At 73.3% G+C, this 57671-nt stretch carries 43 protein-coding genes (2 of these 43 cut by a window edge); 14 read left to right on the top strand and 29 right to left on the bottom strand.

The genetic code is table 11. The features are described 5' to 3' along the window. Positions 1 to 120 carry the beginning of a M16 family metallopeptidase gene (locus tag ACI2LW_RS15560; RefSeq protein WP_404731715.1) on the bottom strand. It extends 1263 nt beyond the left edge of the window, so only the first 120 of its 1383 coding nucleotides appear in the window; its start codon is at positions 118 to 120; the stop codon falls past the left edge of the window. 1371 nt (positions 121 to 1491) lie between these two features. On the opposite strand from ACI2LW_RS15560, the gene ACI2LW_RS15555 reads away from it, so the two are divergent. Continuing rightward, positions 1492 to 3948 carry a DNA topoisomerase (ATP-hydrolyzing) subunit A gene (locus ACI2LW_RS15555; protein ID WP_404731714.1) on the top strand — a complete coding sequence of 819 codons (2457 nt, stop codon included), beginning with the start codon at positions 1492 to 1494 and terminating at the stop codon, positions 3946 to 3948. Here ACI2LW_RS15555 and ACI2LW_RS15550 read toward each other — a convergent pair. Continuing rightward, positions 3945 to 5150 (bottom strand): CobW family GTP-binding protein, encoded by a 1206-nt coding sequence (locus ACI2LW_RS15550; protein WP_404731713.1) that lies wholly within the window; start codon positions 5148 to 5150, stop codon positions 3945 to 3947. The genes ACI2LW_RS15555 and ACI2LW_RS15550 overlap by 4 nt on opposite strands. A gap of 150 nt (positions 5151 to 5300) precedes the next feature. Then, the gene (locus ACI2LW_RS15545; protein ID WP_404731712.1) at positions 5301 to 6482 is read right to left on the bottom strand and encodes a citrate synthase; all 1182 of its coding nucleotides are present in this window, start codon (positions 6480 to 6482) and stop codon (positions 5301 to 5303) included. Between the two features lie 107 nt (positions 6483 to 6589). Here ACI2LW_RS15545 and ACI2LW_RS15540 point away from each other — a divergent pair, with 107 nt between their 5' ends. The 4 genes from ACI2LW_RS15540 (at position 6590) to ACI2LW_RS15525 (ending at position 11502) form a co-directional block, all read left to right on the top strand. After that, on the top strand, positions 6590 to 7858 hold the full coding sequence (locus tag ACI2LW_RS15540) for a citrate/2-methylcitrate synthase (RefSeq protein ID WP_404731711.1): 1269 nt from the start codon (positions 6590 to 6592) through the stop codon (positions 7856 to 7858). 75 nt (positions 7859 to 7933) lie between these two features. Beyond that, complete coding sequence (locus ACI2LW_RS15535; RefSeq protein ID WP_404731710.1) at positions 7934 to 8875, top strand: sucrase ferredoxin; 942 nt, start codon at positions 7934 to 7936, stop codon at positions 8873 to 8875. A 93-nt stretch (positions 8876 to 8968) separates the two neighbouring features. Continuing rightward, entirely contained in the window at positions 8969 to 10825 is a 1857-nt protein-coding gene (locus ACI2LW_RS15530) for an ATP-binding protein (protein WP_404731709.1), read from the top strand. After that, positions 10822 to 11502, top strand: a complete 681-nt coding sequence (locus tag ACI2LW_RS15525; protein ID WP_404731708.1) for a response regulator — start codon at positions 10822 to 10824, stop codon at positions 11500 to 11502. Before ACI2LW_RS15530 ends, ACI2LW_RS15525 begins: the two co-directional genes overlap by 4 nt. A gap of 54 nt (positions 11503 to 11556) precedes the next feature. Here the strand turns inward: ACI2LW_RS15525 and ACI2LW_RS15520 are convergent, their stop codons facing one another. The 3 genes from ACI2LW_RS15520 to ACI2LW_RS15510 all read right to left on the bottom strand — a co-directional run bounded on the left by ACI2LW_RS15520 (position 11557) and on the right by ACI2LW_RS15510 (position 14359). Beyond that, positions 11557 to 12618, bottom strand: a complete 1062-nt coding sequence (locus tag ACI2LW_RS15520) for an ABC transporter substrate-binding protein (protein WP_404731707.1) — start codon at positions 12616 to 12618, stop codon at positions 11557 to 11559. A gap of 72 nt (positions 12619 to 12690) precedes the next feature. Further along, entirely contained in the window at positions 12691 to 13554 is an 864-nt protein-coding gene (locus ACI2LW_RS15515) for an ABC transporter permease (RefSeq protein WP_404731706.1), read from the bottom strand. Then, on the bottom strand, positions 13544 to 14359 hold the full coding sequence (locus ACI2LW_RS15510) for an ABC transporter ATP-binding protein (protein ID WP_404731705.1): 816 nt from the start codon (positions 14357 to 14359) through the stop codon (positions 13544 to 13546). The genes ACI2LW_RS15515 and ACI2LW_RS15510 overlap by 11 nt, the downstream gene beginning before the upstream one ends. Before the next feature lie 160 nt (positions 14360 to 14519). Between ACI2LW_RS15510 and ACI2LW_RS15505 the strand changes: the two genes are divergently transcribed. Next, entirely contained in the window at positions 14520 to 15212 is a 693-nt protein-coding gene (locus ACI2LW_RS15505) for a response regulator (protein ID WP_404731704.1), read from the top strand. 77 nt (positions 15213 to 15289) lie between these two features. On the opposite strand, the gene ACI2LW_RS15500 is transcribed toward ACI2LW_RS15505, so the two are convergent. The 4 genes from ACI2LW_RS15500 to ACI2LW_RS15485 all read right to left on the bottom strand — a co-directional run bounded on the left by ACI2LW_RS15500 (position 15290) and on the right by ACI2LW_RS15485 (position 20426). After that, positions 15290 to 16882, bottom strand: coding sequence for a cation acetate symporter (locus ACI2LW_RS15500; RefSeq protein WP_404731703.1), 1593 nt, complete (start codon positions 16880 to 16882; stop codon positions 15290 to 15292). Further along, positions 16879 to 17433, bottom strand: coding sequence for a DUF485 domain-containing protein (locus ACI2LW_RS15495; protein WP_404731702.1), 555 nt, complete (start codon positions 17431 to 17433; stop codon positions 16879 to 16881). Before ACI2LW_RS15495 ends, ACI2LW_RS15500 begins: the two co-directional genes overlap by 4 nt. 69 nt (positions 17434 to 17502) lie before the next feature. Further along, complete coding sequence (locus ACI2LW_RS15490; protein WP_404731773.1) at positions 17503 to 17679, bottom strand: response regulator transcription factor; 177 nt, start codon at positions 17677 to 17679, stop codon at positions 17503 to 17505. Positions 17680 to 18302: 623 nt separating this feature from the next. Beyond that, positions 18303 to 20426, bottom strand: a complete 2124-nt coding sequence (locus ACI2LW_RS15485) for a type IIA DNA topoisomerase subunit B (protein ID WP_404731701.1) — start codon at positions 20424 to 20426, stop codon at positions 18303 to 18305. 440 nt (positions 20427 to 20866) lie between these two features. On the opposite strand from ACI2LW_RS15485, the gene ACI2LW_RS15480 reads away from it, so the two are divergent. Next, on the top strand, positions 20867 to 21097 hold the full coding sequence (locus ACI2LW_RS15480) for a hypothetical protein (protein ID WP_404731700.1): 231 nt from the start codon (positions 20867 to 20869) through the stop codon (positions 21095 to 21097). A 111-nt stretch (positions 21098 to 21208) separates the two neighbouring features. On the opposite strand, the gene ACI2LW_RS15475 is transcribed toward ACI2LW_RS15480, so the two are convergent. The 6 genes from ACI2LW_RS15475 to ACI2LW_RS15450 all read right to left on the bottom strand — a co-directional run bounded on the left by ACI2LW_RS15475 (position 21209) and on the right by ACI2LW_RS15450 (position 30548). Next, positions 21209 to 22069: a S1 family peptidase gene (locus ACI2LW_RS15475; RefSeq protein ID WP_404731699.1), complete on the bottom strand. Its 861-nt coding sequence runs from the start codon at positions 22067 to 22069 to the stop codon at positions 21209 to 21211. 121 nt (positions 22070 to 22190) lie between these two features. After that, a complete protein-coding gene (locus ACI2LW_RS15470) occupies positions 22191 to 23738 on the bottom strand; it encodes an RNA polymerase sigma factor (RefSeq protein ID WP_404731698.1) in 1548 nt (515 codons plus the stop codon). 448 nt (positions 23739 to 24186) lie between these two features. Further along, positions 24187 to 25074: a FadR/GntR family transcriptional regulator gene (locus ACI2LW_RS15465; RefSeq protein WP_404731697.1), complete on the bottom strand. Its 888-nt coding sequence runs from the start codon at positions 25072 to 25074 to the stop codon at positions 24187 to 24189. Between the two features lie 141 nt (positions 25075 to 25215). Then, positions 25216 to 27519: an ATP-binding cassette domain-containing protein gene (locus tag ACI2LW_RS15460; RefSeq protein WP_404731696.1), complete on the bottom strand. Its 2304-nt coding sequence runs from the start codon at positions 27517 to 27519 to the stop codon at positions 25216 to 25218. A gap of 206 nt (positions 27520 to 27725) precedes the next feature. Then, positions 27726 to 28487 carry an NUDIX domain-containing protein gene (locus ACI2LW_RS15455; RefSeq protein ID WP_404731695.1) on the bottom strand — a complete coding sequence of 254 codons (762 nt, stop codon included), beginning with the start codon at positions 28485 to 28487 and terminating at the stop codon, positions 27726 to 27728. Positions 28488 to 28862: 375 nt separating this feature from the next. Beyond that, positions 28863 to 30548: a DUF4192 family protein gene (locus ACI2LW_RS15450; protein WP_404731694.1), complete on the bottom strand. Its 1686-nt coding sequence runs from the start codon at positions 30546 to 30548 to the stop codon at positions 28863 to 28865. A gap of 130 nt (positions 30549 to 30678) precedes the next feature. Here ACI2LW_RS15450 and ACI2LW_RS15445 point away from each other — a divergent pair, with 130 nt between their 5' ends. Then, positions 30679 to 32838, top strand: a complete 2160-nt coding sequence (locus tag ACI2LW_RS15445; RefSeq protein WP_404731693.1) for a RecQ family ATP-dependent DNA helicase — start codon at positions 30679 to 30681, stop codon at positions 32836 to 32838. A 382-nt stretch (positions 32839 to 33220) separates the two neighbouring features. Then, on the top strand, positions 33221 to 33835 hold the full coding sequence (locus ACI2LW_RS15440; RefSeq protein WP_404731692.1) for a hypothetical protein: 615 nt from the start codon (positions 33221 to 33223) through the stop codon (positions 33833 to 33835). Positions 33836 to 34208: 373 nt separating this feature from the next. Here the strand turns inward: ACI2LW_RS15440 and ACI2LW_RS15435 are convergent, their stop codons facing one another. The 3 genes from ACI2LW_RS15435 to ACI2LW_RS15425 all read right to left on the bottom strand — a co-directional run bounded on the left by ACI2LW_RS15435 (position 34209) and on the right by ACI2LW_RS15425 (position 36341). Further along, the gene (locus ACI2LW_RS15435; RefSeq protein ID WP_404731691.1) at positions 34209 to 34841 is read right to left on the bottom strand and encodes a hypothetical protein; all 633 of its coding nucleotides are present in this window, start codon (positions 34839 to 34841) and stop codon (positions 34209 to 34211) included. Positions 34842 to 34909: 68 nt separating this feature from the next. After that, complete coding sequence (locus ACI2LW_RS15430) at positions 34910 to 35611, bottom strand: ribonuclease HII (RefSeq protein ID WP_404731690.1); 702 nt, start codon at positions 35609 to 35611, stop codon at positions 34910 to 34912. 106 nt (positions 35612 to 35717) lie between these two features. After that, positions 35718 to 36341 carry a TetR/AcrR family transcriptional regulator gene (locus ACI2LW_RS15425; RefSeq protein WP_404731689.1) on the bottom strand — a complete coding sequence of 208 codons (624 nt, stop codon included), beginning with the start codon at positions 36339 to 36341 and terminating at the stop codon, positions 35718 to 35720. A gap of 364 nt (positions 36342 to 36705) precedes the next feature. Between ACI2LW_RS15425 and ACI2LW_RS15420 the strand changes: the two genes are divergently transcribed. Continuing rightward, a complete protein-coding gene (locus ACI2LW_RS15420; protein ID WP_404731688.1) occupies positions 36706 to 38253 on the top strand; it encodes an MFS transporter in 1548 nt (515 codons plus the stop codon). Positions 38254 to 38795: 542 nt separating this feature from the next. Here ACI2LW_RS15420 and ACI2LW_RS15415 read toward each other — a convergent pair. The 3 genes from ACI2LW_RS15415 to ACI2LW_RS15405 all read right to left on the bottom strand — a co-directional run bounded on the left by ACI2LW_RS15415 (position 38796) and on the right by ACI2LW_RS15405 (position 41271). Continuing rightward, entirely contained in the window at positions 38796 to 39704 is a 909-nt protein-coding gene (locus ACI2LW_RS15415) for an ADP-ribosylglycohydrolase family protein (RefSeq protein WP_404731687.1), read from the bottom strand. 3 nt (positions 39705 to 39707) lie between these two features. After that, entirely contained in the window at positions 39708 to 40376 is a 669-nt protein-coding gene (locus ACI2LW_RS15410) for a histidine phosphatase family protein (RefSeq protein ID WP_404731686.1), read from the bottom strand. 289 nt (positions 40377 to 40665) lie between these two features. Continuing rightward, positions 40666 to 41271: a YdbC family protein gene (locus ACI2LW_RS15405; protein WP_404731685.1), complete on the bottom strand. Its 606-nt coding sequence runs from the start codon at positions 41269 to 41271 to the stop codon at positions 40666 to 40668. A 156-nt stretch (positions 41272 to 41427) separates the two neighbouring features. Here ACI2LW_RS15405 and ACI2LW_RS15400 point away from each other — a divergent pair, with 156 nt between their 5' ends. Beyond that, entirely contained in the window at positions 41428 to 41961 is a 534-nt protein-coding gene (locus ACI2LW_RS15400) for a TerD family protein (protein ID WP_404731684.1), read from the top strand. A gap of 160 nt (positions 41962 to 42121) precedes the next feature. On the opposite strand, the gene ACI2LW_RS15395 is transcribed toward ACI2LW_RS15400, so the two are convergent. After that, positions 42122 to 42814: a TetR/AcrR family transcriptional regulator gene (locus ACI2LW_RS15395; RefSeq protein ID WP_404731683.1), complete on the bottom strand. Its 693-nt coding sequence runs from the start codon at positions 42812 to 42814 to the stop codon at positions 42122 to 42124. A gap of 52 nt (positions 42815 to 42866) precedes the next feature. Here ACI2LW_RS15395 and ACI2LW_RS15390 point away from each other — a divergent pair, with 52 nt between their 5' ends. Beyond that, complete coding sequence (locus ACI2LW_RS15390) at positions 42867 to 43985, top strand: FAD-dependent oxidoreductase (protein WP_404731682.1); 1119 nt, start codon at positions 42867 to 42869, stop codon at positions 43983 to 43985. A 294-nt stretch (positions 43986 to 44279) separates the two neighbouring features. On the opposite strand, the gene ACI2LW_RS15385 is transcribed toward ACI2LW_RS15390, so the two are convergent. Both ACI2LW_RS15385 and nrdR read right to left on the bottom strand, forming a co-directional pair. Further along, a complete protein-coding gene (locus ACI2LW_RS15385; protein WP_404731681.1) occupies positions 44280 to 47177 on the bottom strand; it encodes a vitamin B12-dependent ribonucleotide reductase in 2898 nt (965 codons plus the stop codon). A gap of 187 nt (positions 47178 to 47364) precedes the next feature. Next, positions 47365 to 47937 carry a transcriptional regulator NrdR gene (nrdR, locus tag ACI2LW_RS15380; protein WP_404731680.1) on the bottom strand — a complete coding sequence of 191 codons (573 nt, stop codon included), beginning with the start codon at positions 47935 to 47937 and terminating at the stop codon, positions 47365 to 47367. Positions 47938 to 48520: 583 nt separating this feature from the next. On the opposite strand from nrdR, the gene lexA reads away from it, so the two are divergent. After that, the gene (lexA, locus tag ACI2LW_RS15375) at positions 48521 to 49300 is read left to right on the top strand and encodes a transcriptional repressor LexA (protein WP_404731679.1); all 780 of its coding nucleotides are present in this window, start codon (positions 48521 to 48523) and stop codon (positions 49298 to 49300) included. A 384-nt stretch (positions 49301 to 49684) separates the two neighbouring features. Here the strand turns inward: lexA and ACI2LW_RS15370 are convergent, their stop codons facing one another. The 4 genes from ACI2LW_RS15370 to ACI2LW_RS15355 all read right to left on the bottom strand — a co-directional run bounded on the left by ACI2LW_RS15370 (position 49685) and on the right by ACI2LW_RS15355 (position 56439). Further along, a complete protein-coding gene (locus ACI2LW_RS15370) occupies positions 49685 to 51670 on the bottom strand; it encodes an ATP-dependent DNA helicase (protein WP_404731678.1) in 1986 nt (661 codons plus the stop codon). Positions 51671 to 51756: 86 nt separating this feature from the next. Further along, positions 51757 to 52680, bottom strand: coding sequence for a GNAT family N-acetyltransferase (locus ACI2LW_RS15365; protein ID WP_404731677.1), 924 nt, complete (start codon positions 52678 to 52680; stop codon positions 51757 to 51759). 21 nt (positions 52681 to 52701) lie between these two features. Next, positions 52702 to 54885: an IucA/IucC family protein gene (locus ACI2LW_RS15360; protein WP_404731772.1), complete on the bottom strand. Its 2184-nt coding sequence runs from the start codon at positions 54883 to 54885 to the stop codon at positions 52702 to 52704. Between the two features lie 153 nt (positions 54886 to 55038). Further along, positions 55039 to 56439 (bottom strand): diaminobutyrate--2-oxoglutarate transaminase family protein, encoded by a 1401-nt coding sequence (locus ACI2LW_RS15355; RefSeq protein WP_404731676.1) that lies wholly within the window; start codon positions 56437 to 56439, stop codon positions 55039 to 55041. A 352-nt stretch (positions 56440 to 56791) separates the two neighbouring features. On the opposite strand from ACI2LW_RS15355, the gene ACI2LW_RS15350 reads away from it, so the two are divergent. Next, positions 56792 to 57671 carry the 5' portion of a trypsin-like serine peptidase gene (locus ACI2LW_RS15350; RefSeq protein ID WP_404731675.1) on the top strand. Its footprint extends 353 nt past the window's final position, so 880 of the gene's 1233 nt are visible here — the first part of the coding sequence; it begins with the start codon at positions 56792 to 56794; its stop codon lies off the right edge, out of view.

Below are 57671 nucleotides of genomic sequence, written 5' to 3'. Positions count from 1 at the left end.
CGCGACCGGGGTCAGATGGTCCTCGGAGAGCACCACGCGCAGGCCGTTGGCCAGGCGGTGCTCGGTCGCTGTGAGGCCGCCGGAGCCTGCCTCGGCTGTGGCCGTGTGACCCATGGGCATGTACGTCCCTTCGATCGCGGTGGCGGTCGGGAAACCGCCGTTTTCCTGCCGTCCTGCCACTGTATGCAAGCGCGCGGACAGGGGGCGAAGTTCCGCGAGGTCGTACGCCGAGAGCGAGAAAGGGATCACCCGGGGCGGGGGTTCGCGCGCCGACGGCGGATCGGCCGCGCGGCCCTTGGCACCGGGGGCCCGGATCCACGGGGCGAAGGACCGCGAAGGACCCCGTGACGGCCCGGGATCCACCCGGGCAGCGAGCCGCGTGACGGGTCCGGATCCACCCGAGCAGCGAGGCGCGTAGCGGGCCGGGATCCGCCCGGGCAGCGAGGCGGTACTGCGTGGCGGGCCCGGATCCGCCCGAGCAGCGAGGCGCGTAGCGGGCCGGGATCCACCCGAGCAGCGAGCCGTGTAGCGGGCCCGGATCCGCCCGAGCAGCGAGCCGTGTAGCGGGCCGGGATCCGCCCAGGCAGCGAGGCGGTACTGCGTGGCGGGCCCGGGCCCCACCGCGCGGGCCGGCACGCGCGGGGCAGGCCCGCGTACGCCGCGCAGGACGCGGGACGGCCGTCGCGGCGCGAGCCGGGCGCGACCGCGGGCGCACTGCACGGCGGACCCGCGTCCGCCATGCAGTGCGCCCGCGCGCCCGCGCCGCGAGCCTGGATCGGCCCGCAGGCGGCCCGCACGGGACAGGCCCGCATGCACCACGCAGGGCCGTCCGCGCGCCCGCGACGGACCGGGCGCACAAGGCGACCCCCACGCCACGGGCCCCGAGCCGCCACGCAGGACGCCCCGCGGTGCGAGCCAGGTCCGGGCGCCCCGAGGCGGGCGCCCGGAGGCGGCGCGCGAGACGGTGCGTGCATCGCAGCCCGCTTCCGCCGCGCAGGGCGCCCCCCGCACCATGACCCCCGAGCCGCCGCGCAGGGCTACCCCCCGCCCCACGATCCCCGAGCCGCCGCACTGGGCCACCCCCGCACCACGACCCCCGACCCGCCGCGCAGGGCGGCCCGGCCGTGCGGTGAGCCCCGGCGCGCAGGGGCCCCGGCCCGCGGTGGGCCCCGCCCCGCGGCCGGGCGTCGCGGCGCGCGCCGGGGGCGGCCGGGCGGTGGGGCTCGATCCGCCGCGCGAGACGCTGCCGCACAGGGCGCCGGGGCGCGAGCCGAGGGCGGCCGGGCGGGCCGGGCGGGCCGGGCGGGCCGGGCGGAGCGCGTGCGGGACGCGTGCGGGGCCGGTCGCGGCGTCGTTCGGCGCGTGGGCAGCGGTGCCGTGCGGGACCGGGGCGGGGGCGAAGACCGGGTCCCTGGTCCGCGTTGTCAGTCGGGCGGTCCACAATGGTCCGCGTCAGATCCCGTCACACGCTTCAGCAAGGAGCCGGCAGCGATGGCCCGCCGCAGCACGAAGACCCCGCCGCCCGACGAACCGTACGAGGAGAAGATCCTCGACATCGACGTCGTCGACGAGATGCAGGGCTCCTTCCTCGAGTACGCGTACTCGGTCATCTACTCCCGCGCCCTGCCGGACGCGCGGGACGGACTCAAGCCGGTGCACCGCCGCATCGTCTACCAGATGAACGAGATGGGCCTGCGCCCCGATCGCGGCTATGTGAAGTGCGCCCGCGTCGTGGGCGAGGTCATGGGCAAGCTGCACCCGCACGGCGACGCGTCGATCTACGACGCCCTCGTGCGCATGGCCCAGCCCTTCTCGATGCGCGTGCCCCTGGTCGACGGCCACGGCAACTTCGGCTCGCTGGGCAACGACGACCCGCCCGCGGCCATGCGGTACACCGAGTGCCGGATGACCGAGGCGACGTCGCTGATGACGGAGTCCATCGACGAGGACACGGTCGACTTCGCGCCCAACTACGACGGTCAGGAGCAGGAGCCGGCCGCGCTGCCCGCCGCGTTCCCGAACCTCCTGGTCAACGGCGCGTCCGGGATCGCCGTCGGCATGGCTACCAACATGCCGCCGCACAACCTCGGCGAGGTGATCGCGGCCGCCCGCCATCTGATCCGCCACCCGAACGCGGACCTGGACGCCCTGATGCGGCACGTCCCGGGCCCCGATCTGCCCACCGGCGGCCGGATCGTCGGTCTGCCCGGCATCCGGGACGCCTACGAGACGGGCCGCGGCACGTTCAAGATCCGCGCCACGGTCTCGGTGGAGACCGTGACGGCCCGCCGCAAGGGGCTGGTCGTGACCGAGCTGCCGTTCACCGTCGGCCCGGAGAAGGTGATCGCCAAGATCAAGGACCTGGTCGGCTCGAAGAAGATCCAGGGCATCGCCGACGTCAAGGACCTCACCGACCGCCAGCACGGGCTGCGCCTGGTGATCGAGATCAAGAACGGCTTCGTGCCCGAGGCGGTCCTGGAGCAGCTGTACAAGCTGACGCCGATGGAGGAGTCCTTCGGCATCAACAACGTCGCCCTGGTCGACGGCCAGCCGCTGACGCTGGGCCTGAAGGAGCTGCTCGAGGTCTACCTCGACCACCGCTTCGACGTGGTGCGGCGCCGCAGCGAGTACCGGCGCGGCAAGCGGCGCGACCGGCTGCACCTGGTCGAGGGCCTGCTCACGGCGCTGGTGGACATCGACGAGGTCATCCGCCTGATCCGCTCCAGCGAGAACTCCGCGCAGGCCAAGCAGCGCCTGATCGAGCGCTTCTCGCTGAGCGACGTGCAGACGCAGTACATCCTCGACACCCCGCTGCGCCGCCTGACCAAGTACGACCGGATCGAGCTGGAGGCGGAGAAGGAGAAGCTCACCGCGGAGATCGAGGAGCTGACCCGGATCCTCGAGTCGGACGCGGAGCTGCGCAAGCTGGTCTCCGCCGAACTGGCCGCGGTCGCCAAGAAGTTCGGCACCCCGCGGCGCACGGTCCTGCTGGAGTCCGCCGACGTGCCCGCCGCCCCGGTGCCGCTCCAGGTCGCGGACGACCCGTGCCGCGTCCTGCTGTCGTCCACGGGTCTGCTCGCCCGCACGGCCGGCGACGAGCCGCTGCCGGCGGACAAGGGCGGCAAGCGGGTCAAGCACGACGTGATCGTGTCCGCGGTGCCGGCCACGGCGCGCGGCGAGGTGGGCGTGGTGACCTCGGCCGGCCGTCTGCTCCGGCTGAACGTCGTCGACCTGCCCCGGCTGCCGGAGACGGCATCGCCGCCGAACCTCTCCGGCGGCGCGCCGCTCGCCGAGTTCGTCTCCCTGGAGGACGACGAGACGGTGATCTGCCTGACCACGCTGGACGAGTCCTCGCCCGGTCTGGCGCTGGGCACCGAGCAGGGCGTCGTCAAGCGGGTGGTCCCGGACTACCCCGCCAACAAGGACGAGCTGGAGGTCATCACCCTCAAGGAGGGCGACCGGATCGTCGGCGCGGCCGAGCTGCGCACCGGTGAGGAGGACCTGGTCTTCATCACCGACGACGCCCAGCTCCTGCGCTACCAGGCGTCCCAGGTGCGCCCGCAGGGCCGCCCGGCGGGTGGCATGACGGGCATCAAGCTCGCCGAGGGGGCCAAGGTCATCTCGTTCACGGCGGTCGATCCGGCCGCGGACGCGGTGGTCCTCACGGTGGCCGGCTCGCGCGGCACGCTGGACGACTCGGTGCAGACGACGGCCAAGCTGACCCCGTTCGACCAGTACCCGCGCAAGGGCCGCGCCACCGGCGGCGTCCGCTGCCAGCGCTTCCTGAAGGGCGAGGACTGCCTGTCCTTCGCCTGGGCGGGCCCCGCCCCGGCCCGGGCCGCGCAGAAGAACGGCAACGCGGCCGAGCTCCCGGACATCGACCCGCGCCGGGACGGTTCGGGCGTGTCGCTGCCGAAGACGGTCGCGGCGGTCGCGGGCCCCGTCTAGAGCGCGGAGCCGTACCGGACCTCGTCGTCCGGGTCCTCCGGGTCCTCCGGGTCCCCGGTGTCGCGTACGTCCTCCGGGTCCCCGGTGTCCCGTACGTAGCGCAGGACGCCCCACATGCCGTGCTCGTCGGCGTGCGGGGCGTCCCGCTCGTACGGCTCCGTCCTGCACGCCTCGAGTTCCTTGCCGAGGGCCGCGGTGTCGATGCCGGAGCCGATGAGCACGAGCTGCGTGAGGCGCCGTGTCCCGCCGGCCGGCCAGGGCTCGGGGTAGAAGCGCAGGAACGGGCCCACGGCGTGCAGGAGATAGCGGTTGCGCGGATCGTGGGCGCCGAAGTCGACGTAACCCTTGATCCGGTACAGCCCGTCGGGCCGGCTGTCGAGGAACCGCATGAGCCGGCGCGGTTCGAGCGGCACGTCGGAGACGAAGGAGAGGCTGTCGTAGCCGGCGTGCAGGTGCCCGGCGGAGCCGTGCGCGTGGCCGGCGGCGCCGGGGCGGGGGTCGTCCTCCGCGTGCAGATCGTCGAAGGAGAGCTGTCCGACCCGCTCCCGGGCGGGGCGGCAGTCGAACAGCAACGCGGGGTCGATCCTGCCGTAGGAGGCCGGTACGACGGCGGCGCGGTCGGTGAGGGACCGCACCAGCCCGAGCACGCGGTCGCCGTCGGCGGCCCGGTCCAGCTTGTTGACGACGACGAGGTCCGCCAGCGCGAGGTGCCGGTCGATCTCGGGGTGCCGCGCGCGGGTGTCGTCGAACTCGGCCGCGTCCACCACTTCGACGAGCCCGCCGTAGACGACGTCGGGGTTCTCGCCGGCCAGGACCATGCGGACGAGTTCCTGCGGCTCGGCGAGCCCGCTGGCCTCGATGACGACGACGTCGACCGACGCGGCGGTGAGCCGGTCGAGATAGCCGTCCAGTTCCGAGGCGTCGACCGCGCAGCACAGGCATCCGTTGCCGAGCGAGACGGTGGAGTCCCCGAGCGCGCCCGCGACGGCCATGGCGTCGATCTCGACGGCCCCGAAGTCGTTGACGATCGCCCCGACGCGGCTGCCGCCACTGTGGTGCAGGAGGTGGTTGAGCAGCGTGGTCTTGCCGGACCCGAGGAATCCGGCGAGCACGACGACCGGGATCTGCGGTGGCGTGACGTCCGCTTCGGGACCGGAGCCCGTGTGCGGATGCGATACGGGACCCCGGCTCGGCTGACTCACCCTGTGCGACCTCTCTCACGCCGACGCGCGCACCGGCTCCCGGCCCGGGCGCGCGTACGAGGACTGAATGCCGACCCAGGATACGAGCCGCCCCTCACCCGCCGGCCCGTGAAGCCCCCCGCGGCCGCACGCCCGCGCACGTCGGCCCCGTCACCCACGGCCGGCTCCCGGCGCGGCGGGCACCCTCACCAGCGGCTCGGGCCCCACGTACCGGGCCGCCGGGCGGATGATCTTCGGGTCCTCGGACTGTTCCAGGAGGTTGGCGCTCCAGCCGACCGCCCGGGCCGCGGCGAAGGTGGGGGTGAACATCTCCCGGGGCAGGCCGCACAGTTCCATGACGACGCCGGCGTAGAACTCGACGTTCGTGTGGAGTTCGCGGCCGGGCTTGAGCTCGGCGAGTATCGCCTCCACGCGGCGCTCGACCTCGACGGCGAAGTCGACCCGGGGGCCGCCGAAGCGCAGGGCCGTCTCGCGGAGCATGCGGGAGCGGGGGTCCTCGGTGCGGTAGACGGCGTGGCCGAAGCCCATGACGCGTTCGCCGGCCAGCACCCGCTCCCGGATCCACGGGTCGATGCGGTCGGGCGTGCCGATGGCGTCGAGGGTGTCCAGCGCCCGGCTGGGCGCTCCGCCGTGCAGCGGGCCCGACAGCGCCCCGACCGCCCCGACGAGGCAGGCCGCCACGTCCGCGCCGGTGGAGGCGATGACCCGGGCGGTGAACGTCGAGGCGTTGAACCCGTGGTCGATGGTGGAGATCAGATACTGCTCGACGGCCCGGGCCCGCTCCGGGCCGGGCTCGGAACCCGTCAGCATGTAGAGGTAGTTGGCCGCGTAGGGCAGGTCCTCGCGCGGCTCGACCGGTGACAGCCCCCGCCCCAGCCGGTACAGCGCGGTGAGCAGGGTGGGCACCGCGGCGCAGGCCGCCAGGGCGTCCTGCCGGCGTCCGGCGGCGTCGATGTCGTAGACCGGGCGGAAGCCCTTGGCCGCACCGAGCAGCGACAGGGCTGTACGCAGGCCGGCGAGCGGGCCGGAGCGGGTGCTCGCCGCAGCGATGCCGGGCAGCGCCGCCGCGACCTCGTCGGGCAGCCGGCGCAGTGCCGCGGTTTCGGCACGGAAGGCGGCCTGCTGCCGCGCGTCCGGCAGGGAGCCGTGGACGAACAGGTGCCAGACGTCCTCGAAGCCGCGGGTCCGCGCGAGTTCGACGGCCGAGTACTGGCGGTAGTGGTAAAAGCCCTCGAGCCCCCGCACATCACCGATCCGGGTGTCGGTGACCACGACTCCCGCGAGTCCTCGCGGGGCGTCGACGAGAGTGGCTGCGGCCCTGTTGACGGACATGTCTCCTCCTTGGACTTGATCTGAATGTCCATGCTTGACTCAACGTCTGTCAATATTGATTGAATCAATGTTCTGACTGCACCGACCGGACGGATACCGTGAGCCCCATGCGCGATCAACAAGCCCACTCCGGCCCCGCCGAGCGGCGGCTGAGCACCAAGGAGGCCGCCGCGCTGCTCGGCGTGAAGCCCGAAACCGTGTACGCGTACGTGAGCCGCGGTCAGCTCAGCAGCCGCCGCACCCCGGGCGGGCGGGGCAGCACCTTCGACGCGGCCGAGGTCGAGGCGCTGGCCCGCCGCAACCGGCGCTACGGCGGGGTGGGTCCGGGCTCCGGCGGCGAGCTGTCCGTGCGGACCGGCATCACGCTCATCGAGGAGGACCGCTACTACTTCCGCGGTGTCGACGCGACCGAGTTGGCCGCCCGGCACAGCTACGAGGAGGTGGCCGAGTGGCTGTGGACGGGGCGGCTCAGCCCGGGCGCCACGCTCACCGCGCCCGAGTCCTCCGTCGCCGTGGCCCGCCGCGCGGTGGACGCCCTGCCCGGGCACACCGGGCCCACCGACCGGCTGCGGGTCGCCGTCGTGGCCGCGGCCGTCGCCGACCCGCTGCGCTTCGACCTGTCGCCCGACGCCGTGCTCGGCACCGCCCGCATCCTGATCCCCACCCTCGTCGGCGCCCTGCCCCCCGTGCCGTACGGCGGGCACCGGGCACCCGACCGGGGCCCGATCGCCCACCGGCTGTGGGCACGGCTGAGCGGCCGGCCCGCCGACGAGGCGTCGCTGCGCGTCCTGGACACCGCGCTGGCCCTGCTGGCCGACCACGACCTGGCCGCCTCCACGCTCGCGGTCCGCGTCGCCGCCTCCGCCCGCGCCCACGCCTACGCCGCCGTCTCCGCCGGACTCGGGGTGATCGAGGGCCCGTTGCACGGCGCCGCCAGCGGGCTCGCGCACCGGCTGCTGCTGGAGGTGCTGGACCGCGGCTCGGCGGGCCCCGTCATCGCCGAGGAACTCCGCGACGGCCGCCGCATCCCGGGACTCGGACACCGCCTCTACACCGGCGAGGACCCGCGCGCGCGTGCCCTGTTCGCGCTGCTGGAGGAGCTCCCCGACGCCGCCCCCGCCCTCGCCGCGGCCCGCGACGTCGTGGCCACCACGGCCCGCCACGCCCCGCTGCACGCCAACGTCGACCTGGCCCTCGCCGTGCTCACCGCGTCCTGCGGCATGCCCTCGACGGCGGGCGAGACCATCTTCGCGGTGGCGCGGACGGCGGGCTGGATCGCCCACGCCCTTGAGGAGTACGGCGAGCGCCCCCTGCGCATGCGCCCGAGCGGCCAGTACACCGGCCCCCGGCCCCCCAAGCCGCTCCCGGAGCCGTAGCGGGCCGCGCCGCCGGAACGGATCACCCCGGCAGCCTGACGCCGGCACAGGCACAGTCAGGTTAGGCTCACCTGTGTGAGTACGTGCTCGACCGTCTCCCGGCAGCTCGGCGAACCGATGGCCGCCACCGCGCCCGCGGCCACCACATGGCTGCTCCTGGAGCAGCCCGGCCCCTGGGGCGCCAAGGCGCTCACCGCGAGCCACCTCGACCCCGGCGTGGGCCGTGCCCTGGAGCGGGCCGCGCAGGGCACGGGCGTCCGGATCGCGCTGATCCGCCGCCCCGGACGGCACGCCGACTGCCGTACCCCCTCCGTGCGGCAGGTGTACGCCGCACACACCGTCCCGGGCGGTGTGTGGCTGCACAGCGCCACGACGTCCGACCCCGGGCAGGTGCTCGGCCTCGACTTCGCCGCGCTGGGCAGGGGCGACCACCACACCTTCGACGCGGTACTGGACGGCGCGCCGCACACCGGGGACCCGCTCGCGCTCGTGTGCACCAACGGCAAGCGCGACCGGTGCTGTGCGCTCCTCGGCCGGCCCCTCGCGGCCGAACTGGCCTCCTCCGGAGTGCACGGCGTCTGGGAGGTCACCCACCTGGGCGGCCACCGCTTCTCCCCCACCGTGCTGGTCCTGCCGCACGGCTACGCGTACGGCAGGGCGGAGGCGCACGCCGTCAAGGACGTGCTGCACGGCGCCCACGAGGGCCGGGTGGTCCTCGACGGCTGCCGGGGCCGCACGGCCTTCGAACGGCCGGGGCAGGCCGCGGAACTGGCGGTGCGGACCGCGGCGGACGAGCACCGCGCGGACGCGCTGACCGTGGTGCGCACCGACGGCGCCGCGCCGCGCTGGGAGGTGACCGTCGCCCACGCCGACGGGCGCCGCTGGCGGGTGACCGTCGCCCAGGGCGCTTCGCTGCCGCCCCGCCCGGAGAGCTGCGGGGTCTCGGTGCTGGGCGGGCCGGCCCGCATGGACGTCGTGGACCTGCGCGAGGTGACGGCGACGCGTCTCGCCGGCTGACCGCGGGGCCCCGCCCTCGCTCTCGCCCTGACCCGGGAGAGGCGCGCCACACCCCCTGGGGCGGCCGGCGCCCGTCGTCGTACCGTCGTCGCCATGAGCCGCACTCCCCCCGCCAGGCGCCGACGCCTGGGCATGCCGCGACGGATGTTCTCGCAGGTGCTGCTGATGCAGCTGGCGATCGCCGCGGGAGTCGCGGTGCTCGCCACCGGGCTGTTCCTCGCCCCGCTCAGCCACCAGTTCGACGACCAGGCGATGCGCCGCGCCCTCGCCATCGCGGAGACCACCGCGCAGAACCCCCAGATCGCGCGGGACCTCTTGAGCACCGCACCGGCCGTCGACGGGCCGGTGCAGAAGGAGGCGGAACTGATCCGCAAGGAGACCGCCGCCGAGTACGTCGTGGTGATGGACACCCGGGGCGTGCGCTGGTCGCACACCGATCCCTGGCAGATCGGCCGCCACGTGTCGACCGATCCGGGTGCGGCCCTGGCCGGCCGCAAGGTGATGCAGATCGACACCGGCACCCTGGGCCGCTCCGCACGCGGCAAGGTGCCGCTGTACGACGCCGGCCACCATCGCATCATCGGGGCGGTGTCCGTCGGCATCGCCTACGACAGCGTCCGCGCCCGCCTGATCGACACCATCCCGGGACTGCTCGCCTACGCCGGCGGGGCCCTCGCCGTCGGCGCGCTCGCCGCGTGGGTGATCTCCCGGCGGGTCCAGCGGCAGACCCGGGACCTGGCCTTCTCGGACATCGCCGCCCTGCTCGCCGAGCGGGAGGCGATGCTCCACGGCATCCGGGAGGGGGTCGTGGCCCTGGACCGCGGCGGCCGCATCAGGCTGCTCAACGACGAGGCCCGGCGGCTGCTCGGCATCGGCGACGAGGCGGTCGGCCGGTCGCCCGACGAGGCGCTCGGCGAGGGCCGCACGACCGAGGTGCTCGCCGGACGGGTGACCGGCACGGACCTGCTCACCGTGCGCGGACAGCGCGTCCTGGTCGCCAACCGCATGCCCACCGACGACGGCGGCGCCGTCGCCACCCTGCGCGACCGGACCGAACTGGAGCAACTGGGCCGGGAACTGGACTCCACGCGCGGCCTGATCGACGCCCTGCGCGCCCAGGACCACGAGCACGCCAACCGCATGCACACGCTGCTGGGCCTGCTGGAGCTGGAGATGTACGACGACGCGGTCGAGTTCGTCGGCGAGGTGGTCGGCGACCACCGGGCCACGGCCGAGCAGGTGACGGAGAGGATCCGGGACCCGCTGCTGGCCGCGCTGCTGGTGGGCAAGGCGACCGTCGCGGCGGAGCGCGGGGTCGCGCTGTGGGTGTCGGACCGCACCTGGCTGCCGGACCGGCTGGTCGACCCGCGCGGTCTGGTGACCGTGGTCGGCAACCTGGTGGACAACGCCCTGGACGCCGTGGCGGCGACACCCCACGCGCGCGTGGAGGTCGAACTGCGCGCCGAGGGGCGCACCGTCGTCCTCAGGGTGAGCGACACCGGGCCCGGCATCCCGCCCGAGCAGCGCGAACTGGTCTTCACCGAGGGCTGGTCCACGAAGCGGCCGCCGGCCCACGGCAGGCGCGGCCTCGGGCTGTCCCTGGTGCGCAGGCTGGCCGAGCGGCAGGGCGGGAGGGTACGGGTGGGCGAGGCGTCCGGCGGCGGCGCGCTGTTCAGCGTCGTACTGCCCGAGGCGCTCGTACCCGAGGCGCTCGTGCCCGAGGCGCTCGTGCCCGAGGCGCTCGCCGCGCCGGAACCGGCGCGGGAGGGCGCGCGGGCCGCCGGCCCCGCCGCCGCCCCGGACACCATTGAAGCGTCGGACACCACCGCGGCGCCGGGCACCACCGCGGCGCCGGGCACCACCGCAGCGCCGGACACCACCGCCGCCTCGGGTCAGGGGGGCACTGCCGACGTACGTGCCGGCGAGGCCGCCGCGGAGGGGCCGCGGTGATCGAGGTGCTGGTCGTGGACGACGACGCCCGGGTGGCGCGGGTCAACGCGGCCTACGTCGGCAAGGTGCCGGGCTTCCACGTCGCGGGCCAGGCGCACAGCGCGGAGCAGGCACTGCGCCTGCTGGAGGCGCTGCCGGGCGTCGACCTGGTCCTCATGGACCACTACCTGCCCGACGGGACGGGGCTGTCGGTCGTCCGGGAGATGCGCCGCCTGGGCCACCGCACCGACGTGATCATGGTCACCGCGGCGCGGGACGTGGCCACCGTACACGCGGCGATGCGGCACGGGGCGCTGCAGTACCTCGTCAAGCCGTTCACCTTCGCGGGGCTGCGGGCGAGGCTGGAGGCGTACGCGCGGCTGCGCCGGACCCTGGACGGCGGCGGCGAGGCCGGACAGGCCGAGGTGGACCGGATCTTCGGGGCGCTGTCCGCGCCGCCGGACCGGGACCTGCCCAGGGGGCCCTCCCCGGCCACCGCCGAACTCGTCCGCAGCTGCCTGATGAGGGCCGGCGGAGCGCTGTCGGCCCGGGAGGTCGCCGAGCGCACCGGGGTGAGCCGGCAGACCGCCCAGCGCTGTCTGAAGCTGCTGGAACGCACGGGGCGGGTGCGGCTGACCGTCGGATACGGCGGCGCGGGCCGCCCCGAACACCGTTACGTGTGGGCGGCCCGCGCCTGAGGACACGGCTCGTGGGGCGGGGGAAGAGACCGTGTCCCCCCGTGCATACGGATGTCAGCCGGTGGCCTTCTCGACGAACTCGGTGGTGTACGTCCTGTCCAGGTCGACCTTGGCGTTCTTGATGTTCGGGTTGAACGCCTTGAGCACCTTCTCGACGGTCTGAGGGCCGTTCTCCGGCATGACGCCGTCCTTGGTGAACATCGGCAGCGTGCTCTTGATGGCCTCCGCGTACAGCGTCTTGTCGCCCTGGGAGTAGTCGGCGGGCATCTTGGCCGCGATCTCGGACGCGCTGTGGGTGGACATCCAGTTGAGCGTCTTGACGAAGGCGTTGACCAGCTTCTGGACGGTCTCCTTGTGACCGTTGACCCAGTCGGTCCGCATGTACAGGCTCGACGACGGGTACGGCCCGCCGAGCGCCTGCTGGGAGCCCTCGGGCGTCCGCATGTCCAGGAGGATCCGGCCGGCCTTCTTGTCGAGGATCGTCGCGACGGTCGGGTCGGTGGTCATGCCGCCGTCGATGGAGCCTTTCTGCAGGGCCGAGATGAAGGTCGGTCCCGCGCCCACGGCGACCGGGGTGAAGTCGCTGATCTTCACGCCGTTCTTGACCGCGAGGTATTTGGTGAGGAAGTCGGTGGAGGAACCCAGGCCGGTGATGCCGAGCTTCCTGCCCTTGAAGTCCTTGGGCGACGTGATCTCGCCCGCGGCCTTCTCGGAGACCACCTCGACCTCGCCGGGGGCGTGCGAGAACTGCACCACGGACTCGACGTCCTTGCCCTTCACCTGCAGATCCAGGGTGTGGTCGTAGAAGCCGACGGCGCCCTGGACCTGGCCGGAGACCAGCGCGGTCTCGGCCTGGACACCGGCGGGCTCGCTCAGCAGCTGGACGTCCAGGCCCTCCGCGGAGAAGTAGCCGAGGCGCTGGGTGAGCATCGCAGGAAGGTAGATGACCTTGTCCAGGCCACCGACCATGATCTTGACGTGTTCGCCCTTGCCGCCACCCCCGCCGCTGCCGGTGTCGGCCGTGGAGCCGGCCGCGTCGTTGGCGCAGGCGGTGAGGGAGGACAGGGCGAGCAGGCCGGCGGCGGCCGACGCCGCGAATCTGGCGGTCTTGCGCATGAGCGTTTCACGTCCTTGTGGGAGGGCGGTGCGGGAGACGGGAAGAGGAACGGTCGGGTGCCGAGGGGCGGTTCAGTGCCCGGAGTCGGCCGGCTTCCAGCGGAAGATGCGCCGCTCGGCGAAGGTGAGCAGCCCCTCGGCGACGAGCGCGACCGCGGCGAGGATCACCATCGCGGCGTACACACCGGCCGCGTTGAAGGTGCCCTGGGACTGCGCGACGAGCAGGCCGATGCCCTTGGTGGCGCCGATGTACTCGCCGACGATGGCGCCGATCAGGGCGAAGCCGAAGCTGACGTGGAGGCTGGTGAAGATCCAGGAGGTGGCGGACGGGATGACCACCTGAAGGGTCACCCTGCGGTCGCCGGCGCCGAGGATGCGGGCGTTGGCGACCAGGTTGCGGTCGACCTCGCGGGCGCCCTGGAAGGCGTTGAAGAACACCGGGAAGAAGACGAGGACGACGGCGGAGGCGACCTTGGACGCGGGCCCCAGTCCGAACCAGATGACGAAGATCGGCGCCAGGACGATCCTCGGGATGGAGTTGAGCACCTTGATGTAGGGGCCGAGGATGTCCGCGAGGAACGCCACACGCCCCAGGACGATGCCGAGGACCACGCCCGCCACCACGCCGAACGCCCAGCCGAGCAGCGCCTCGTGGAGGGTGAACCAGATCTGCTCCCCGAGGGAGCCGAGCGCGGTGCCGTGGGTGATCCAGGTCCAGATCTGGTCCCAGATCCGTGAGGGCATCGAGAAGTTGAACGGATCGATGACCTCCGCCCGCGACAGCGCCTCCCACAGGCCGAGCACGGCCACCAGGAGCAGCGCGCGGGCCGAGGTGACGACGGCCTTGCGTCTGCGGGCGGCCCTGGCCCGGGACTGGGCGCGGTCGGGGCTCTTCACCGTGTCGGCGAGCGGAGTGCTGAGGACCTCAGGCGACATGGGCGGCGCCCCTCTCACGGGTGATCCGGACCTCTTCGCCGAGGGACTGCCAGATCTCGCGGTAGATGTCGATGAAGTGGGACTCCAGGCGCACCTGCTCGACCTTGCGCGGGCGGGGCAGGTCGATGTCGAAGACCTGCTTCACGGTCGCGGGGCCGGCCGTCATGACGACGACCCTGTCGGCCAGCGCGATGGCCTCCTCCAGGTCGTGGGTGACGAAGACGACGGAGGAGCCCGTGCCCTCCCACAGCTCGAGGAGTTCGTCGGACATCAGGGCCCGGGTCTGGACGTCGAGCGCGGAGAAGGGCTCGTCCATCAGCAGGATCTCGGGGTCGTTGACGAAGGTGGCGGCGAGGGCGACGCGCTTGCGCTGGCCGCCGGAGAGCTGGTGCGGGTAGCGGTCCTCGAAGGCGGCGAGACCGACTCGGGCCAGCCAGGCGCGCGCCCTGTCCTTCGCCTCGGCCTTGGGCACGCCGCGGAAGCGCGGGCCGGCCATCACATTGGACAGCACGGTGCGCCAGGGGAAGGTGGCGTCCTGCTGGAACACGAAGCCGACCTTGCCGCCGACGCCCCGCACCGGTTCGCCGGCCACCAGCACTTCGCCCTCGGTGGGCTCTTCCAGGCCGCTGACCAGGGTCAGCGTCGTCGACTTGCCGCAGCCGGTGGGGCCCACGACGGCCACGAACTCGCCGCGCCGGACGGTGAGATCCAGGTCCTTGACCGCCGTGTGCAGGCCCCCGGAGGGGGTCCTGAACGTTTTGCTCGCGCCCCGTAGCTCGATGGCGGGGCTGGTGTCTGCGCTCATGGCCCGGGACGGTAGATGTGGCCCCGGCCACAGCATCAGTCTTCTGAGCGCAAGCCGTTCTTTTGCTCGCAAGGACCTGTTGTGCTCATTTTGCTCGCGCTACAACAACGGAGTCGCAACACGGGCTCAGCACTCGCCCGGCCTTGGGAAAGAAGACCCGATGATTGACGTCCTGGTGGTCGACGACGACTTCCGTGTCGCTGAGATCAACGCCAAGTACGTGGGAAAGGTTCCCGGCTTCCGGGTGACCGCCCGCGCACACAGTGCCGCGCAGGCGCTGACCGCAGTCCAGCGCGGGGGCGTCGACCTGGTCCTGCTCGACCACTATCTGCCCGACCGCACGGGCCTGGACCTGGTGCACCGCATGCGCGAGCAGGGCATCGGCACCGACGTCATCATGATCACCGCCGCCGGTGATGTGACCACCGTGCAGCAGGCGATGCGTCTGGGCGCGCTGCACTATCTGGTCAAGCCCTTCACCTTCGCCGCGCTGCGCACCCGGCTGGACTCCTACGCCGCGCTGCGCCGGACCGTCGACCGGGTGGGCGGTCAGGGGGTGGCCGGGCAGGAGCAGGTGGACCGCATCTTCGGCGCGCTGCGCACCACGCCGGCGCCGTCGGCCCCCGGGCTGCCCAGCGGGCACTCGGAACCGACGACGGACCTCATCTGCGAGGTGCTGCACCGCGCGGGCGGGCCGCTGTCGGCACACGAGGTGGCCGCCCGCACCGGCCTGAGCCGTTCCACGGCCCAGCGCTATCTGCGCCATCTGGAACAGGCCGGCCGTCTGAGCCTGTCGCTGAAGTACGGCGACACGGGGCGCCCGGAGCACCGGTACGCCTGGGTGGCGCCCTAGGTGCGGCGGGCGCCCGGAGCACCGCTACGCCTGGGTGGCGCCCTGGGTGCGGCGGGCCCCCGTCGCCGCAGAGGCCGCTACACGGCTCCGGCCCCGGTGAGCGAGCGCACCTCCGTCTCGGCGTGCTTGGCCTCGTCCGCCGGTTCCGCGGAGGTCACCGTGCCGAGCCAGCCCGCCAGGAAGCCGAGCGGGATGGAGACGATGCCGGGGTTCTGCAGGGGGAAGACCTGGAAGTCGGCGCCCGGGAAGAGCGCGTCGGGGCTGCCGGAGACGACCGGCGACAGCACGACCAGCACCAGGGCCGGGATCAGCCCGCCGTAGACGGCCCACACCGCGCCGCGGGTGGTGAAGCCACGCCAGAACAGCGAGTAGAGCAGCACGGGGAGGTTCGCCGACGCGGCGACGGCGAAGGCGAGACCGACCAGGAACGCGACATTGAGGTCGCGGGCGAGCAGGCCGAGGCCGATCGCGACCACACCGATGCCGACGGCCGCGACCCGTGCCACGGTGACCTCGCTGCGCTGCCGCGCGTGTCGGCGCCGCAAGGACGCGTACAGATCGTGGGCCACGGAGGCGGAGGAGGCGAGCGTGATGCCGGCGACCACCGCGAGGATGGTGGCGAAGGCCACGGCGGCCACCACCGCGAACAGGACCGTTCCTCCCGTGGCGGCCGGGCCGCCGCCGAGGTCGAGGGCGAGCAGCGGGACCGCGGTGTTGCCGGCCGCGTTCGACGCCCGCAGGGCGTCCGGGCCGACGATCGCCGTCGCGCCGAAGCCGAGCACGATCGCCATCAGATAGAAGCCGCCGATGAGCGCGATGGACCAGATCACCGAACGCCGGGCGGCCCGCGCGGTGGGCACGGTGTAGAAGCGGGACAGGATGTGCGGCAGCCCGCCGGTGCCGAGGACCAGCGCGAGTCCGAGGCTGATGAAGTCCAGGCGTGCGGTCCAGTCGCCGCCGTACTTCAGCCCCGGGGCCAGGAACGCCTCCCCGTGGCCGCTGCGCCGCGCCGCGGTGAGCAGCAGTGTGTCGAGGTTGCCGTGGAACCGGACGAGGACCAGGACGGTCAGGACCACGGTGCCGGCCATCAGCAGGACGGCCTTGACGATCTGGATCCAGGTGGTGGCCCGCATCCCTCCCAGCGACACGTAGATCACCATCAGCGCGCCCACGCCGATCACGGTCCACGCCTGCGCCGCCTCGCCGGTGCGCCCCAGCAGCAGCGCCACCAGACTGCCCGCGCCGACCATCTGCGCCACCAGGTACAGAACGGACACGGTGACCGAGGAGGTCCCGGCCGCGATCCGCACGGGCCCCTCGCTCATCCGTGCCGCGACGACGTCCGCGAGCGTGAACCGCCCGCAGTTGCGCACCAGTTCCGCGACCAGGAAGAGCACCACCAGCCAGGCCACGAGGAAGCCCACGACATACAGCACCCCGTCGTAGCCGAACAGCGCGATCAGGCCGGGCACGCCCAGGAACGAGGCCGCCGAGGCGTAGTCGCCCGCGACGGCGAAGCCGTTCTCCAGGGGTGTGAAGAGCCGCCCGCCCGCGTAGAACTCCTCCGCCGAGCCGTGCCGGTGGCGGCTCACCCAGGTGGTGATGGCCAGCGTGATGGCGACGAACACGCTGAACAGCAGCAGCGCGAGCGTCTGGTGGTTGCCGCTCATGACGCACCGCCCCGCACGCCTCGGGTCAGCTCCTGCGTGTCCCAGCGCAGTTCGAGCGCGGCCCGGTCCCGCCGCAGCCGCGCGTGCCGGGCGTAGGCCCAGGCGAGGGCGAAGGTGGTGAGGAACTGTCCGAGCCCGGCGAGCATCCCCACGTTCACCGCGCCGGCCACCGGCCGCGCCATCAGGCCGGGCGCACTCGTCGCCGTCACGACGTACCCCAGGTACCAGACGAGGAAGGTGGCCACCGCCGGCACCACGAACCTGCGGTACCTGCTGCGCACCTCCTGGAAGGCGGCGCTGCGCTGCACCTCGAGATACACCTCCTCCGCCGCTCCGGCGCCCGGTCCGGGCCGGCTCTCGCGGCGGGCGGCCGGCACGGACAGGGGAACGCCTCCCGTGCCGTCTCCCTCGCCCCAGCCGGCGGCCAGCGCGTCGTACCAGGGGTCGCGGTACCTCATGTCCCCGGATGCCGGGTCCTGGGCGTCGCGATACGCGGACACACTCACGGGACCGTCACCGCCCCCACGGGGACGGTCGTTGCTTGGCTGCATGCCCAAGGATGGACAGAACGGGAAGTTCTCTGACTTCTCTTCCCCGTGCTCTTCACCCCATCAGGTGACTCACCCCGCCGGGGGCCGTGCCGGCCCCTTTGCATACGCATAACGCACCGCCTGTGCACGGTCCTTGAGGCCGGTCTTGCCGAACAGGTTGCTGATGTGGGTCTTCACGGTGGCGGTGGAGACGTGCGGCCGGCGGGCGATCTCCCCCGCAGCCGCACCGGATGCGAGGGCGGGCACCGTGAGGCCCGTGGTCCCGGCGGCGACCGCGAGGGCGAGCAGCAGCGCGATCAGTGCCAGGGAGGGCCACAGCCGGTGCGCGAGCGTGGTGCGGGAGAATTCCCAGGCGGCGGCTGCCGCGAGGAGGACGCCCGCCGCCGTCGCGACCGCTCCCCGGACAGGGCCGCGGTTGCCGGGGAAGGCGCCCCACAGCAGCACGCCCGCCGCCACGAGCCTGACCGCCCGTCCGAGCAGGCGGCGCGCCCGTGAGACACCGACGTGGCCCAGGGCTTCCCGGGAGGGCCGGCCTGTCCAGGCGTTCTCCCGCCCGCGATCCTGGTGATCCTCGCGCTGCGCGAGCCGCACCGATGGCGGCGGCCGAGTGCCGCCGACGTCTTCGACGCTACGGAAGATCCCGGGCCCGCTGATCGGAGCCGGGGTGGATCACGGGTGGAGACCGCGGAGCCGTCCGCATCCACCCAGGGGTGGAGAAGGACGGGGGCCGGACCGGGCAGCCGCCCGGCGCGGCAGCACCGGCGGGTGCGACAGCGAAGGCGGATGCGACAGCACCGGCGGGTGCGGCACCGGCCCGGACGGGCGGGCGCCCGGACGCCCGTCCCGGACGGTCCGGACGGTCCGGCCGGCTACGCGTCGATGCGGGAGCGGTCCAGGGTGGCCGCCGAGCCGGCGATGAACTCCTTGCGGGGGGCGACGTCGTTGCCCATCAGCAGGTCGAAGACGGACTCGGCGGCCTCCAGGTCGGAGAGGTTGATCCGGCGCAGGGTGCGGTGGCGCGGGTCCATCGTGGTCTCGGCGAGCTGGTCGGCGTCCATCTCGCCCAGGCCCTTGTAGCGCTGGATGGAGTCCTTGTACCGGATGCCCTTGCTCTGGAACTCGAGCAGCTTGTCGCGCAGCTCGCGGTCGGAGTACGTGTAGACGTACTTGTCCTGGCCCTTCTTCGGCTGGACCAGCTCGATGCGGTGCAGCGGCGGCACCGCGGCGAAGACCCGGCCGGACTCGACCATGGGCCGCATGTAGCGGTGGAACAGGGTCAGCAGCAGGGTCCTGATGTGGGAGCCGTCGACGTCGGCGTCGGTCATCATGATGATCTTGCCGTAGCGCGCCGCGTCGAGGTCGAAGGTGCGGCCGGAGCCCGCCCCTATGACCTGGATGATCGCGCCGCACTCGGCGTTCTTCAGCATGTCCGTGACGGACGACTTCTGGACGTTGAGGATCTTGCCCCGGATCGGCAGCAGCGCCTGGAACTCGGAGTTGCGCGCCAGCTTCGCCGTACCGAGGGCGGAGTCGCCCTCGACGATGAACAGCTCGCTGCGGTCGACGTCGTCGCTGCGGCAGTCGGCGAGCTTGGCGGGCAGCGAGGAGGACTCCAGGGCCGTCTTGCGGCGCTGGGCGTCCTTGTGCTGGCGGGCGGCGATGCGGGTACGGGCGGCGGCGACCGCCTTCTCCAGGACCACCCGCGCCTGCTGGGCGGCGTCCCGTCTGGTGGAGGTCAGGAACGCCTTCAGTTCCTTGGAGACCACGTTGTTCACGATCCTGCGAGCCGCCGAGGTGCCGAGGACCTCCTTGGTCTGGCCCTCGAACTGCGGCTCGGCGAGGCGGACGGTGACGACGGCGGTGAGCCCCTCGAGGGCGTCGTCCTTGACGATGTCGTCCTCGGCGACGCGCAGCAGCTTCTTGGCGCGCAGCACCTCGTTCATCGTCCGGGTGACGGCCTGCTCGAAGCCCGCGACATGGGTGCCGCCCTTGGGGGTGGCGATGATGTTGACGAAGGAGCGCACTGTGGTGTCGTAGCCGGTGCCCCAGCGCAGCGCGACGTCCACGCCGAGTTCGCGGGTGACCTCGGTGGGCGTCATCTGGCCGTGGTCGTCGAGGACCGGGACGGTCTCCTTGAAGGTGCCCTGCCCGCTGAAGCGCAGGACGTCGCAGACGGGCTTGTCGGTCGCCAGGTACTCGCAGAACTCGCTGATGCCGCCGTCGAAGCGGAAGGACTCCTCGCCCTTGCTGCCGCCCTCGCCGAGGCCGTACTCGTCGCGGACGACGATGGTCAGTCCCGGGACCAGGAAGGCGGTCTGGCGGGCGCGCTGGTGCAGGTTCTCCAGGGAGAGCTTGGCGTCCTTGAGGAAGATCTGGCGGTCGGCCCAGTAGCGCACGCGCGTGCCGGTGCGGTTCTTGGGGATCTTCTTGGTCTTGCGCAGGCCGCTCCTGGCCTCGAAGCGGGCCTCGGGGCCGTTGCCCGTGAAGACCCCGGGGACGCCGCGGCGGAAGCTGATGGCGTGGGTGTGGCCGCCGCGGTCGACCTCGACGTCCAACCGGGCGGACAGGGCGTTGACCACCGAGGCGCCCACGCCGTGCAGACCGCCGGAGGCGGCGTAGGAGCCGCCGCCGAACTTGCCGCCCGCGTGCAGTTTGGTCATGACGACCTCGACGCCGGACAGGCCGGTCTTGGGCTCGACGTCGACCGGGATGCCGCGGCCGTTGTCGCGCACCTCCACCGAGCCGTCGTCGTGCAGGATCACCTCGATGTGGTCGCAGTAGCCGCCGAGGGCCTCGTCGACGGAGTTGTCGATGATCTCCCACAGGCAGTGCATGAGACCGCGGCTGTCGGTCGACCCGATGTACATGCCCGGCCGCTTGCGCACGGCTTCGAGCCCCTCGAGGACGAGCAGGTGCCGCGCGGTGTAGTTGGAACCGTCCCGGTCTGCTCCTGCCAGCAGCGCTGTGGACGGCACGGACGTCTCGGCGGTCACGCGGTTCGCTCCTCGCTGAATTTCAGGTGGGGCCCCGATGGGTAAGGGCGCGGCTTGGGTTGCCGCTCAGAGGGTACCGAGGCCTGGTAGGGCCCTTGTAACGCAACCCTCGACAGGGACCAAGACTAGTAGAGAGTCGCATGCACGTTCGATACCTCGTAGGAGTGAAGCACATATCACGTTCCCTTCGAGGCATGAACCATTTAGGCTCCGGGCACGTCCTCATGAACAACCGGCAAGCCGGCCGGGGAGGACGACCATGACCGACAGCGCGAAACCGTACGACACATAGACACGCAATACGGCACATTCGCCGCCAAACCGGCAACGGACAGCCACCTCGGAAACTTTTTTCGAGGAAAAGCCGCGAGCGGGAACGTTTGGGGCTGGTTGGATGTTGACCCTGGTACGACAGCTCGTCGAGCTAGAGAAGAGGCGACGTGACTACTGTTCTGACCCCCGCGAGCCCACTGACGGCCGCCGATCGCTGCGACCGCTGCGGCGCCCAGGCCTACGTGCGTGTAGTCCTGCTCAGCGGCGGAGAACTGCTCTTCTGCGCCCACCACGGTCGCAAGTTCGAGCCGGAACTCAAGAAAATCGCCGCTGAGATACAGGACGAGACCGAGCGCCTGACGTCCGTTCCCGCGAACGCGTCGGGCGACGAGCGCTGACACGTCGCGCGCGACGAGCCTGCGCCGGCACAGGCCGGCCAACGGGCGGCCACTCCCGGACCGAGGGAGCGGCCGCCCGTCGCTCGTAGTGGGCGTGATCGGCGGTCCTCGTCAGGCCCCGCGGGCCGCGCGGTGCGGCGCCTTGCCGCCGCTCACCGCGCTCAGCGTGCGGACGACCTCGGAGATGCGTGTGTACACGCCGGGGCTTCCCGCCCGTCCACAGCCGTCCCCCCAGGACACCAGGCCGATCAGCCGCCCCTGGGCCACCAGCGGACCTCCGCTGTCCCCCTGGCAGGCGTCCCGGCCTCCTTCCACCTCACCCGCGCACAGCATGCTCTCGGGCAGATACGCCCCGTCGGAACCGCCCGGGTAGGCCCGCCGGCACTGGGCGTCGGGCAGGACGTGGACACGCGCGGCGTGCAGGCTGTGCGCGTAGGACGCCGAGCCGTCGGTGTCCCCCCACCCGTAGACCATGGCCGCCGTCCCCGGCCGGTAGGCGGAGTCCCCGGGGCCCGCCAGGGGGATGATCGCGCTCTGCGGCAGCTGCTCGGCGAGGGTCAGTACGGCGAAGTCGCCGGCGTTGGTCTCGGCGTCGTAGCCCGGATTGACCCACACGGCGCGTACGGGGATCTCCTTGCCCTGGGACGAGAGCAGGTCCGTGCGGCCGGCGATGACCTTCAGATCCCGCGTCGGTGGTGCGCCCACCACGTCTCTGCCCAGGCAGTGGGCGGCCGTCAGCACGGCGTTCCGGCCGACGGCCACGCCCCCGCAGAACTGTCCCGCCCGGGTACCCCCGAACCGGTCACGGCTGGAGAGCGCCACGGTCCACGGACTGTGCGACACGTCGACGGGTGAACCGCCGATGACCACGCTGTCCGCGACCGCCGACGCGGCGGTGACCAGCGGTATCGCGGCCCCCACGGCCGCCAGGACCAGCGGCCGGGCCAGTGCCCGGGCAATACGGCGTCGCATGCCAGCTCCTCACTGTGAGATCCACAACGGACACCCAGAGTCATGCAGAGCGGCGCGGCGCGCAGCACGAAGGCCCGGCACCCCTTCACGGGGGCCGGGCCTTCGGCGTGCGGGACCGGGACTAGTCGAGGTAGTCGCGCAGCACCTGGGAACGCGACGGGTGGCGCAGCTTCGACATGGTCTTCGACTCGATCTGGCGGATGCGCTCACGCGTGACGCCGTAGACCTTGCCGATCTCGTCGAGGGTCTTCGGCTGGCCGTCGGTGAGGCCGAAGCGCATGGAGACCACGCCGGCCTCGCGCTCGGACAGGGTGTCGAGCACGGAGTGCAGCTGCTCCTGCAGCAGCGTGAAGCTGACCGCGTCGGCCGGGACGACCGCCTCGGAGTCCTCGATGAGGTCACCGAACTCGCTGTCGCCGTCCTCGCCCAGCGGGGTGTGCAGGGAGATCGGCTCGCGGCCGTACTTCTGGACCTCGATGACCTTCTCCGGGGTCATGTCGAGCTCCTTGGCCAGCTCCTCCGGGGTGGGCTCGCGGCCCAGGTCCTGGAGCATCTGGCGCTGGACGCGCGCGAGCTTGTTGATGACCTCGACCATGTGCACCGGGATGCGGATGGTGCGGGCCTGGTCGGCCATGGCGCGGGTGATCGCCTGACGGATCCACCAGGTGGCGTACGTGGAGAACTTGTAGCCCTTGGTGTAGTCGAACTTCTCCACCGCGCGGATGAGACCGAGGTTGCCCTCCTGGATGAGGTCCAGGAAGAGCATGCCGCGGCCGGTGTAGCGCTTGGCCAGGGAGACCACCAGACGGAGGTTGGCCTCCAGGAGGTGGTTCTTGGCGCGGCGGCCGTCCTCGGCGATGATCTCCAGCTCGCGCTTGAGCTTGGGGGCGAGCTTGTCGGAGTTCGCCAGCTTGTCCTCGGCGAAGAGACCGGCCTCGATGCGCTTGGCCAGCTCGACCTCCTGCTCGGCGTTGAGCAGGGGGACCTTGCCGATCTGCTTCAGGTAGTCCTTGACCGGGTCCGCGGTGGCGCCGGCGGCGGCGACCTGCTGGGCGGGAGCGTCGTCCTCGTCCTCGTCGGACAGCACGAACCCGGCGCTCTCGGCGCCCTCCGGCTCCTCCGCGCCCTTGGCCTCCTCGAGAACCTCGTCCTCGATGAGCTCGACGTCGTCCTTCTTGCCGGCGGTGGTCTTCTTGGCCGCGGCCGTCGTCTTCTTGGCGGCGGTCGTCTTCTTCGTGGCCGTCTTCTTGGCCGGGGCCGCCTTCTTGGCTGCGGCCTTCCTGACGGGAGCGTCGTCCTCGACGGGCGTGTCGGCGGCGGGCGCCGCCGGCGTGGCGGTGGCGGTGGCCTTCCTGGCGGTGGCCGTCTTCGCCGCGACCGTCTTGGTGGCGGTGCGCTTGGCCGGACTCTTCGCTGCGACGCTCTTCCGGGTGCGCTTGTTGGGCTCCGCGGCACTGACCATCAGCGTCACACCCTCTTCCTCGAGGATCTGGTTGAGGCTGCGCAGTACGTTCTTCCACTGAGTGGCCGGAATCTGGTCAGCTTCGAAGGCCCGACGCACATCGTCGCCGGCGATCTGCCCCTCAGCCTTTCCCCGCTCAATGAGCGCCATGACAGAGACGGACTCGGCGATCTCCGGCGGGAGCGTACGGGATGTGCTGGCCGACACGAACAACCTCTCGGAACGTTGGAAAACGGCTTCCGGCCCCGTCCCTGGTGGACAGGAGCCGACCACCGGCCTGGGGATGGGCCGACGGTGCGGGCGGGGGCCGGGAAGATGCACAGCGCCGTGAACGGCGTCCGTATTCCTCCTCGGCTGTCACCTCTTAGGTCATCGCGTTGTTCCCATGAGCGTTACGCCCAATCCGCGTGGCCCGAGTCACATCCCGTAGGCGTTCAAAACAGATCGGATCTGGGCATACCAGGGGCGGCGTTTGTCCGCTTGTCCGCCCGGGCTTTCCGTCGTGGGCGCGGCCGGCCGGGCGCCGACGGCGCGGCGCGGCGCGGGGGAGGGTACCGCGGGGCACGTGACCGGGGTCCGCCTGCCGGCCGGGGGCCGCGGGCGGACGGCAGGGCCCCGCGGCCGTGCCGTCCGCGCGCGGTCACTGCTGTCCCGGTCAGTGCTCGCGAGGGGCCGGGACGACCCGCTCGACCTCCGGGTGCACCGTGAGCAGTTGCCGCATGGCTCCCTCGGCCGCCGCGCCGTCGGCGGCGGCGAGCGCGTCGACGATCCGGGCGTGCTGCGCCAGGGCGGTCTCGTTGGGCCGGTCGCAGCCGGTGACCGGGCCGCCGGAGACCTGGAGCGCGGCCGACACGATGCCGGAGAGGTGCTCCAGCATCCGGTTGCCCGCGACCTGGATGAGCAGCGTGTGGAACTCGGCGTCGGCGCGCGAGAAGGTGAGCGCGTCGCCCTGTCCCAGCGCGTGTCCCATGATCTCGACCATGTCCGACAGCCGCTGCTGGACGTCCTCGCGGCCGTGCCCGGCGGCCAGGCGGGCGGCGAGCGGCTCGATCGTCCAGCGCAGCTCGCTCAGCTCCCGGCGCTGGTCGTCGCGCTGCGGCCCGTAGGCGCGCCACTCGATGATGTCCGGATCGAGCAGGTTCCAGTCGCTGACCGGGCGTACCCGCGTGCCGACGTTCGGGCGGGCGCTGACCAGGCCCTTGGCCTCCAGGACGCGGAGCGACTCACGGACGACGGTGCGGGACACCTCGAAGCGCTGGCCGATCTCCTCGGGCACCAGGGGGCGGTCGGCGCCCAGGTCTCCGGAGACGATCATCTGCCCGAGCTGCTGGACGAGTTGTCCGTGCAGTCCGCGGCCGCGGCTGCCCGCGGCACGTCGTCCCACCCGGCCCAGCTCCGGATCGGCGTTCTCCCAGGCAGGGCTTCCGACGCGGTCGGGCAGGGCCGCCTCGGCGTACGGGTAGCGGTCGAGTTCGCCCGGGCCGGCCAGACCGGAGTCGGAGGAGCGGGCGGCGGTCATCATGGTGTGCGCAAGGGTACTCACGGATCCTTTGTCGGCGTCGCCTCCAACTGCCTTGAGGGCTTTGGTGAAAAGCACACGAAAGGGTGATCGCTCACTTCACCGCAATTGACGCGTTACCGGAAAGGAACAAGCCATCTCCGAAGAGTTGCGTGCGGAGCGCGATCAAATGCGTACAGAACGTGGCCATCTGGACCGGCCGCGGAGAGCCGTCACCACATAGGCGCACCCCAGCGCCACCAGGCACAACGCGAGTGCGCCGCCCATGGGTTGGGCGATCAGACGGGCCGCGGCCGCCAGGTACTGGTCCCCGCCGAAGGGCCACTGGAGCAGAAAGGACCGGCGCAGCCGCGCGGGCAGCCCGTCCGCGTTCCAGAGCGTGCCCCCCGACGCCGCGCGCAGCAGGGGTACGACGACGACCGGCACCGCGACCACCGCGGCGAGCCCGGCGGTGGTCGAACGGAACAGCCCCGCCGCGAGCACCCCGGTCCACGCCGAGCCGACCATCAGGCCGGTCCAACTGACTCCGAGCCGGAGCCAGTCGCCGGGGACCTGGGTGAGCTCCCGCCCGTGGACGACGTAGAGCAGCTCGGCGTCGCAGCCGACCGTGAGGAAGGCGAGCATCAGCGCCGTGCCCGCCGCCACCAGCAGTTTCGCGCAGAGCAGGCCCAGCCGGCGGGGCACCGTGCCCCGGTCCGCCGCCAGCGCGGGGTGACGGAACTCGTCGCCGAAGGACAGCGCGCCGAGCAGCCCGGCGCCGAGCGCGGCGGGCGGCAGCGGCAGTTGCCGCGGCCAGGCGGCCAGCAGCCGCGGCTGGGGAGTGTGGCCGATGCGGCCCAGTACCAGGGCCACGACGGCCGAGACGGTCAGGACGGCGGCGCAGGTGACGAAGCCCGTGCCGATCCCCGCGGCGCGGCGCAGCTCGTAGCGGAGGGGACGCAGGGGGCTCGGGCCGGGGCGGACCGAGATGGGGGGCGGCAGCGGGGACGACGCGTCGAACGTGACCGCCTCCGCGGGGCGCGGGGTGGGGATGGCCGGGTGCGGGGGCGCGGGGCGCGGGCGGTCCTGCGGGGCGTGGGTCCCGCCGGTGGTGGTTCCGGGGCGGGACGCGGCCCTCGGGCCGTCGGAATCGCCGGTGGCGGACGGGGCGTGGAGGCCGTCGTGGCCGTCCTGGCCGTCCTGGCCGTCCTGGCCGTCGGCGTCTCCGGTACCGGCAGCGTGCCCGTCGCGGGCGGCCCGCTGTCCGGGCTCGGCCGTGGCCGTGCCGCCGTGCACCCGCGCGGTGAGCGGTGCCCCGCCCTTGCCCGCCGGGCCGGCCGGCCCCTCGGAGCGGCCCGTGACCGGCGTTCCCGCCGAGGAGCCGGCGTCGGACCCGGACTCGCCGTCCGCCCCGGAAACGGCAGTGATCAACGAGCCTTCGGAGACCGATGCGACGCTCGAGGCTAGGGAGGCTGCCGTGACCGGCCTCTCCCCGGGGCCCGTCGCGACGGCCGCACCCTCGGATCGGGTGCTCCCCGGCGCGGTCCTGGACACGGAGGAGGTCCCGTGCTGCCCGGCGCCCCACGTGGTGTGCGCCGGGACCGCCCCCGCGCCGGGTCCCATGTCGCCGACCTCGTCGGCCAGTTGGTGCACGAGGATGCCGTGGCGGAACGCGGCCTCGCCCACGTCGGCGCACGTACTGCCGTAGACGGATAGCCGGTTGCCCTCCTCGTGCACCACCTCGACGGAGCGGCGCGCGGTGCGGGCCTCCTTGGCCAGGAGGGCGGCCAGGCGGGCCGCGTGCGGGCTGCGGACGGCGACCCGGGGGCGCAGCCGGTGCCGGGCGAAGTCCGCCGCCTCCTGGTCGGCCACGAGCCTGCCCCGCTCGATCGTGACGACCCGGTCCGCGGTGCCCGCCGCCTCCTTGGGATCGGCCGTGGTGAACAGAACCGTGCCGCCCTGTGCCGCGTGCGCCCGCAGCATGCCGTGCAGCCAGCGGTTCTCCCGCACCGAGAGCCCGTCGGCCGGCTCGTCGAGCACCAGCGTGTGCGGATCGGCCAGCAGAACGCAGGCCAGTCCCAGCCGCCGGTCCGCGGCGCGCGCGAGCGTGCCCAGGCGCTCCTCCCGAAGACTGACGAGCCCGACCACCTCCAGAACCTCGTCGGCGCGCCGGGCCGGAAGACCGGCCGCGGCGCACAGCATGCGCAGATGACCGCGGACGGTGCGGGAGGGATGGCCCGGTACGTCCCCGAGGAGCGCGCCGACCTCGTGCGCGGGATGGGCGATGCGGTGGAGGGGCCTTCCCTTGAAGTAGGTGATGCCGCGGCCCGGTTGGAGTTCGAGCATGAGTCTGAGCGTCGTCGTCTTGCCCGCGCCCGGCGCGCCCAGGAGCGCGGTGACGCGACCCGTGTGCGCGTCGAAGGAGACGTCGTCGACGGCGGGCGGAAGGCCCTTGCGGGAGTCGCTGGTCAATCCGAAGGCCTGGATCACCCGCAGCAAGATAGCGCGTTATGTCCGTTTTCCCGGGGTTTCACGCCGCGCGTTCACCAACCATCGGCATCACCACCCGTCACTTGGTTCCCGGTTCGCAAGCACATCGGAGAGCAACCCGGAGGCCAGGAGGAGTCAGGAGGAGTCAGGAGGAGATCAACGGGCACGGAAGTGCTGGAGCGTGTGGGGCGGTGGAGGAACCCGGCTCAGACTTCCGGGCGCAGCATCGGCGGGTTGAGCAGCGTGGCACCGCCGGCCCGGAAGAGCTGGGCGGGCCGGCCGCCCTGGCGGGTCGTCGTGCCGCCGGTCGGCACCAGGAACCCCGGAGTGCCGGTCACCTTGCGGTGGAAATTGCGGGGATCGAGGGCCACGCCCCACACCGCCTCGTAGACGCGGCGCAGTTCCCCGACGGTGAACTCGGGCGGGCAGAACGCCGTCGCGAGCGACGAGTACTCGATCTTGGAGCGGGCCCGCTCCACACCGTCCGCGAGGATCTGGGCGTGGTCGAAGGCGAGCGGGGCCACCGCCTCCCCGTCGCGGCCGTAGCCGCCCTGTTCCAGCAGTTCCTCCACGGGCGCCCAGCGCGCGTTGCTGGCGTCGCCGCCGGCCCGCGGCGCGGGCAGGTCGGGGGCGAGGGCGAGGTGGGCCACGCTGACGACCCGCATCCGGGGATCGCGCTTGGGGTCGCCGTAGGTCGCGAGCTGCTCCAGGTGAGCGCCGCCGGTGTCCTGGACGGGGGCCGCCGGATCGTGGGCGCGCAGTCCGGTCTCCTCGGCCAATTCGCGCGCCGCGGCCTGCGCCAGGTCCTCGTCGGCCCGTACGAAACCGCCGGGGAGTGCCCAGCGCCCCTGGAACGGGGGCTCGCCCCTGCGCACCGCCAGCGCGCACAGGGAGTGGCGGCGCACGGTCAGCACGACCAGGTCCACGGTGACGGCGAAGGGCGGAAACGCTGACGGGTCGTAGGGCATGCCGCGATCATAGTCGTCTGCCTGACGATAAACACTCCCTTCGCCGACGCCTTCGACGGTTGGTCCCGCCCGGCCCACCCGGTCCGCCCGGCCGCCTGACCCCCGCCCGACCGGTGCGCCTGGTCCGCCAGGCTGCCCGGTCCACCCGGCTGCCCGGTCCACCCGGCTGCCTGGTCCGCCCGGCCGCCCGGCCGCCCGGTCGCCCGGTCCACCCGGCTGCCTGGTCCGCCCGGCCGCCCGGTCGACCGCGGGTCTGTCTAGCCGCTGGGCATGGCCGCCCCACGTCCGCGGTCCCACACCGGGCCGCGTGAGGCAGGACGTCCGCCGGCGCTCCCTTCGGCTCGTGGGGCCGGTCGCCTCCTCGCCGGGCGGCCCTCAGGCGCCCGCCTCGGATGGTTCGCCCGCCGGGCTCCCGCCCGGCCGGCCGGTGTGCGGACCGGGCGGGCCTCCTGCCGTCCGGCTGTGCGGCCGGGTGCGGCCCGGTGACCCGGCGGCGGCCCGGCGTGTCCGGCCGGCAGAGGGGGGCGCGGGGCGTGTGCCGTCCGGACCCGGCAGTGCGCGTCCCGTGCCCGGGCCCTCCGTCCGCGACCGGCTCCGGCGGCGGCGAAGGGCTCGCGACGCCGCCGGGAGGCAGGGGTCCGCGCCACCACCCGCACCATCCGTGCCGCCCTCGCCGTCCACACCGCCCGTGCTGTCCCGCGCCTCGGAATCCGGTCCGACCATCGCCGCCTGCCCGTCGTGCCGCGCGCGTCCTTCCTCCGCTTCTCCGGCGCCGACGCCGGCGGCAGGTGACGGCGTGCCTGCGGCGTGCTCCCTTTCCTCGGTGAAGCCCGCACCCCCGGGACTCCCCGCACCCCAGTCGCTCTCCGCGCCCTCCGCGCCCTCCGTGTCCTCCGTACGCTGCCTGCGCTCGGTGCGCAGGCAGCGGCGGACCGACTCCGGGTCCAGTCCCTCGTTGCAGGCCTGGTGCAGCAGCCGTGCGAAGAGGTAGTCGGGGTCCGCGCCCAGTGCCATGGCCAGGGCTTCCCGGGCCTCCAGCTCGTCGCCGGTGGACCAGGCCACCCAGCCCGCCAGGGTCAGCGGGGCCGCGGCATGCTCGCCGTACGGGCCGACGCAGCGCCGGGCGAGGGCCCGCCACAGGCGCAGGGCGGGGCCGGCCTCGTCCCCTTCCATCCACGCGGCCGCACGGTCGCGCGTCGTGCGGTCCTGCAGACCCAGGATCAGGGCCGCCGCCTCCTCGTGGTCCAGCAGCCGGTCGTCGCGGAGGTCCGAGGGAGCGGCTCCCGGAACCACCGGCGCGTCGGCGAACCGCCGCATGACCCGCTCGGCCAGGGCCAGGGTCTCCTCGGCCACCTCGGCGCGGTGTGCCTGGTCGAGGATCCTGGCGACCAGAGCGCTTCCCGCGGCGTCGAGGGCGGCCTCCTGCTCCAGCGCCGCGGGGGTCTCCCAGGGGAGCAGTCTGGCCCGCAGCTCCCCGAGCGGGCGCACCTGGACTCCGGCGTAGGCCGCCGCCGCGGCCAGCACGGAGGTGCCCGGCAGCCCCATGGGCCGTCCCTCGTCGGGGCAGCAGTCGTCGCTGGGACAGCAGTACGACCAGAAGCGGCCGCCGGAGATGCACAGGGCCTCGATGACGGGCACGTCGAGGCGGCCGCACTCCGTGCGGAGCTTCTGGGCCAGCGGCCGCAGCCGCCGCATGACCTGCCGGGCCGACTCGCCGGCGGCCGGTTCCTGGCAGAGGAAGGCGACCATCTGCTCGGGTTTGGCTCCCCTGCGTTCACTGCCCGTGATCAGGCCGTGGGCCAGCTGCCGGGCCGCGGACGGCCAGTCGCCGGCGTTCCGCGGGATGCCCAGCCTCGCCCGGCCGCCGAAGCGGCCGGGTCCGCCGCGGTCGTGCAGTGCCGCCAGGACCATGCTGTTCTCGGGTGGGTATCCGAGCAGGTAGGGCAGTGCGTCGGCCAGTTCGGCCGGGGTGCGCAGGGTGATCCGCTGCTCGGGGCCGGGCCCGTCGTAGGCGATGTCGCCGTTGTCGGAGGGGCCGGTGGTCGCGCTGTGATTCGTCATGCGCCGACGATCCCGCGAAATCCCGTGCTCCGCTTCGGCCTGTGGACAACTTCAATCAGGGACACGTCAATCACATCGTCGGGCGGCCGCGGTGTCCCGATTGTCAGTGCCGTCCTGTTGTATGGGACCCATGGAGCACACGAGCAACGCCGACCTGCGGGCAGCGGCCGACGAGGTCCTCGCCCGTCTCGTCGGCGACGAGTCCGCCCGTCTGCGCGAGGACCAGTGGCGGGCGATCGAGGCGCTGGTCGCCGAGCGGCGGCGGGCGCTGGTCGTGCAGCGCACGGGCTGGGGGAAGTCCGCGGTCTACTTCGTGGCGACCTCACTGCTCAGAGCCCGGGGAGGCGGCCCCACCGTGATCGTCTCCCCTCTGCTGGCGCTGATGCGCAACCAGGTCGACGCCGCCGCCCGCGCCGGCATCCACGCCCGCACGATCAACTCGGCGAACACCGAGGAGTGGGACACCGTGCAGAGCGAGATCGCGGCGGGCGACGTCGACGTCCTGCTGGTCAGCCCGGAGCGGCTCAACAACCCCGACTTCCGCGACCAGGTCCTGCCCAAGCTCGCCGCGGCGACGGGGCTGCTCGTGGTGGACGAGGCGCACTGCATCTCCGACTGGGGCCACGACTTCCGCCCCGACTACCGGCGGCTGCGCACCATGCTCACCGAGCTGCCGCCGGGCGTCCCCGTCCTCGCGACCACCGCCACCGCCAACGCCCGGGTCACCGCCGACGTCGCCGAACAGCTGGGCACCGGCGACGCCACCGACACCCTGGTGCTGCGCGGGCCCCTCGACCGGGACAGCCTGAGCCTGGGGGTGCTGCGCCTGCCGGACGCCGCGCACCGGATGGCCTGGCTCGCCGACCACCTCGACGAGCTGCCCGGCTCCGGGATCGTCTACACGCTGACCGTGGCCGCCGCCGAGGAGGTCGCCGCCTTCCTCCGGCAGCGCGGGCACGCCGTGGCCTCCTACACCGGCCGGACGGAGAACGCCGACCGGCAGCAGGCCGAGGACGACCTGCTCGGCAACCGGGTCAAGGCCCTGGTCGCCACGTCGGCGCTCGGCATGGGCTTCGACAAGCCCGACCTCGGCTTCGTGGTGCACCTCGGTTCGCCCTCCTCCCCCATCGCCTACTACCAGCAGGTGGGCCGCGCCGGACGCGGGGTCGAGCACGCCGAGGTGCTCCTGCTGCCGGGCAAGGAGGACGAGGCGATCTGGGAGTACTTCGCCTCCCTCGCCTTTCCGTCCGAGGAACTGGTGCGCCGGACCCTCGACGTCCTCGCCCGCGCGGCGGGCCCCGTGTCGCTGCCCGCTCTGGAGCCCCTGGTCGAACTGCGCCGCTCCCGGCTGGAGGCCATGCTCAAGGTGCTCGACGTGGACGGGGCGGTCCGGCGGGTCAAGGGCGGCTGGGTGGCGACCGGCGAGCCGTGGACGTACGACGCGGAGCGGTACGACTGGGTGGCGCGGCAGCGCAAGGCCGAGCAGCAGGCGATGCGCGAGTACGCGGCGACCACCGGGTGCCGGATGGAGTTCCTGCAGCGCCGGCTCGACGACGACACCGCCAGGCCGTGCGGCCGCTGCGACAACTGCGCGGGCACCCGGTTCACCGCCGACACCTCCACGGCGGCGCTCGACGCCGCGCGGGTGGACCTCGGCCGGGCCGGTGTTGAGGTGGAGCCGCGCCGTATGTGGCCGACCGGACTCGCGGCGATCGGCGTCGCCCTCAAGGGACGCATCCCGGCCGGTGAACAGGCTGCGGAGGGACGTGCCCTGGGGCGCCTGTCGGACATCGGCTGGGGCAACCGGCTGCGGCCGATGCTCACCGCCCACGCACCCGACGGCCCCGTCCCGGAGGACGTGGCGCGGGCCGTGGTGGGTGTGCTGGCCGACTGGGCGAAGGCGCCCGGCGGCTGGGCTTCGGGGGCGCCGGACGCGCCGCCGCGCCCGGTCGGCGTGGTCACCCTGGCCTCCCGCACCCGGCCACGGCTGATCCGGTCCCTCGGCGCGCACATCTCGGAGGTCGGGCGGCTGCCCCTGCTGGGCGCCGTGGAGTACGCCGGGGACGTGCAGCGGGTGCCCCGCAGCAACAGCGCGCAGCGGCTGAAGGCCCTCGACGGGGCACTGACCGTGCCGCCGGCGCTGGCGTCGGCCCTCGCCGGGAACCCCGGTCCGGTGCTGCTCGTGGACGACTACACGGAGACGGGCTGGACCCTCGCGGTAGCGGCCCGCCTGCTGCGGCGGGCCGGCGCCCAGGGGGTGATGCCGCTGGTCCTCGCCGTGCAGGGCTGAGGTGCCGGAGGTGAACCCATGGGCGCGGGACGCCCGGGACCGCGCCCGCGAGGTCCGCAGTTCCGGTCACGGGCCCGCACCGCCGGCCGGTGACGCTGCGTGCACTCCCCCGGACCCGGCACGCACACTTGACACGGGAAGCGGCCCGGAGCGACCGTCTCAGGCGTCGCGCGCCGACACCCTGGGTAGGGATATAAGCCCCGGGTCGCCAGATAACGGTCGGCGGCTCCAATTGCTCGTTGCCGCATCACAGTTCGGCAGGAAGAATTGAGGTCCGCTCCCCGCACGGCCCAGCCGTGGTCCGGCAGTGCTCTGCTGCGGTGTGCGCTCCCCCGAATCCGACCCCGCCCCGCAGTGTGGGCGCGTAGCCGAAGGGAGGACCGTGACCTTCGGATTCGCTCCGTCCTCGGCGGCGTCGTTGTCGACGTCCGCCGCCTCCGCCCACAGGGTGCTCGAACCCGCGGAGTGGGCCGCCGCGGGCATCCCGCTGCTGCGCAATCCCCGGGAAGTCGTCAGCGGACTGCACGCCCGGCATCGTCCCCGGCCCGCCACCGCCGTGGTCGCGGTCCTGGATCCGGACGAACGGCTGCGGGCGAGCGCCTCGTTCGTGCGCCGTCCGGCCCCCGCCGACGGCTGGATGTTCCGCAACACGCTGCTCTCCCAGCTGCGCCGGGTCATCCCGCACGATCTGCGGCGCCGTACTCCGGTGCGCACGGCCGTGCTGCTGTACTGCCGCGAGGGCGAGGGACGTTGGACGGAGGAGGACGGGGCCTGGATGTGGGGTCTGCGTGACGCCTGCACGCTGCACGGGCTGCGCTGCGGGGCGTACATCACGCTGACCCGGGACGGCTGGCAGGTGCTCGGCGAGGGCCGCGGCGGCCGCCGCCCGAACGCGGACTCGGCACCTGAGCCGTTCGGCCTGGCCGAGGCGCCGCCCCCGCCGCCCCGCACCGGAGGCGCGGCCTCCGAGGTGCTGCGGCGCGCGGCTGCCCGCTGAGCCCCGGCCGTCGAACCACCGGCGACGCCACCCACCCGGCGAGGACCGCACGCGAGGACGCACCACCGCGGCCGGTGCACACCCCACGGCCGGTGCACGGCCCAAGTCGGCGCGCGCCCCACGGCCGGTGCACGCCGCACGGACAGTGGACGGGCCCACGGACAGTGGACACCCCGCTCCTGGAGGACGGCCCTCACCGGCGCACGGCTCGTCGCCGGCGGCCGGCACACGGCCGCTCGCGCGCAGACCGAAGCCCCCGCCGTGCGTGATCGCCGCAGCGGGGTCCGCCGGCCACCGACCGCCCGTCCGGACTCCCCGCGGACCTCGACGGCCTGGGCGGACGAGGCGGCCCCTAACCCGCCGTGCGGGCGGTTCAGACGCCGGCGCCGAGCACCGAGTTGATCTTCTGCGGGTCGCCGCAGACGATCAGCAGCGCACCGGCCCGGGCGTGGGCCAGCGGCAGGGCGGTGGCCGCCGCGCCGTCCGGGCCGCCGTTGACGGCGACCACGACCACGGGCCGGGCCGCAGCCCGCGAGGCCGCGGCGGCGTCCGTGTAGAACACGTCGTCGCCCGCGTCGTGCTGCGCCCAGTAGGAGGCTTCGCCGAAGGACAGCTCGTGCGCGGCCCACGGATGCGGCTCACCGGTGGTGATGACCAGCACCTCACCGGGGGCACGGCCCGACTCCAGGAGCAGGTCGACCGCTTCCTCGGCGGCGTCGAGCGCTCCCTCGGCCGAGGCCGGGATCAGCTGGATCTGCGGGGTGGCGGCCGGGGCCGCGGGGGCCGCCGGGACCGAGGGTCCGGGCTTGGCCGCGGTCGTGTCCCGCGGCGTACGTTGCACCGGCGGCACGGGCCGCACGGGGCCGGGACGGCCTGGCCGCGGCGGGGCCGCGGGGCGGGGGCCGGGTACGGGGCGGGGGGTCGGCGCGGTACGGCCGGTGGCCGGCGTGACGCGGGGACCCTGGGCACTCTCGTGAATCTGAGGCTCCTCGGGAATGAGAGGCATGGGCTGATGTTTATCAAACGCCGGTGCGGCGCGCGTGGGCGGGTGCCGCATTCCGGCGGGCGGAACGGTCAGAAGTCGAAGCCGAGCTGACCCTCGATCTCCGGAACGCCCGCGTCCGCCAGGGCGCGGACCTTCTTGAGGTGCCGCCACCGGGGCAGCGCATCAAGATACGCCCACGTCAGCCGGTGGTACGGGGTGGGCCCCCGCTCCGCCAGCGCGGCCTTGTGCACGGGCGACGGATAGCCTGCGTTGGCCGCGAAACCGAAGTCTGCATGGTCGGCACCCAGTTCGGCCATCATTTTGTCGCGGTGGACCTTGGCGATCACCGAGGCCGCCGCGACGGCCACGCACGACTGGTCGCCCTTGATGACCGTACGGACCCTCCAGGGGGCGCCCAGGTAGTCGTGCTTGCCGTCGAGGATGACCGCGTCCGGGCGGACCGGCAGTTCCTCCAGCGCGCGGACCGCCGCGAGCCGCAGCGCGGCCGTCATCCCCAGCTCGTCGATCTCCTCCGGGGAGGCGTGCCCGAGGGCGTACGCCGTCACCCAGGTCCGCAGTTCCGCGGCGAGCTCGGTGCGCCGCTTGACGGTGAGCAGCTTGGAGTCGGTGAGGCCCACGGGCGGCCGGCGCAGTCCGGTGATCGCCGCGCAGACGGTGACGGGTCCGGCCCAGGCGCCGCGCCCCACCTCGTCGACACCGGCAATGACCTTCGCTCCGGTCGTGGCTCTGAGGGAGCGCTCGACGGTGTGGGTGGGTGGTTCGTACGGCATGGCGCCCCCAGCGTACGCTGCCGCGATCTCCACGCGACACCCCCGGGGCGGTCCGGCGCCGGTACCGCCGCGCGAGCCGGTCGCCGGGGCCGGGCGGCCCGGCCGGTCAGGAGCCGTACGGGCGCAGCAGCGGGACCATCAGCTGATCGATCATGTCCTGCAGCTCCTGGTCGCTCCATTCACTGGTGCACATCTTGGTGCGGTACATCAGCATGGCCGGAACGGCGTCGTAGACATGGCCGTTCGCGGCGTCGGGCCGCACCTCGCCGCGCTCGATACCGCGTGTGATCACGGCTTGGATCAGCTTGATCATCGGCTCGACCACCCCCTCGTAGATCACCCCGTGGAAGCGTTCGGCCTGGGTCGGATCGCACTCGTGAATCACGGCGCGAAGGGCGCACCCGGGGCGCGAGAACATCGTGTCCCGGGACAGCCGGCACAGCGCCAGCAGGTCGTCGCGGACATTGCCGAAGTCCGGCGCCTCCTCGACGCGGGGCAGTCCGGCCTGCAGGGCGTCCGCGACGAGGTCCTCCTTGGTCGGCCAGCGGCGGTAGACGGCCGCCTTGCCGGTCTGGGCGCCTGCCGCGACGCCCTCCATGGTGAGGCCCTTCCAGCCGACCGTGCCGAGCTGGTCGAGGGCGGCGTCGAGGATCGCGCGTTCGAGGACCGCGCCGCGCCGACGGGGAGCGGCCGCCTGAGCGGGGGCGGCCGTCCAGCGCGAGGTAACCATCTGTTGTCTCCAGGGAGCGGGGAACGGGGAGCGGGAGCGGATTCTCCGGGGCGGGGCTTTTCGGGGGTACGGACCGCCCGGGCACGGACGGGGGTCCGAGCCGGGGGCCCGGGTCCGAGCCGGGGCCACGGGGTCCGGGCTGGGGCCCGGGTTCCAGCCGGTGGCACGAGGTCAGGGCCGGGAGCCCGGAGTCCGAGCCGTGGGCAGGGTGCGGACGTGGCGGTTCGTGCGGCAGCGGTGACGGCGGGGGACACGCCGCACGACCCGACGTTAAGTGAACGCTTGCGTTCACTAGCCGGGACTCACTACCGTTGACGCGACAGTGAACGTGATCGTTCACTAACGCCGTTGTGGGGGACCCATAGTGACAACCTCTCAGTTGATCCAGGAACAGAAACCGGGTGCGGCCCGCCGGGAGGGGCATCCCGGCATCGCGCTCACCGTCATCGCGGCCTGCCAACTCATGGTGGTACTCGACGCGACGATTGTGAACATCGCACTCCCGCACATTCAAGACGCGCTCGAGTTCAGTACCACCGACCTCACCTGGGTGGTCAGCGCGTACACGCTCACCTTCGGCGGGCTGCTGCTGCTCGGTGCCCGGGCCGGCGACATCCTCGGCCGCCGCCGGGTCTTCATGACCGGCATCCTGCTGTTCACCTTCGCCTCGCTGCTGGGCGGTCTCGCCCAGGAACCCTGGCAGCTGCTGGCCGCTCGCGCCCTGCAGGGCGTGGGGGGCGCGATCGCGTCACCGACCTCACTCGCCCTCATCACGACGACCTTCCCCGAGGGCCCGGAACGCAACCGGGCCTTCGGCGTGTTCGCGGCGGTCTCCGCGGGCGGCGGCGCCATCGGGCTGCTCGCCGGCGGCATGCTCACCGAGTGGCTCGACTGGCGCTGGGTGCTCTTCGTCAACGTGCCGATCGGCGTGCTGATCGCGGTGCTCACACCGATGTACATCGCCGAGTCGGAACGCCACCCCGGGCGCTTCGACATCGCGGGCGCGCTGACCTCCACCTCGGGCATGGCCGCTCTCGTCTACGGCTTCATCCGGGCCTCGGAGGACGGCTGGCGCGACGGCCTCACGCTCGGGTCCTTCACGGCCGCGGTGGTCCTGCTGGTGGCCTTCGCGTTCACCGAGCGGCGCGCCCGGGAGCCGATCACCCCGCTGCGGATGTTCGCCGACCGCAACCGCTCGGGCACGTACGTCATCATGCTGAGCCTGGCCGCGGCGATGTTCGGCATGTTCTTCTACATCGTGCTCTTCGTGCAGAACGTGCTGGGGTACAGCCCGATCAGGGCCGGAGTCGCCTTCCTGCCGGTCACCGCCGCCATCGCGGTGGGCGCGGGCCTGTCGCAGCGGTTCCTCCCGGTGCTCGGGCCCAAGCCGTTCATGCTCACCGGCTCGGCGCTGGTCGTGACCGGGCTCGTCTGGCAGACGTTCATCAGCCCCGACAGCTCCTATCTGGGCGGAGTGATCGGTCCGATGCTGGTGTTCGGCTTCGGCATGGGCCTGAACTTCGTGACCGCGACCGTGACCGCGGTCTCGGGCGTGGCCCCGCACGAGGCCGGGGCGGCCTCCGGCCTGCTCAACGCCACGCAGCAGGTGGGCGGTTCGCTCGGGCTGTCCATCCTCACCACGGTGTTCGGCACGGCGAGCAAGAACGAGGCCGAGAAGCAGGTGCCGAAGTTCCTCGCGGACGGATCGGCCGAGCAGAAGGCGGAGTTCGCCCGGACCCACCAGTTGCCGGCTCCGTGGGGCCACGAGGTGCTGGCGCAGGGCATCTCGACGGCGTTCGTGCCGGCCGCGGCGATGGCCGTACTCGCCCTGGCGACGGCCTGGCTGGTCATCCGGGTCCGCAAGAGCGACCTGGAGGCCCTGTCCGGAGCCGCGGGCCCGGGCCTCGGCTGACGGCGTGGCCCCGGCCCCGTGACGCGGGGCCGGAGTCCCGTGACGCGGGGGCCGGCCACGGCGGTCGGCCCGGGGCCGGGCGGAGGGGTGGACGGACGGGCGGACGGGCGGACGGGCGGACGGCGGGATCGTGGTGGGCCGGGCAGGGCGGGCGGGCCCCGAGGGGCCGGCCGCGACGGTCCGGGCCCGCCCTGGGCCCGGCCTTCCGGCCCAGCAAGGAAGAGGCCCCAGCTCGACGGCCCGGGCAACTCGGCGCGTGACAGGCCGGGCAACGCGGCACGTGACAGGCCGGGCAACGCGGCACGTGACAGCTGGGCAGTCGCCGTACGGCACGCGGCATCCGGACCCCTGGAGCTCCCCGCACCCCGTACCCGAACTCGCCCGTGGCCCGTCACGCGTCCGGCAACCGGCCGCGTCGCGCGCATCCGCCCCGCGGGACGGGCGGGGCGCGCGCTTCGCGCGCACCGGGACCGGCAGGCGGCCGTGGCCGTCCCGTCCTGCCCCTTCGCCGGTCAGGCCGTCGTCGGTGAGGCCGTCGCCGGTCAGGCCGTCGTCGGTATCCAGTGCGGCAGGGGCTCGGTGCGGTGCGCCCACTCGGCGGGCGGCTGACCCGCCTTCCCGGAGGCGAGCACACCGCCCACGACGGCGCAGGTGGTGTCCACGTCGCCGCCCGCTCCGGCCGTGGTCCAGAAGGCGTTCTCGAAGTCCCCGAGGCAGCGGGCCGCCGACCACAGGGCGAAGGGAACGGTGTCGTGGGCCGTCCGGCGCCGTCCGCAGCCGAGGACGGCCGCGACGGTCGCGGCGGCGTCGTAGTCGAGCATGTCGCGGGCGCGGCGCAGGCCGGCGCCGACGGCGCTCCTGGCCGGTACGAGGCCGATCACACCGTCCAGCAGGGCCGCGCCGCTCGGCGGCCCGCCGGGGGCGGCGGCCAGCGCGGCCGCCGCGGCGACCGCCATCGCGCCGACCACGGCCTCCCGGTGCTGATGGGTGGGGTAGGCCGAGATCTCCGCCTGGTGCACCGCCTGTTCCGGGTCGTCCGCGTACCAGGCGCCCAGCGGGGCGACACGGCCGGCGGCGCCGCTCCCCCACGATCCGAGCCCCTTGAACAGCGCGGGGGCCAGCGTGCGCCAGTCGCCACCGGCCCGGATCTGCTCCAGCAGCCGGGCGGTACCGGTGCCGTAGCCCCGGTCGGGGGTGCTGTGTCCGGCGACTGAGTCCGCGAGGTCGTCCTGGTCGACGCGGTGGTGGGCGGCCAGGACGGCGAGCACGGAGCAGGCCATCTCGGTGTCGTCCATCCACCGCCACGGGCCGGGCGGCAGCTCCCGGCGCCTGAGCAGCGGGTGGTGCGCCGGCATCCGGAGGCGCGAGCCCAGCGCGTTCCCCACCGCGAGCCCGCGCAGAGCCGCGAGGGCGCGCTCCAGCCGCCCTGCGGGAGAGGGGTCAGGGGTCATCGCTCAGCCACTCCATCCGGTGATCCCGTACGGTTCCGGATCCCGCCATCGCTCGAAGGGCCGGTCCAGCGTGTATTTGCCGTCGTCCCCGAGAACGAGCATCCGCATCTCCGCGTTCCCCGGATTCGACAGGGCCTCGAACTCCGCGACGGTCCAGTGGAACCAGCGCATGCAGAACAGCCGCATCGCCAGGCCGTGCGTGACCAGCAGCACGTTGGGCGGGTGATCCGGGTCCTCGAAGCTGCGGAACAGGGACTCCAGGAAGCCGCCGACCCGGTCGTAGACGTCGGCCCCGGACTCGCCCTGGGCGAAGCGGTAGAAGAAGTGCCCGTAGGCGTCCCGGTACGCCTTCTGCAGGCGTACGTCGTCGCGGTCCTGCCAGTTCCCCCAGTCCTGCTCGCGCAGCCGGGGCTCCTCGCGCACCCGTATGAGGTCCGGGTCGAGGTGGAAGGCGCGGAGGGTCTCGTGGGTACGGCGGTAGGGGGAGACGTAGACGCTGACCCGCTCCCCGGCGAACAGTTCGCGCAGCCTCTTGCCCGTCTCCTCCGCCTGCTTCCGGCCGCGCTCCGTCAGAGCGAGGGCGTGGTCGGGCTCCCGCTCGTACACGGAGTCATCGACATTGCCCGTCGACTCGCCGTGCCGGACAAGGACGATGCGCCGTGGTCGTGCCATGCCGAAAACACTAGATCGAGTGACGGCCGATCGAGGACTCCAGCGGCCCTCATACGGCGTAGGTCACACGGATCGTGCACCCTGCGCCACACAGAGCGCACGACCGGCCGGGCAGCCGGGCGGGTAGCGCGGCGGTCGGCCGGTCGGTCGGTCATCGGCCGGCCGGGCAGTCGGCGGTCCTCGGTCAGCCGGGCTCCCGGTCGTCGGCCGACCGGGCAGTCGGCGGTCCTCGGCCGGCCGGGCAGTCGGCCGTCGGCCGGCCGACCGGGGATTCAAGCCGACCGGGGATTCAAACGGTCCAGCTCGGCTCCAGCTCGACGATGTCGCCCGTGAGCGCCGCGACGTCGGCCTCGGTCTGGGCGCGCAGCGCCAGGCGCTCCACCCGTTCCGTGCGGTACTTGCCGTGCTCGGCGGAGGACTGCCACATCGACAGCACCAGGAACTCGTTCCCCGGCGCCTCGCCGAACAGGCCGCGGACCATGCCGGGAGAACCCGCCATGGCGGGGTTCCACACCTTCTCCTGCATGAGGGTGAAGTGCTCGGCCCGCTCCTCGTGCACCCGGCACAGGGCCACCCGCACCAGGTCGGCGTCGGTGAAGCGCGGCTCGAAGCCCGTCTTCACGTCGAACCGGTGGTCGAAGAGCCTGACCTGGGCGTCCTTGAAGGTGCCGACCTGGGCCGCGGCCAGCCGGTCGTGCGAGCGCGCCATGAAGGAGTCGTAGAAGGCGCGGCTCTCCCAGAAGGCGAAGGTGTGCGCCACGCCGGGCCGCCCCCGGCTCCAGCCACCCCCCTGCCCCCGGAATCCCGGCTCCCCCAGAAGCCCCGCCCACTTCCGCTGCCCCCGCTCGAACCCCCGGCGGTCCACCACGGTGCAGCGAATCCACTTGACCAGCACCGCGCCATCGTAAGGCCCAGGAGCGTGGCGCCGGTCACTGTCGTGGGGACAGCGCACGCGCGGGCGCCCCCGCGCACGTGGCACGATGGACAACGAGCGCCCGCGAAACGGAAGTTGGGGCAGGGGGGCGCACGGGGACCGGGAAGGGGGAGTCCGTTGAGCGGGCTCAGCAAGGGAATCCGCAAGGTCGAGGTCGCGATCAAGTGGGATCCCAGTCCGGCGGGGCAGCCGCCCACGGATCTGGACATCGTCGCCGCCACCTACCTGACGAGTGATCCGCACGGCGATCCGGCCTACGTGGTGCACTTCGGCAGCCGTGCCCCGGACGGCACGATCCACCTCGACCGGGACAGCAGGGACGGCAAGGGCCTCGGCTGGGACGAGGTCATGACGCTGGAGCTGGAGCGGCTGGACGGCCGGTACGGGCGCGTGGTGGTCGGCGTCGTCATCCAGCAGCGGCCCTCCCACCGCACCTTCGCCGAGGTGCTGGACCCGGGGCTGCGCATCCGTGAGGGCTACACCGTCCTCGTCGAGGACGACTTCGGCGGGGTGCCCGGCGCCACGGCGGCCACCGTCGGCGAGTTCGTGCGCGACGAACTCGGCGACTGGGACTTCCGGCCGGGCCTCCGCGGCTTCGACGACGACCCGGTGACGTTCACCCGCACCATGGGCCGCGCCCACCAGCAGTAGCCCACCAGCAGTAGCCCACCGGCAGTAGCCCGCCAGCAGTAGCCCGTCCGCGGCAGGGCCGCAGCAGCGACGACGGGGCCGGGTGCGCCCGCGCGGCGAGCACGGCCGGGGATCGGCCGTGCCGGCCCCGGCCGCACTCATCCCCGACAGGGGCCGGGCGTCACACGGGCGGTCGGGTGAGTCCGGCGGCCACGGCGTCGACGACCCAGTCCAGGCCGGTCGCGAAGGAAGTCCCGGCGTCGACGTCGGTGCCTTCGTGCACGGCCTTGGCCAGCGCCGGGAAGCGGCCCGTGGCCAGCATCCTCGTCACATGCGGGCCGGAGGCGCGCTGCCAGTCGCGTTTGGACAGGCCCGTGGCGCGCTCGGCCCGCAGATTCGCGATCTCGCGTCTGATCGCGCCGATGACGTAGGCGCTGACGGTCTCCACGGCGCGCATGACGGTGTCGACGTCGGCGAGGCCGTCGAGGGCGGCCAGCTGGGCCTCGGTCACGGCGAGGCCGTTCGGGCCCAGGGACGGGCGGCCGCCGAGCAGGTCGGCCAGCCACTGGTGACGCAGCGCGGCCTGCCTGGTGCGGTGGGCGATGACGCGCAGCGCCTCCGGCCAGTCGGCGGGCTGCTCCTCGGGGAGGATCTCGGCGTGGACCTCGTCCACCATGAGGTCGAACAGCTCCTGCTTGGTGGAGATGTATCCGTACAGCCGCATCGGCCCGGCGTTCAGCCGGGCGGCGACCTTGCGCAACGACACCGCCTCCAGCCCGCCCTCGTCGGCCAGGGCGATGGCGGCGGCGACGATCAGCTCCCGGTCGAGCGGCACGGGGCGCGTCGGCGGCTCCGGCCTGTCCCACACAGTCATGGCCGTATTGTTCCTTGCGATACAACGCATCGGCAAAATACGGTGTATCGACATGAGACATCGTATCGCCGTGGTCGGGAGCGGCCCCGCCGGCCTTTCCTTCGCCCGGGTCATGCACCGGCATGGCCACCGCGTCACCGTCCTGGAACGCGATCCCGCCCCCGACGCCCGCCCTCCGGGCGGCACGCTGGACCTGCACGAGGGACTGGGGCAGCTCGCGCTGGACAAGGCCGGGCTGCTGGCGCAGTTCCGCGCGCTGGCCCGTCCCGAGGGGCAGGCGATGCGCATCCTGGACACGGACGGGACCGTCCTGCGCGACTGGCGGCCCCACCCGGACGACCGGGCCCATCCCGAGATCGACCGCGGGCAACTGCGCGACCTGCTGCTCGGCCCTCTCGACGTCCAGTGGGGCCGGGAGGTGACCCGGGTGGTGCCGGGGACCCCGGACGGCGTGCTGGTCCACTGCGCGAACGGGCGGCAGGAGGCCTTCGACCTCGTGGTCGGCGCGGACGGCGCCTGGTCGCGGACCCGCCCCGCGGTCTCGGCGGTGGCGCCGCACTACACCGGCGTGACCTATGTGGAGACCTCGCTCGACGACGTCGACGCCCGCCACCCCGACCTCGCCCGGCTGATCGGCGACGGTTCCCTGGCGGTGTTCGGCGTGAACCGCGCGCTCGTCGCCCAGCGCAACAGCGGCGGCCACGTCAAGGTGTACGCCCAGCTCCGCGCGCCGCTGGACCGGCACGCCGGCCCGGACCCGGCCGACACCGAGGCGGTGCGCTCGAGCCTGCTGGCCCTCTTCGACGGCTGGGCCGCTCCGGTCCTCGGCCTCCTCCGCCACGGCACGGCTTTCGTCCGCCGTCGCCTCCACACCCTGCCGGTGTCCCACACCTGGGCCCACGTCCCCGGGGTGACGCTGCTGGGCGACGCGGCCCATCTGATGCCACCGCTGGGTGCGGGCGCGAACCTGGCGATGCTGGAGGGCGCCGAACTCGCCGAGTGCCTCGCCGCCGGCCCCGGAGATCCGGACAAGGCCGTCCGCGCCTTCGAGGAGCGCATGTGGGAGCGGGCCGGCCGGTGGGCGGAGATGACCACGGCCGGCCTGGAACGCCTGGTGGGCCCGGACCCCGCCGCAGCCCTCGCCCTCTTCGACGAGCTCCAGCCGTCCTGACCGCCCGGCGCGGGAGCACCGTCGGCACGGCACCGGGCGACGCGCCGGAGCCGCCCCCGCCACCGCCTCGCGGCCACCACCTCGCCGCCATCGCCTCACAGCACCGGGACGGGCACCCCTCCGGTGGGCGGCCGTGCCCGGCGAAGGTGCCCGGCACCCCCTGCAAACGCGGCGTGTCCCCCGCAGTCGTGGTGACTCCGGGGGACACGCCGTCGGCCGGACGCCGGGTGGCGCCGCTCCTGCCGGGGACTCACCTCAGCGTGCCCGAGGGGGCTCACTGAGGGTGGTCGGTTGTCAGCTGCAGCCGCTGGTCGAGCCGCAGCCCTCGCAGATGTAGCAGGAGCCGGCCCGCTGCATCTTGGTGCCGCAGGAGAAGCACAGCGGGGCGTCGGCCTGGATGCCCAGCTGCATCTCCACCAGTTCGGCGCTGGTGTGCGCCTCCCTCGGGGCGGGGGTGGCCGCGCCGGTCTCGGTCCTCGGCGTGGCGACGGCCTTCAGGTCGGTCTGCCGGGGCGCCGACTGGGCCAGGCCCTCGACGTCGACCTCCTCGTCGGCCGGCTCGTAGGAGCCGGTCTCGAGGTGGCGCTGACGCTCCTCGGCGGAGTGGATGCCGAGCGCGGAGCGCGTCTCGAAGGGCAGGAAGTCCAGCGCCAGGCGGCGGAAGATGTAGTCGACGATCGACTGCGCCATCCGCACGTCCGGGTCGTCCGTCATGCCGGCCGGCTCGAAGCGCATGTTGGTGAACTTCGAGACGTACGTCTCCAGCGGCACGCCGTACTGCAGGCCCACCGAGACGGCGATGGAGAAGGCGTCCATCATGCCCGCGAGGGTGGAGCCCTGCTTGGACATCTTCAGGAAGACCTCGCCGAGACCGTCGTCCGGGTAGGAGTTGGCGGTCATGTAGCCCTCGGCGCCGCCGACGGTGAAGGAGGTGGTGATGCCGGGGCGGCCCTTGGGCAGGCGCTTGCGGACCGGCCGGTACTCGACGACCTTCTCGACCGCGCCGCGGATCGTGTCCTCGGCCTTCTCGGCGATCTCGGTCTTCTCCTCCTCCTTCTTCTTGGCGGAGAGGGGCTGGCCGACCTTGCAGTTGTCGCGGTAGATGGCGAGCGCCTTGACGCCCAGCTTCCACGCCTCGAAGTAGATCTCCTCGACCTCCTCGACGGTCGCCGTCTCCGGCATGTTGACCGTCTTGGAGATGGCGCCGGAGATCCACGGCTGGATCGCGGCCATCATGCGGACGTGGCCCATCGGGGAGATGGCGCGCTCGCCCATGGCGCAGTCGAACACCTCGTAGTGCTCGTGCTTGAGGCCGGGGGCGTCGATCACATTGCCGTGCTCGGCGATGTGGGCGACGATCGCCTCGATCTGCTCCTCCTGGTAGCCCAGGCGGCGCAGGGCCTGCGGGACGGTGCCGTTGACGATCTGCATCGAGCCGCCGCCGACCAGCTTCTTGAACTTCACCAGCGCGAGGTCGGGCTCGACACCGGTGGTGTCGCAGGACATCGCCAGGCCGATGGTGCCGGTCGGGGCGAGGACGGACGCCTGGGAGTTACGGAAACCGTTCTTCTCGCCGAGGCGCAGCACGTCCTGCCAGGCCTCCGTGGCGGCGGCCCACACCGGGGTGTCCAGGTCGTCCATGCGGACGGCCTTGGCGTTGGCGTCCGCGTGCTGCTTCATGACGCGCAGGTGGGGCTGGGCGTTGCGGGCGTAGCCGTCGTACGGGCCGACGACCGCGGCCAGCTCGGCCGAGCGCTTGTAGGCGGTGCCGGTCATCAGGGAGGTGATGGAGCCGGCGAGCGCGCGGCCGCCGTCGGAGTCGTAGGCGTGGCCGGTGGCCATCAGCAGGGCGCCGAGGTTGGCGTAGCCGATGCCGAGCTGGCGGAAGGCGCGGGTGTTCTCGCCGATCTTCTGGGTCGGGAAGTCCGCGAAGCAGATCGAGATGTCCATCGCGGTGATGACCAGCTCGACGACCTTCTGGAAGCGCTCGACGTCGAAGGACTGGTTGCCCTTGCCGTCGTCCTTGAGGAACTTCATCAGGTTCAGCGAGGCCAGGTTGCAGGACGTGTTGTCCAGGTGCATGTACTCGCTGCAGGGGTTCGAGCCGTTGATCCGGCCGGACTCCGGGCAGGTGTGCCAGTGGTTGATCGTGTCGTCGTACTGGATGCCCGGGTCGGCGCAGGCCCAGGCGGCCTCGGCCATCTTCCGGAAGAGCGCCTTGGCGTCGACCTCCTCGATGACCTCGCCGGTCATGCGGGCCCGCAGGCCGAACTTGCCGCCCTGCTCGACCGCCTTCATGAACTGGTCGTTCACGCGGACGGAGTTGTTGGCGTTCTGGTACTGGACGGACGTGATGTCGTCGCCGCCCAGGTCCATGTCGAAGCCCGCGTCGCGCAGGGCGCGGATCTTCTCCTCCTCCTTCACCTTGGTCTCGATGAAGTCCTCCACGTCGGGGTGGTCGACGTCGAGGATGACCATCTTGGCGGCGCGACGGGTGGCGCCGCCGGACTTGATGGTGCCGGCGGAGGCGTCGGCGCCGCGCATGAAGGAGACGGGGCCGGAGGCGTTGCCGCCGGAGGAGAGCAGCTCCTTGGAGGAGCGGATGCGCGAGAGGTTCAGGCCGGCGCCGGAACCGCCCTTGAAGATCATGCCCTCTTCCTTGTACCAGTCGAGGATCGACTCCATGGAGTCGTCGACGGACAGGATGAAGCAGGCGGAGACCTGCTGGGGCTGGGGCGTGCCGACGTTGAACCAGACCGGGCTGTTGAAGCTGAAGATCTGGTGCAGGAGGGCGTAGGCCAGCTCGTGCTCGAAGATCTCGGCGTCGGCGGGCGAGGCGAAGTACTTGTGGTCCTCGCCGGCCTTCCGGTACGTCTTCACGATGCGGTCGATCAGCTGCCGGAGGCTGGTCTCGCGCTGCGGGGTGCCGACGGCACCGCGGAAGTACTTGCTGGTGACGATGTTGACCGCGTTCACCGACCAGAAGTCGGGGAACTCGACGCCACGCTGCTCGAAGTTGACCGAGCCGTCGCGCCAGTTGGTCATGACGACGTCACGGCGCTCCCAGGCCACCTCGTCGTACGGGTGTACGCCCGGAGTGGTGTGGACGCGCTCGATGTGCAGCCCCTTGTTCCCGGCCTTTCCGCCCTTGGCGCGGGAACCTCGTGTCGGACCGCTCGCCGTCTCTGTCATGCCGCCTCCCTGTACGGGCGAAAACGCCCTGAAGTGCCCTTTTGTTTCCTGGGGCACGGTGTTCTGTCCGATGCCGCGGGCTCCCCTGTCGCTGCCGCCCGCAGCCGTCTTCGATCGCCGCCGCCGGTCCGGGACCGGACGAGCCGTCCTGGACGAGCCGTACTGTCCGTCCTGTCCGGCCCGCCGGTCAGCCGGCGGCGCCCGCGGGCGCGGGAACCTCCGCCGTCCCCGCCTGTCCGCGGTCGTCCTTCCGGCCTTCCGCGACGTCCTCGTCGCCGCCGCCTCCGCCGTCCTCGTGCTCCGCGGCGGGCTCCGGTGTCCTCTCCCTCAGTTCCGCGATGGCCGCCTCGAAGTCCTCCAGCGAGTCGAACGCCCGGTAGACGGACGCGAACCGCAGGTAGGCCACGAGGTCGAGCTCCCGCAGGGGGCCGAGTATGGCCAGTCCCACGTCGTGGGCGGCCACCTCGGCGCTTCCACTGGCCCGCACCGCCTCCTCGACCCGCTGGCCGAGCAGGGCGAGCGCGTCCTCGGTGACAGGCCGCCCCTGGCACGCCTTGCGCACGCCGTTGATGACCTTGGTGCGGCTGAAGGGCTCGGTGACGCCGGACCGCTTGACCACCATGAGCGAGCAGGTCTCCACGGTCGTGAACCGGCGGGAGCAGTCAGGGCACTGGCGGCGCCTGCGGATCGACGTTCCGTCGTCCGTCGTACGGCTGTCGACCACGCGGCTGTCGGGGTGCCTGCAGAAGGGGCAGTGCATCGCTCCATCCCTCCTCACAGCAAGACTCAACAGCCTCACGGGTCACACGAGCCCCGCGAAGCAGCCCCCAGCATAGGCGATGATCGGCGGGCGAAAACCCGGGGACCACAACTTGTGGGCTGCTGTAGCCATCCAACCACTACATGTGGGGGCTTGGCTCGTACATACAGCTGATTTCCGCGCGTGTCGCGCGAGCGTCGCGGGACGGCACGGGTGTGCGCCATCGGGGCGTCTGCCCGCGCCCGCGGAAAACACGCCGGTGCGCGGCCGTACCGCCACGGCGCATGCGGAGATACCGTGGGCGCCGCACGGAGGACGCGTAGGACTCCCGGGCAGATGGGAACCGGTGCTCGGCCGGCGGCGCGCCGGATGGCAGACTGGCGCCGACCCACGAGGTCGTCACCCGGCGGTGAAGGTTACAACAATCGGCCCTTCCGCCCGCCGGAGCCGCGAGAGCCAATACACCCGGGGACATGATCGAGTCAGGCAATCTGCGGTTTTTCACTCGAACGTGTGTTTGGCGCAACCTTTCGAAAGCAACTACCGTTGTGCCGGAGGGAGACCATCGAGAGGGGCCGACGACGTGACCACCACCGCAGACAGTGCCACCATCACTGCCCAGGACCGCTCCCAGGGCCGACTCGAGCCGGTGCATGCGATGAACGAAACCGCGAACCCCGAGGGACACAAGCGTTCCCTGCCGGGCCGACCTCCAGGCATCCGGGCGGACAGCTCGGGCCTGACCGACCGGCAGCGCCGGGTGATCGAGGTCATCAGGGACTCCGTACAGCGGCGCGGCTACCCGCCGTCGATGCGGGAGATCGGCCAGGCGGTCGGACTTTCCTCCACGTCCTCGGTCGCGCACCAGCTGATGGCACTGGAGCGCAAGGGCTTCCTGCGCCGGGACCCCCACCGCCCGCGCGCCTACGAGGTCCGCGGATCCGACCAGGCCGCCACGCTGCAGCCCACGGACACCGTGGGCAAGCCGGCCGCCTCCTACGTGCCGCTGGTCGGGCGGATCGCCGCCGGTGGCCCGATCCTCGCCGAGGAGTCGGTCGAGGACGTCTTCCCCCTCCCCCGGCAGCTGGTCGGTGACGGCGAGCTGTTCGTGCTGAAGGTCGTCGGCGATTCGATGATCGAGGCCGCCATCTGCGACGGCGACTGGGTCACCGTCCGCCGCCAGCAGGTCGCGGAGAACGGTGACATCGTGGCCGCGATGATCGACGGTGAGGCCACCGTCAAGCGCTTCAAGCGGGAGGACGGCCACGTGTGGCTCCTCCCGCACAACGCCGCGTATGAACCCATTCCGGGCGACGACGCGACTATTCTCGGCAAGGTGGTGGCGGTGCTGCGGCGAGTCTGAGCACCGCCGAGCACCGCGGCGGGCGGCCGTCCGACCCGCCTCCTGATCGGGCCCCGGGACCTCTGCGCCGGTTCCGGGGCCTTGTACTGCGCGCAGCCCGTCCCGGGTGCGAACGGCTCTGTGGCGGGGACGGGCGCGGTCCGCCCTGGGCGGGGCGCGATCCCCCCCCGGGCGGGCGCGGTCACCCTTCCGGGGCCGGGTGCAGTCCTGCGCCGGCGGGGGCGCCGGCACGGGCCGGTGGGGTGCGGTCCCCTGCCAGGGCCGGGTGCAGTCCTGCGCCGGCGGGAGCGCGGTCCTGTGGCGGGGCGGGGTGGCGGTGCCGAGGGCCCCGTGGCACCCCGGCGGGTACTGCCAGGGGGCCGGGCGCCCGGCGGTGCGGCGGGGTCACTCCGCGGCGGGCCGCTCCGTCTGTCGCGCCGCCGTGTCGATGGCCGCGAGCGACCTGCGCACCTGGTTCCGGTCCGTGGTGTACCAGAAGTCCGGCAGCGAGGCCTTGAGATAGCTCCCGTACCGGGCCGTGGCCAGCCGCGGGTCCAGTACGGCGACCACGCCCCGGTCCCCCGAGGCGCGGACCAGCCGCCCGGCACCCTGGGCCATCAGCAGCGCCGCATGGGTCGCGGCCACGGCCATGAACCCGTTGCCGCCGGCGTCCTCCACGGCCTTCTGCCGGGCGCTCATCAGCGGGTCGTCGGGGCGCGGGAACGGGATCTTGTCCATGACGACCAGCTGACAGTTCGGGCCGGGGACGTCGACGCCCTGCCACAGGGACAGCGTCCCGAACAGGCAGGTCCGGGCGTCCGCCGCGAAGTTCTTGATCAGCTCGCCCAGGGTCTCCTCGCCCTGGAGCAGGATCGGGAACTCCGGGATACGGCCGCGCAGCTCCTCCGCGGCGAGCTGGGCGGCCCGCATGGAGGAGAACAGCCCCAGCGTGCGCCCGCCCGCCGCCTGGATCAGCTCGGTCAGCTCGTCGAGCATGTCCCCGCGGTCGCCGTCCCGGGCCGGCCGCGCCAGATGCTTGGCGACGTACAGGATGCCCTGCTTGCGGTAGTCGAACGGGGAACCGACGTCCACGCCCTTCCACTGCGGCACGTCCTCGCCCTCGGTGCCCTCCGGGGCGAGGCCGAGGGAGGCTCCGACGCCGTTGAAGTCCCCGCCCAGCTTGAGGGTCGCCGAGGTCAGCACGACGGAGCGGTCCGCGAAGAGCTTCTCCCGCAGCAGCCCCGACACGGACATGGGGGCGACCCGCAGGGAGGCCCCGAACCGGTCGTGGCGCTCGTACCAGACGACGTCCCACTCCGAGCCGTTGGTGATCCGCTCCGCCACGTCGTGCACGTTCTCCACGGAGGCGAGGGCCTGCTTGCGGACCGCGTCCTCGTCCTGGACGGACTTGTCCCGTGTCGAGCCGAGGGCCGAGATCACATTGCGGGCGGCGTCCCGCAGGGCGAGCAGGGCGTAACCGAGGTCCTCCGGGATCTCCTCCAGCCGGCCGGGCAGGGCGAGCTCCATCAGCCGCTCGAAGCCCTCGGCGGCGGTCTGCAACTGGTCGGCGGCCTTCTCGTTGACGAGCTTCGCGGTACGCCGCACCGCACGGTTGACCTGCCCGGGGGTCAGCTCGCCGGTGGCGACGCCGGTCACCCGGGAGACCAGCTCGTGCGCCTCGTCCACGATCAGCACCTCGTGCTGCGGCAGGACCGGCGCGCCCTCGATGGCGTCGATCGCGAGCAGCGCGTGGTTGGTGACGACGACCTCGGCGAGCTTGGCGCGCTCGCGGGCCATCTCGGCGAAGCACTCGGCGCCGTACGCGCACTTGGTCGCGCCCAGGCACTCCCGGGACGAGACCGACACCTGCGACCAGGCCCGGTCGGACACGCCGGGCGTGAGGTCGTCGCGGTCACCGGACTCCGTCCCGTCCGCCCAGTCGCGCAGCCGCAGCAGGTCCTGGCCCAGCTTGCTGGTGGGGGCGGCGGCCTCGAACTGGTCGAACAGGCCGTCCTCCTCGTCCTGCGGCACGCCCTCGTGGAGGCGGTGCAGGCACAGGTAGTTCGACCGGCCCTTGAGCATCGCGAACTCCGGGCGGCGGCGCAACAGCGGGTGCAGGGCGTCCACCGTGCGCGGCAGGTCCCGCTCGACGAGCTGGCGCTGCAGGGCGAGCGTGGCGGTCGCCACGACGACGCGCTCCCCGTGAGCGAGGGCGGGCACGAGATAGCCCAGCGACTTTCCGGTGCCGGTGCCGGCCTGGACCAGCAGGTGCGAGCCGTCGTCGATCGCGTCCGCGACGGCCTGGGCCATGGTCACCTGGCCGGGGCGCTCCGTGCCGCCGACGGCGGTGACGGCGGCATGCAGGAGTTCGGGGAGTGAGGGCTTCGTCATAGCGCGACCACCCTACGGCTCGGGACTGACAGATGGGCGTTCAAGGGGTGGATACAGGCGCTGACCTGCGCATTCGTCCGGCGCTTTCACAGCAGGTCGCGCAGGGAGCGGTCGCGGGCCATCAGCGCGGCCCGCTTGCCGGGCAGCTCGACCTCGGCGCAGAACCGGAAGCCCGCCGTCAGGAAGGCGGCGACGGACGGCGCGTTGCGCAGATCCGGCTCCGCGACGACGCGTGCGCAGGCGGGGCGCCGGTCCAGGACCAGGTCGGCGACGGCTCTGAGCAGGGTGCTGCCCACTCCCCTGCCCCGGTCGGTGACGCTGCCGACGAGGAGGTGGATGCCGGTGTCGTGCGGCCGGGCCGGGTAGTGGCGGGCCAGCGGATCGAGGTCGGCACGGTAGATCTCCCAGTAGCTCATGGGGGTGCCGTCGAGCAGTCCGAGGCAGGGGACGCTGCGTCCGTCCCCCTCCAGCTGCTCCGCCAGATGGGCCTCGGTCACGCTCCGCGGGCCGGCCAGCCGCCAGAACTCCGCGACGGCCGGATCGTTCATCCAGCGGCCGATCACCGGCAGATCGCGCTCGATCCGGACGGGGGCCAGGTGGAACGCGCCGAGGGGCGTGCGGGCGGGGCCCCAGTCCCCGACCCCGTCGAGGAGGTCGTACGCGCGCCGGGCGCCGCCCCCGCCCGGCTCCGCGAACAGCGTGCCGAACTCCGTGCGGTACTCCGCGCGGAACTCCTCGGGCAGGCGCAGGTCGAGGGTGTCCTCGCCGTCCGTGCCCCCGCCCGCGTCACCGTCGGTGTCCCCGCCCGCGTCACCGTCGGTGTCCCCGCCCGCGTCGTCGTGGCTGTCCCGGCCCGCGTCACCGGCGGCGGTGGCCACGACCGCACCCGCGGCCCTTCCCCCGGGCGCGGACGCCTCGCCGTCCGTGTCCGGGCCGGTCCTGGGCTCGGTGTCCGGGGCGGCGGGGGCCGGTGCGGTGCCTGCGACGGCGCCGGCGTCGGTGGGAGGCATGGCGCTCCTTACGGGGACGGGTCAGGCGTACAGGGGGTTGGCGATCGTGACGTAGACGGACTGGGTGTCGACCGGGCCGACGAGTTCGTCCAGGCCGTGCAGCCGGGTCAGGAGGTTGGCCTTGCAGCGCAGCACCGGCGAGTCGAGCAGGCGTTCCGGCAGCGGGGAGCGGGTGCGCGCCGGGCCGCAGGCGAGGCCGGCGAGGAAGCGCCGGAAGGCGGCCAGCAGCAGCCGTTCGTCGGCGAGGCGCTGGGAGCCGAAGGCGCCGATGAGACCGCACACGTTGTTCAGTGCGAGGTAGTAGGCGAAGCGTTCGTCCGTGACCTCGTCGGAGACGAAGGTGTCGCTGTGCTCGCCGATGCCGGGCAGCCGGGCCTGGAGTTCCGCGCGCCGCGAGGCACGGAAGTAGTAGCCCTGGTTGTCGCGGTAGCGGCCGCCCGCGGGCCAGCCGTCGGGGTCGAGCAGGAGGAGCGTGTTCTGCTGGTGCGCCTCCAGCGCGATGCCCGCCGTACCGTCCAGCCACAGCACGGGGCGTACCACCTGTTCGAGGTAGCGAAGGAACCACTCGGCCGCCACGGCCCCGAGGGGGCGCCCGGTGCGGGCGGCGAGGCGGAGGACCACGTCGGCCAGCCGCGACCGTACGGCCTGTGCGGCACCGGGTACGGCGCTCCCGGCGCCCGGCGCGGACGGCGCGGCACCGGGTGCGGAGAGTGCGGCATGCGGCCCGTCCGGCCCGTCCCGTCCCGTGTCCCGGACGTCCCGTCCCGTGTCCCGGACGGCTGCCGGGGGCCAGGGCCAGGGCCTGGGCGCCACGAGGCCGGCGACGCAGGAGACGTCGTCCCCGGGAGCGAAGGGGTTGTGCCGGATCATCACGTCCAGTCCGGGCACGGGGGTCCCGTCCGCGTCGTCCACTGCGAGCCACGCCGGGTCGCGGACGATGTCGAAGGCGGGGTGGGCGGCACGCCACTCCTGGGCGAGGCCGGCCCGCAGCAGGCGGTGCACCTCGACGCCCCGGTGCAGTTCCTTGCGGAGGTTCTCCCGGCGGGAGTTGGTGATGCGCAGGCCCAGCGACAGCTTGAGCATGGCGCGTGCGCCGGAGCGGTGCACGGTGCGCACGGAGGAGGTGGGGTGCCAGGAGGGACCGTGGGGGCCCAGGTCGCGCAGCAGTCCCTGGCCCAGCAGCGCCGCGGTGGCGGGGCGGTGGCGTACCTCGCGCAGTTGCCAGGGGTGCAGCGGCAGGGCGGCGTGTCCCTCCGGCAGTTCGAGTCCCGGTCCGGCGAGGCGGGCCGTGAGCCGGTCGGCGGGAACGGGCCGGCCGCGTTCCGTCCACGCCGAGTCCATGGCGAGCAGGGAGTGGTGGACCGCCAGCCAGTGCAGGGGGAACGAGCCCCGCAACTCGGGTGAGTAGGGCCGCAGTTCGGCCTCGGACAGCCCTTCGCGGCTCTTCGGGGCGGGATGCAGCGGGTGCCCCAGCACCAGGGCCTGCTCGGCGGAGAGGAACAGGTCCGGCCCGTCGGCGGGCCGTTCCCGCCGGTCGGCGAGGAACAGCGCGGTGCGGCGTACGGAGTCGGCGACCCGGGCGACGAGATCCACCGCGTCACCGGCGTGCCCGGCGTGCCCGGGCGGCGGTACGGACGCCGCGCCGGGCGGCGAGCCGGCGCCGGCCGGGTGGGGCGCCCGTGCGGACTCACGGGTGAGCAGGGCGGCGACCGTGACGGCGTCCACCGGCGGTGCGCCGGGCGGGGCGGTGGCCAGGCACGGCGGGCCGAAGCGGTGCCAGCCGGCCGGTGACCAGTGGCGGACGGGGGCGAGCAGGGCGGTCCCGGAGGCCGGGAGGGGAACGCGCAGGGTGCCGCCGTCGGGTGCGGCGGTGCCGGTCTCGCGCACCCAGCAGCGCAGCAGGTTCTCCACGGCGGCCGTCTCGGCGGCGGCGTGCGGATCGGGGTGGTCGAGAGGGTCCGGGTGGTCGAAAGGGTCTGGGCGGTCGAGGGGACCTGGGTGGTCGAGCGGATCCGGCTGGCCGGCGGGGTCGGGGTGCGCGGGGCGCCGGGGGTGGTCGACGTGTGCGGCATCGTCGTGGGGGCGGCCGGTGGAGGGCGCGTCCGCGCCGTACCCGGGCCCGGTGGGCGCCGGACCGGTCTGCTGCTGGGGGAACGTCCCGGCCGCGGCGGTGACAGGGGCGGGGCCGGCGGGCCGTGCGGGGATGGCGTTCAAGGCGGTTCCTCAGGGTGGGAAGGCGGTTCCTCAGGGTGGGAAGGCGGTTCCTCGGGGCGGGAAGGCGGTTCCTCGGGGCGGGAAGGCGGTTCCTCGGGGTGGTGGAGCAGGCACGGGCCGATGCCGGCGCGGACGGCGGCCGGCCTACTCCGGCGGCTCCGCACGCCCGGGTCCCCGCGGCCCCGGCTGGCTGCGGGCGGCCGCCCCCACCGCCTCGGCCAGCCGGTCGAGCACCGCCGCCGCCTGCTCGTCGCTGATCGTGAGCGGCGGCAGCAGCCGTACGACGCTGCCGCCGCGGCCCCCGAGTTCCACGATGAGACCGCGGTGCAGGCACTCCCGCTGTACGGCCGCGGCCAGTGCGGGGGCGGCGGGCCGGGCGCCGCACGGCCCCTGCGCGCCGTCCGGGTCCACGAACTCCAGGCCGATCATCAGCCCGCGTCCTCGTACCTCCCCCACGCAGGGGTACGTCCTCTCGAGTTCGCTCAGCCGGGACAGCATGCGCGAGCCCAGTTCCGCCGCGCGCTCGGCCAGGCGGTTCTCCCGGACGTGGGCCAGGGTGGCGGTGCCCGCGGCCATGGCGAGCTGGTTGCCGCGGAAGGTACCGGCGTGCGCGCCGGGTCCCCAGACGTCGAGGTCCTCGTGGTAGACCACGACGGCCAGCGGCAGACTGCCGCCGATGGCCTTGGACAGCACCATGACGTCGGGGGTCACCCCGCTGTGGTCCACCGCCCAGAAGGCGCCGGTGCGGCCGACGCCGGTCTGGATCTCGTCGGCGATCAGCGGCACGGACCGGTCGGCGGTGATCCGCCGCATGCGCCGCATCCAGGCGTCGGGCGCGGGAAGCACCCCGCCCTCGCCCTGCACCGGCTCCACGATCACCCCGGCGGGCAGCGGCACCCCCGACTTGGGGTCGTCCAGGACGGACTCGGTCCAGCGGGCGGCGAGTTCGGCGCCCTCGGTGCCGCCGACGCCGAACGGGCAGCGGTAGTCCTGCGGGTAGGGCAGGCGTGCGACCCGGACGTCGGGTGCGTGTCCGGAGGCGGCGCGGGCGCCCGCGGTCATCCCGTGGTAGGCGCCCGCGAAGGCCACGATCGGGTCGCGGCCCGTCACGGCGCGGACGAGGGTGAACGCGGCCTCCACCGCGTCGGCTCCCGCGGGACCGCAGAACTGCACGCGCGCGTGGCCGGCCAGTCCGGGCGGCAGGGTGCGGAACAGCTCGGTGACGAAGGCGTCCTTCACGGGCGTGGCGAGATCGAGGGCCTGCAGGGGCGCGCCCGAGTCGAGTACTCCGCGGATGGCCTCCAGCACGACGGGGTGGTTGTGGCCGAGGGCGAGAGCGCCGGCGCCGGAGAGGCAGTCGAGGTAACGGCGGCCGTCGGCGCCCTCGATGGTGAGCCCGCGGGCCCGGACGGGCACGATCGGCAGGGCGCGCGCGTAGGTGCGCGCCGCCGACTCGCGCGCCGACTGGCGCCGCAGGATTCCCTCGTGCGCGGCGCGCGCCCCGGTGGACGCGCCGGCTTCAGGCGCGGACTCCGTCACGGTCACGGCTCCTTGTACCTCCCACATTCCCAGGGCTCCCGGAGGCGCCGGCCCCTGCCGTCACCGGGTGCCCGGCCTGCCGCCGCGGGGGCCGTACGGCCGCCGTCGGCGCGGGGCACCCGTACGCGGACAGCGGACCCCCCACCGCTACAACCGCGGATCGGGCACGGAGTTACGGGTTGCCTCAAGATCCTTGCCGTGACGGAACCGTTGCCTTTCCGTCGGCGGTCCCCCACAGCGACCGCATACTGTGTGATGCCGTTCCGCACGCCGTGCCGCGCGCCCGAACTCGCCCCGGCGACCGGGCGCGTACCCGGCGGTCACCCGCAAGTCCGTTCACATCAGGGGGAGTCAGACCATGCGACCCATACGCCCGTCCTTCACCGCCCGCCGAGGGAGGGGCAGCCGCCGCACCACCTCCCCCGTGCCGGCCGCCGTCGCGCTGGTCTCGGTGCTGGCGCTCACCGCCACCGGCTGCAACTCGGGTGAGGACAAGGCGGACGGGCCGTCCTCGTCCGCGAGCGCGGGCTCGGACGGCACCGGCGACGGAAAGATCAAGATTCCGGACGACCTCAGGCAGCGGCTGAAGGAACACGGGATCGACATCGACAAGTGGAAGGACGGCGCCTGGAAGAACTGGGACAAGGACGACTGGCTGCGCGAGGCCAACGACTTCATCAACCCGATCATCCAGGGCCTGTGGGACCCCGACCGGATGCGCGGGGCGGAGGACCCGGACCGGGGTGTCGACACCAACGACCTCTCCGGTGACCAGGGGGTCACCGACCCGACGCCGGCCCCGGTCAGGGCGGCGGCGGTGGCTCCGGCGTACCACACCAACGCGGCGACGGCGGGCAAGGTGTTCTTCGACGCCCCCGAGGGCACGATGGTCTGCTCGGCGACCGTCGTGGCGGACCCGGCCCACCCGGGCAAGTCCAACCTGGTGTGGACGGCGGGCCACTGCGTGCACGCGGGCAAGAAGGGCGGCTGGTACCGCAACATCGCCTTCGTGCCGTCGTACAACGACGCCGGTCTCGGCACCAAGCAGCTGCAGAGCGCCGCCAGGGAGCAGGTCGCGCCCTACGGCGTGTGGTGGGGCACCTGGGCGCAGACCTCCGAGCAGTGGATCGAGCAGGGCGGCTCCACCGGCGGGCAGGGCGCGAGCTACGACTTCGCCGTCATCCATGTGACGCCGGAGAAGGGCGGCAGCGGCAAGTCGCTGGAGGAGACGGTGGGCG

It is taken from the genome of Streptomyces sp. NPDC004065, assembly GCF_044903565.1.
In the GTDB taxonomy this organism is placed as follows: Bacteria; Actinomycetota; Actinomycetes; order Streptomycetales; family Streptomycetaceae; genus Streptomyces.
The sequence above is the reverse complement of the archived record's forward strand: the minus strand, read 5'-3'. Positions and strand labels throughout refer to the sequence as shown.

What these genes read in the sequence shown, in the direction of transcription:
- nrdR (WP_404731680.1), bottom strand. Translation starts at nt 47,937, where the DNA reads ATGCACTGCCCCTTCTGCAGGCACCCCGACAGCCGCGTGGTCGACAGC.
- ACI2LW_RS15435 (WP_404731691.1), bottom strand. Translation starts at nt 34,841, where the DNA reads ATGCCTCTCATTCCCGAGGAGCCTCAGATTCACGAGAGTGCCCAGGGT.
- ACI2LW_RS15530 (WP_404731709.1), top strand. Translation starts at nt 8,969, where the DNA reads ATGAGCCGCACTCCCCCCGCCAGGCGCCGACGCCTGGGCATGCCGCGA.
- ACI2LW_RS15500 (WP_404731703.1), bottom strand. Translation starts at nt 16,882, where the DNA reads ATGAGCGGCAACCACCAGACGCTCGCGCTGCTGCTGTTCAGCGTGTTC.
- ACI2LW_RS15450 (WP_404731694.1), bottom strand. Translation starts at nt 30,548, where the DNA reads ATGACGAATCACAGCGCGACCACCGGCCCCTCCGACAACGGCGACATC.
- ACI2LW_RS15520 (WP_404731707.1), bottom strand. Translation starts at nt 12,618, where the DNA reads ATGCGCAAGACCGCCAGATTCGCGGCGTCGGCCGCCGCCGGCCTGCTC.
- ACI2LW_RS15365 (WP_404731677.1), bottom strand. Translation starts at nt 52,680, where the DNA reads ATGCCTCCCACCGACGCCGGCGCCGTCGCAGGCACCGCACCGGCCCCC.
- ACI2LW_RS15495 (WP_404731702.1), bottom strand. Translation starts at nt 17,433, where the DNA reads ATGCAGCCAAGCAACGACCGTCCCCGTGGGGGCGGTGACGGTCCCGTG.
- ACI2LW_RS15395 (WP_404731683.1), bottom strand. Translation starts at nt 42,814, where the DNA reads ATGACTGTGTGGGACAGGCCGGAGCCGCCGACGCGCCCCGTGCCGCTC.
- ACI2LW_RS15385 (WP_404731681.1), bottom strand. Translation starts at nt 47,177, where the DNA reads ATGACAGAGACGGCGAGCGGTCCGACACGAGGTTCCCGCGCCAAGGGC.
- ACI2LW_RS15545 (WP_404731712.1), bottom strand. Translation starts at nt 6,482, where the DNA reads ATGTCCGTCAACAGGGCCGCAGCCACTCTCGTCGACGCCCCGCGAGGA.
- ACI2LW_RS15390 (WP_404731682.1), top strand. Translation starts at nt 42,867, where the DNA reads ATGAGACATCGTATCGCCGTGGTCGGGAGCGGCCCCGCCGGCCTTTCC.
- ACI2LW_RS15555 (WP_404731714.1), top strand. Translation starts at nt 1,492, where the DNA reads ATGGCCCGCCGCAGCACGAAGACCCCGCCGCCCGACGAACCGTACGAG.
- ACI2LW_RS15455 (WP_404731695.1), bottom strand. Translation starts at nt 28,487, where the DNA reads ATGCCCTACGACCCGTCAGCGTTTCCGCCCTTCGCCGTCACCGTGGAC.
- ACI2LW_RS15415 (WP_404731687.1), bottom strand. Translation starts at nt 39,704, where the DNA reads ATGACCCCTGACCCCTCTCCCGCAGGGCGGCTGGAGCGCGCCCTCGCG.
- ACI2LW_RS15540 (WP_404731711.1), top strand. Translation starts at nt 6,590, where the DNA reads ATGCGCGATCAACAAGCCCACTCCGGCCCCGCCGAGCGGCGGCTGAGC.
- ACI2LW_RS15410 (WP_404731686.1), bottom strand. Translation starts at nt 40,376, where the DNA reads ATGGCACGACCACGGCGCATCGTCCTTGTCCGGCACGGCGAGTCGACG.
- ACI2LW_RS15515 (WP_404731706.1), bottom strand. Translation starts at nt 13,554, where the DNA reads ATGTCGCCTGAGGTCCTCAGCACTCCGCTCGCCGACACGGTGAAGAGC.
- ACI2LW_RS15510 (WP_404731705.1), bottom strand. Translation starts at nt 14,359, where the DNA reads ATGAGCGCAGACACCAGCCCCGCCATCGAGCTACGGGGCGCGAGCAAA.
- ACI2LW_RS15425 (WP_404731689.1), bottom strand. Translation starts at nt 36,341, where the DNA reads ATGGTTACCTCGCGCTGGACGGCCGCCCCCGCTCAGGCGGCCGCTCCC.
- ACI2LW_RS15370 (WP_404731678.1), bottom strand. Translation starts at nt 51,670, where the DNA reads ATGACGAAGCCCTCACTCCCCGAACTCCTGCATGCCGCCGTCACCGCC.
- ACI2LW_RS15475 (WP_404731699.1), bottom strand. Translation starts at nt 22,069, where the DNA reads ATGCGACGCCGTATTGCCCGGGCACTGGCCCGGCCGCTGGTCCTGGCG.
- ACI2LW_RS15430 (WP_404731690.1), bottom strand. Translation starts at nt 35,611, where the DNA reads ATGCCGTACGAACCACCCACCCACACCGTCGAGCGCTCCCTCAGAGCC.
- ACI2LW_RS15445 (WP_404731693.1), top strand. Translation starts at nt 30,679, where the DNA reads ATGGAGCACACGAGCAACGCCGACCTGCGGGCAGCGGCCGACGAGGTC.
- ACI2LW_RS15505 (WP_404731704.1), top strand. Translation starts at nt 14,520, where the DNA reads ATGATTGACGTCCTGGTGGTCGACGACGACTTCCGTGTCGCTGAGATC.